The sequence below is a fragment of the uncultured Idiomarina sp. genome, from assembly GCF_964010655.1.
Lineage (GTDB): Bacteria > Pseudomonadota > Gammaproteobacteria > Enterobacterales > Alteromonadaceae > Idiomarina > Idiomarina baltica.
Genome location: NZ_CAXGLS010000015.1, coordinates 1 through 47705, shown reverse-complemented (window position 1 = coordinate 47705; position 47705 = coordinate 1). Strand labels below are relative to the sequence as shown.

Annotated in this window: 54 protein-coding genes; 13 read left to right on the top strand and 41 right to left on the bottom strand. The window is 47.6% G+C overall.

The features are described from left to right. The coding region (locus tag ABNS04_RS05815; RefSeq protein WP_348671223.1) for a hypothetical protein at window positions 1–451 on the bottom strand (451 nt) is incomplete at its 3' end. 219 nt (window positions 452–670) lie between these two features. Between ABNS04_RS05815 and tsaA the strand changes: the two genes are divergently transcribed. Next, entirely contained in the window at window positions 671–1384 is a 714-nt protein-coding gene (gene tsaA, locus ABNS04_RS05810) for a tRNA (N6-threonylcarbamoyladenosine(37)-N6)-methyltransferase TrmO (protein ID WP_272977643.1), read from the top strand. Between the two features lie 75 nt (window positions 1385–1459). Then, window positions 1460–3169 (top strand): proline--tRNA ligase, encoded by a 1710-nt coding sequence (locus ABNS04_RS05805; RefSeq protein ID WP_272977644.1) that lies wholly within the window; start codon window positions 1460–1462, stop codon window positions 3167–3169. 40 nt (window positions 3170–3209) lie between these two features. Here ABNS04_RS05805 and gpt read toward each other — a convergent pair whose 3' ends face one another. Next, window positions 3210–3695, bottom strand: a complete 486-nt coding sequence (gene gpt / locus ABNS04_RS05800) for a xanthine phosphoribosyltransferase (protein ID WP_006955255.1) — start codon at window positions 3693–3695, stop codon at window positions 3210–3212. A 6-nt stretch (window positions 3696–3701) separates the two neighbouring features. Next, window positions 3702–5012: an NCS2 family permease gene (locus ABNS04_RS05795; RefSeq protein WP_272977645.1), complete on the bottom strand. Its 1311-nt coding sequence runs from the start codon at window positions 5010–5012 to the stop codon at window positions 3702–3704. Window positions 5013–5121: 109 nt separating this feature from the next. On the opposite strand from ABNS04_RS05795, the gene ABNS04_RS05790 reads away from it, so the two are divergent. Then, on the top strand, window positions 5122–5442 hold the full coding sequence (locus ABNS04_RS05790; protein ID WP_006955253.1) for a 2Fe-2S iron-sulfur cluster-binding protein: 321 nt from the start codon (window positions 5122–5124) through the stop codon (window positions 5440–5442). Here the strand turns inward: ABNS04_RS05790 and ABNS04_RS05785 are convergent. The 5 genes from ABNS04_RS05785 to prmB are packed head-to-tail and all read right to left on the bottom strand — an operon-like array spanning window position 5439 to window position 9277. Further along, window positions 5439–6581 carry an ATP-NAD kinase family protein gene (locus ABNS04_RS05785; RefSeq protein ID WP_006955252.1) on the bottom strand — a complete coding sequence of 381 codons (1143 nt, stop codon included), beginning with the start codon at window positions 6579–6581 and terminating at the stop codon, window positions 5439–5441. The genes ABNS04_RS05790 and ABNS04_RS05785 overlap by 4 nt on opposite strands. Window positions 6582–6588: 7 nt before the next feature. Continuing rightward, window positions 6589–6720, bottom strand: coding sequence for an entericidin A/B family lipoprotein (locus ABNS04_RS05780; RefSeq protein WP_006955251.1), 132 nt, complete (start codon window positions 6718–6720; stop codon window positions 6589–6591). A gap of 15 nt (window positions 6721–6735) precedes the next feature. Then, window positions 6736–7293: an elongation factor P hydroxylase gene (locus tag ABNS04_RS05775; protein ID WP_272977646.1), complete on the bottom strand. Its 558-nt coding sequence runs from the start codon at window positions 7291–7293 to the stop codon at window positions 6736–6738. Further along, window positions 7271–8341: a chorismate synthase gene (gene aroC, locus ABNS04_RS05770; RefSeq protein WP_006955249.1), complete on the bottom strand. Its 1071-nt coding sequence runs from the start codon at window positions 8339–8341 to the stop codon at window positions 7271–7273. The genes ABNS04_RS05775 and aroC overlap by 23 nt, the downstream gene beginning before the upstream one ends. A gap of 9 nt (window positions 8342–8350) precedes the next feature. Then, the gene (gene prmB / locus ABNS04_RS05765; RefSeq protein WP_006955248.1) at window positions 8351–9277 is read right to left on the bottom strand and encodes a 50S ribosomal protein L3 N(5)-glutamine methyltransferase; all 927 of its coding nucleotides are present in this window, start codon (window positions 9275–9277) and stop codon (window positions 8351–8353) included. A 77-nt stretch (window positions 9278–9354) separates the two neighbouring features. Between prmB and smrB the strand changes: the two genes are divergently transcribed. Beyond that, a complete protein-coding gene (smrB, locus tag ABNS04_RS05760) occupies window positions 9355–9930 on the top strand; it encodes an endonuclease SmrB (protein WP_272977647.1) in 576 nt (191 codons plus the stop codon). A gap of 3 nt (window positions 9931–9933) precedes the next feature. On the opposite strand, the gene sixA is transcribed toward smrB, so the two are convergent. Genes sixA through ABNS04_RS05745 form a run of 3 tightly spaced genes read right to left on the bottom strand, consistent with a single transcriptional unit; the run spans window position 9934 to window position 11206 of the window. Then, window positions 9934–10410 carry a phosphohistidine phosphatase SixA gene (gene sixA, locus ABNS04_RS05755; RefSeq protein WP_006955246.1) on the bottom strand — a complete coding sequence of 159 codons (477 nt, stop codon included), beginning with the start codon at window positions 10408–10410 and terminating at the stop codon, window positions 9934–9936. 17 nt (window positions 10411–10427) lie between these two features. Then, window positions 10428–10775, bottom strand: a complete 348-nt coding sequence (locus tag ABNS04_RS05750) for an RnfH family protein (protein ID WP_006955245.1) — start codon at window positions 10773–10775, stop codon at window positions 10428–10430. Next, window positions 10775–11206 carry a type II toxin-antitoxin system RatA family toxin gene (locus ABNS04_RS05745; RefSeq protein ID WP_006955244.1) on the bottom strand — a complete coding sequence of 144 codons (432 nt, stop codon included), beginning with the start codon at window positions 11204–11206 and terminating at the stop codon, window positions 10775–10777. Before ABNS04_RS05745 ends, ABNS04_RS05750 begins: the two co-directional genes overlap by 1 nt. A 108-nt stretch (window positions 11207–11314) precedes the next feature. Between ABNS04_RS05745 and smpB the strand changes: the two genes are divergently transcribed. Then, the gene (gene smpB / locus ABNS04_RS05740; RefSeq protein WP_006955243.1) at window positions 11315–11794 is read left to right on the top strand and encodes an SsrA-binding protein SmpB; all 480 of its coding nucleotides are present in this window, start codon (window positions 11315–11317) and stop codon (window positions 11792–11794) included. Here smpB and ABNS04_RS05735 read toward each other — a convergent pair. The 13 genes from ABNS04_RS05735 to queE all read right to left on the bottom strand — a co-directional run bounded on the left by ABNS04_RS05735 (window position 11791) and on the right by queE (window position 21149). After that, window positions 11791–12189 (bottom strand): hypothetical protein, encoded by a 399-nt coding sequence (locus ABNS04_RS05735; protein ID WP_272977648.1) that lies wholly within the window; start codon window positions 12187–12189, stop codon window positions 11791–11793. The genes smpB and ABNS04_RS05735 overlap by 4 nt on opposite strands. Continuing rightward, a complete protein-coding gene (locus ABNS04_RS05730) occupies window positions 12176–12613 on the bottom strand; it encodes a tetratricopeptide repeat protein (protein ID WP_083773239.1) in 438 nt (145 codons plus the stop codon). Before ABNS04_RS05730 ends, ABNS04_RS05735 begins: the two co-directional genes overlap by 14 nt. Continuing rightward, complete coding sequence (locus ABNS04_RS05725) at window positions 12522–12941, bottom strand: DUF192 domain-containing protein (protein WP_286681750.1); 420 nt, start codon at window positions 12939–12941, stop codon at window positions 12522–12524. Before ABNS04_RS05725 ends, ABNS04_RS05730 begins: the two co-directional genes overlap by 92 nt. Further along, a complete protein-coding gene (locus tag ABNS04_RS05720) occupies window positions 12941–13618 on the bottom strand; it encodes a type II secretion system F family protein (RefSeq protein WP_050749978.1) in 678 nt (225 codons plus the stop codon). The genes ABNS04_RS05725 and ABNS04_RS05720 overlap by 1 nt, the downstream gene beginning before the upstream one ends. Before the next feature lie 116 nt (window positions 13619–13734). Next, window positions 13735–14580 carry a type II secretion system F family protein gene (locus ABNS04_RS05715; RefSeq protein WP_006955238.1) on the bottom strand — a complete coding sequence of 282 codons (846 nt, stop codon included), beginning with the start codon at window positions 14578–14580 and terminating at the stop codon, window positions 13735–13737. Between the two features lie 4 nt (window positions 14581–14584). Next, window positions 14585–15796, bottom strand: a complete 1212-nt coding sequence (locus ABNS04_RS05710) for a CpaF family protein (RefSeq protein WP_006955237.1) — start codon at window positions 15794–15796, stop codon at window positions 14585–14587. Between the two features lie 2 nt (window positions 15797–15798). Beyond that, window positions 15799–16980: a Flp pilus assembly protein CpaC gene (locus ABNS04_RS05705; protein ID WP_006955236.1), complete on the bottom strand. Its 1182-nt coding sequence runs from the start codon at window positions 16978–16980 to the stop codon at window positions 15799–15801. A gap of 13 nt (window positions 16981–16993) precedes the next feature. Next, a complete protein-coding gene (gene cpaB / locus ABNS04_RS05700; RefSeq protein ID WP_272978266.1) occupies window positions 16994–17674 on the bottom strand; it encodes a Flp pilus assembly protein CpaB in 681 nt (226 codons plus the stop codon). A gap of 157 nt (window positions 17675–17831) precedes the next feature. Continuing rightward, window positions 17832–18335 (bottom strand): hypothetical protein, encoded by a 504-nt coding sequence (locus ABNS04_RS05695; protein WP_040487724.1) that lies wholly within the window; start codon window positions 18333–18335, stop codon window positions 17832–17834. Continuing rightward, window positions 18323–18886, bottom strand: coding sequence for a hypothetical protein (locus ABNS04_RS05690; protein WP_272978265.1), 564 nt, complete (start codon window positions 18884–18886; stop codon window positions 18323–18325). Before ABNS04_RS05690 ends, ABNS04_RS05695 begins: the two co-directional genes overlap by 13 nt. After that, window positions 18870–20102, bottom strand: a complete 1233-nt coding sequence (locus ABNS04_RS05685) for a hypothetical protein (protein WP_272978264.1) — start codon at window positions 20100–20102, stop codon at window positions 18870–18872. Before ABNS04_RS05685 ends, ABNS04_RS05690 begins: the two co-directional genes overlap by 17 nt. Further along, window positions 20099–20389, bottom strand: coding sequence for a pilus assembly protein (locus ABNS04_RS05680; protein ID WP_272978263.1), 291 nt, complete (start codon window positions 20387–20389; stop codon window positions 20099–20101). Before ABNS04_RS05680 ends, ABNS04_RS05685 begins: the two co-directional genes overlap by 4 nt. Window positions 20390–20477: 88 nt before the next feature. Continuing rightward, entirely contained in the window at window positions 20478–21149 is a 672-nt protein-coding gene (gene queE, locus ABNS04_RS05675; RefSeq protein WP_272978262.1) for a 7-carboxy-7-deazaguanine synthase QueE, read from the bottom strand. 48 nt (window positions 21150–21197) lie between these two features. On the opposite strand from queE, the gene queC reads away from it, so the two are divergent. Next, complete coding sequence (queC, locus tag ABNS04_RS05670) at window positions 21198–21857, top strand: 7-cyano-7-deazaguanine synthase QueC (RefSeq protein WP_006955228.1); 660 nt, start codon at window positions 21198–21200, stop codon at window positions 21855–21857. Here the strand turns inward: queC and nagZ are convergent, their stop codons facing one another. Continuing rightward, entirely contained in the window at window positions 21858–22862 is a 1005-nt protein-coding gene (nagZ, locus tag ABNS04_RS05665) for a beta-N-acetylhexosaminidase (RefSeq protein WP_272978261.1), read from the bottom strand. A 129-nt stretch (window positions 22863–22991) separates the two neighbouring features. On the opposite strand from nagZ, the gene ABNS04_RS05660 reads away from it, so the two are divergent. Next, entirely contained in the window at window positions 22992–24317 is a 1326-nt protein-coding gene (locus tag ABNS04_RS05660; RefSeq protein ID WP_006955226.1) for a S41 family peptidase, read from the top strand. A 22-nt stretch (window positions 24318–24339) separates the two neighbouring features. Here ABNS04_RS05660 and ABNS04_RS05655 read toward each other — a convergent pair whose 3' ends face one another. The 13 genes from ABNS04_RS05655 to hemA all read right to left on the bottom strand — a co-directional run bounded on the left by ABNS04_RS05655 (window position 24340) and on the right by hemA (window position 38915). Continuing rightward, window positions 24340–26679, bottom strand: coding sequence for an acyl-CoA dehydrogenase (locus ABNS04_RS05655; RefSeq protein ID WP_272978260.1), 2340 nt, complete (start codon window positions 26677–26679; stop codon window positions 24340–24342). 62 nt (window positions 26680–26741) lie between these two features. Then, entirely contained in the window at window positions 26742–27419 is a 678-nt protein-coding gene (locus ABNS04_RS05650) for a TetR/AcrR family transcriptional regulator (protein ID WP_272978259.1), read from the bottom strand. A gap of 85 nt (window positions 27420–27504) precedes the next feature. Then, window positions 27505–28449 (bottom strand): MBL fold metallo-hydrolase, encoded by a 945-nt coding sequence (locus tag ABNS04_RS05645; protein ID WP_348671222.1) that lies wholly within the window; start codon window positions 28447–28449, stop codon window positions 27505–27507. Between the two features lie 26 nt (window positions 28450–28475). Continuing rightward, a complete protein-coding gene (locus tag ABNS04_RS05640; protein ID WP_006955222.1) occupies window positions 28476–29249 on the bottom strand; it encodes a ZIP family metal transporter in 774 nt (257 codons plus the stop codon). Window positions 29250–29279: 30 nt separating this feature from the next. After that, a complete protein-coding gene (locus ABNS04_RS05635) occupies window positions 29280–30770 on the bottom strand; it encodes a TrkH family potassium uptake protein (protein WP_242603652.1) in 1491 nt (496 codons plus the stop codon). A 9-nt stretch (window positions 30771–30779) separates the two neighbouring features. Further along, window positions 30780–31619 (bottom strand): 3-deoxy-8-phosphooctulonate synthase, encoded by an 840-nt coding sequence (kdsA, locus tag ABNS04_RS05630; RefSeq protein ID WP_006955220.1) that lies wholly within the window; start codon window positions 31617–31619, stop codon window positions 30780–30782. 11 nt (window positions 31620–31630) lie between these two features. After that, on the bottom strand, window positions 31631–32902 hold the full coding sequence (locus tag ABNS04_RS05625) for a DUF819 family protein (protein ID WP_272978257.1): 1272 nt from the start codon (window positions 32900–32902) through the stop codon (window positions 31631–31633). A gap of 44 nt (window positions 32903–32946) precedes the next feature. Next, a complete protein-coding gene (locus tag ABNS04_RS05620) occupies window positions 32947–33750 on the bottom strand; it encodes a tetratricopeptide repeat protein (RefSeq protein WP_006955218.1) in 804 nt (267 codons plus the stop codon). A 44-nt stretch (window positions 33751–33794) separates the two neighbouring features. After that, a complete protein-coding gene (locus tag ABNS04_RS05615; protein WP_006955217.1) occupies window positions 33795–34169 on the bottom strand; it encodes a SirB2 family protein in 375 nt (124 codons plus the stop codon). A gap of 52 nt (window positions 34170–34221) precedes the next feature. Further along, window positions 34222–35691 carry a response regulator gene (locus tag ABNS04_RS05610; protein WP_272978256.1) on the bottom strand — a complete coding sequence of 490 codons (1470 nt, stop codon included), beginning with the start codon at window positions 35689–35691 and terminating at the stop codon, window positions 34222–34224. Between the two features lie 13 nt (window positions 35692–35704). Continuing rightward, entirely contained in the window at window positions 35705–36553 is an 849-nt protein-coding gene (gene prmC, locus ABNS04_RS05605; RefSeq protein ID WP_272978255.1) for a peptide chain release factor N(5)-glutamine methyltransferase, read from the bottom strand. Beyond that, window positions 36553–37641 (bottom strand): peptide chain release factor 1, encoded by a 1089-nt coding sequence (prfA, locus tag ABNS04_RS05600; protein ID WP_348671221.1) that lies wholly within the window; start codon window positions 37639–37641, stop codon window positions 36553–36555. The genes prmC and prfA overlap by 1 nt, the downstream gene beginning before the upstream one ends. Window positions 37642–37643: 2 nt before the next feature. After that, window positions 37644–38915: a glutamyl-tRNA reductase gene (gene hemA, locus ABNS04_RS05595; RefSeq protein ID WP_006955213.1), complete on the bottom strand. Its 1272-nt coding sequence runs from the start codon at window positions 38913–38915 to the stop codon at window positions 37644–37646. Window positions 38916–39064: 149 nt separating this feature from the next. Between hemA and lolB the strand changes: the two genes are divergently transcribed. From lolB to ychF, 6 genes are all read left to right on the top strand, one after another. Beyond that, complete coding sequence (lolB, locus tag ABNS04_RS05590; RefSeq protein WP_272977354.1) at window positions 39065–39715, top strand: lipoprotein insertase outer membrane protein LolB; 651 nt, start codon at window positions 39065–39067, stop codon at window positions 39713–39715. 9 nt (window positions 39716–39724) lie between these two features. Further along, window positions 39725–40588 carry a 4-(cytidine 5'-diphospho)-2-C-methyl-D-erythritol kinase gene (gene ispE, locus ABNS04_RS05585; protein WP_272977353.1) on the top strand — a complete coding sequence of 288 codons (864 nt, stop codon included), beginning with the start codon at window positions 39725–39727 and terminating at the stop codon, window positions 40586–40588. A gap of 12 nt (window positions 40589–40600) precedes the next feature. Then, the gene (locus ABNS04_RS05580; RefSeq protein ID WP_040487723.1) at window positions 40601–41548 is read left to right on the top strand and encodes a ribose-phosphate pyrophosphokinase; all 948 of its coding nucleotides are present in this window, start codon (window positions 40601–40603) and stop codon (window positions 41546–41548) included. A gap of 155 nt (window positions 41549–41703) precedes the next feature. After that, on the top strand, window positions 41704–42366 hold the full coding sequence (locus tag ABNS04_RS05575) for a 50S ribosomal protein L25/general stress protein Ctc (RefSeq protein WP_006955202.1): 663 nt from the start codon (window positions 41704–41706) through the stop codon (window positions 42364–42366). Window positions 42367–42384: 18 nt separating this feature from the next. Continuing rightward, entirely contained in the window at window positions 42385–42975 is a 591-nt protein-coding gene (gene pth / locus ABNS04_RS05570) for an aminoacyl-tRNA hydrolase (RefSeq protein WP_006955203.1), read from the top strand. Window positions 42976–42986: 11 nt separating this feature from the next. After that, complete coding sequence (gene ychF / locus ABNS04_RS05565; RefSeq protein WP_006955204.1) at window positions 42987–44078, top strand: redox-regulated ATPase YchF; 1092 nt, start codon at window positions 42987–42989, stop codon at window positions 44076–44078. Between the two features lie 63 nt (window positions 44079–44141). Here ychF and ABNS04_RS05560 read toward each other — a convergent pair whose 3' ends face one another. The 3 genes from ABNS04_RS05560 to ABNS04_RS05550 all read right to left on the bottom strand — a co-directional run. Continuing rightward, a complete protein-coding gene (locus tag ABNS04_RS05560; protein WP_272977352.1) occupies window positions 44142–44564 on the bottom strand; it encodes a group 1 truncated hemoglobin in 423 nt (140 codons plus the stop codon). Between the two features lie 9 nt (window positions 44565–44573). Next, on the bottom strand, window positions 44574–45431 hold the full coding sequence (locus tag ABNS04_RS05555; RefSeq protein WP_272977351.1) for a DUF3034 family protein: 858 nt from the start codon (window positions 45429–45431) through the stop codon (window positions 44574–44576). Continuing rightward, a partial coding sequence (locus ABNS04_RS05550) for an EAL domain-containing protein (protein WP_272977350.1) occupies window positions 45424–47705 on the bottom strand: 2282 nt, incomplete at its 5' end. The genes ABNS04_RS05550 and ABNS04_RS05555, both read right to left, overlap by 8 nt.

Sequence of the window (47705 nt, the reverse complement as noted above, 5' to 3'; positions counted from 1 at the left end):
CAATCTCACCCACGCCCACTTCAAAAGAGGCATTAGTGGTATACAGTTCGCCAGACATCTCACCCACACCAAGCTCTGCATCAACACCTTTCAGTTTGGGTAAGGTAATACGCCAAGTAACTTCAACCTCTTCGTCATCCGGTTCAATACTTAATTCTAATTCATTACCGTGTTGATCGGCCTCTAAGTGCACGCTGTTAATATCACCACCACCATAGAAAAAACTATCATCATTGGCCTCTATAACGAGCTCAACTTCGACAACCTGTGAGTTTATATCGCCTTTCACGAATTCAACTGTTCCGACGGCTGCTTCAACACTCAGCTCTGTATCTGAAGACACGTTGAATGTATGTGAACGCTTAACAACGTCTTGCGCACAAGCTGCTGAAGTCACGGTCAAACCACCGACTAAAAAAATTGCTATGGGCCATACTTTATTTTTCATCATGTTGCTTTCCTTTCTATGTTATTTTTGTAGCTGACGTTCCAAACATCGTGAACAGGTCAAACTAAACAGTTATGTTGTAGTAAAGATTTAGCAAAGCGTGTGCCAAAGTTATTTTTTCTTTTAAATACAGAAACTTAGATAAATTTTATAGCTTTAGTGCAATGCTTCTATTTTTTCCAACCACCAAAATTTAGTTAAATCCGCTAACAGTTAAGATAAATGACAAACAACCTAATGCCCCAAACCATCGCTCATATACACACACCTTTTCCTGAAAAGTTTTCTGTACCGCGCCAACCAGGACTCGCTACCCACGTTCAGGGCATCATCAAGCCTTGCGGTGATTACGATTATCCCGCAGCGTTCAGCGGAATCGAGCAACACAGTCATCTTTGGTTAGTGTTCCAGTTTCATCACAACAAAGGCTCACAGTGGCAGGCACAAGTGAGACCACCGCGACTTGGAGGAAACCAAAAAGTCGGCGTATTTGCCACCCGCTCACCGTTTAGACCCAACAACATCGGTTTGTCGGCGGTTAAATTATTAGCGGTTAATAATGAACCGTACTTTCATTTAGTCGTCGCCGGTGCCGATTTAGTTGACGGCACTCCCTTAATCGATATCAAGCCTTATATTCCGTATTGTGACAAAATAGACGACGCTAGCAGTTCGCTCGCACCCGAAGCACCGAGCGCCAGCTTAGCGGTCTTTTTTGCTCGCGATGCGGCACATTTCATAAAGCAGCAAAAAGAGACTTATCCGCAGCTTGAGTCGTTAATTGTTGAATTGCTTAGCTTTGATGTGCGTCCCGCCTACAAAAAGAACAAAACTGACAATAAAACCTACGCAAGCCGCCTATATGATTTAGATATAAAGTGGCGAGTTGTGGACAACGAAGTGACCGTAGAAAAAATTGTCCGCTATTGTCCGTAAAAGGCTTTGTCGCTTGCAGATAGGCTGTTAAACTTCCCTCCGATTTTGTTCAACTGACATAGAGATTGTTCGACCATGCGCAGCAGTCAATATTTACTATCTACTTTAAAAGAAACGCCCTCTGATGCTGAGATTGTCAGCCATCAGCTAATGCTGCGAGCCGGCATGATCCGAAAAGTGGCATCGGGACTCTACACATGGACCCCGACCGGTCTTCGTGTATTGAAGAAAGTTGAGCGTGTTGTACGCGAGGAAATGGAGCGTATCAACGCCTTAGAAATTTTAATGCCGATGGTGCAACCCGCTGACTTGTGGCAAGAGTCTGGCCGTTGGGAAGACTATGGTCCTGAACTGTTGCGTATTAAAGATCGTCATGAGCGTGATTTCTTGTTAGGTCCGACCCATGAAGAGATTATTAGTGAGTTGGTAAGAAAAGAAGTCAGTAGCTATAAACAGTTGCCTTTGACACTGTTCCAGATTCAAACCAAGTTTCGTGACGAGATTCGCCCTCGTTTTGGGGTGATGCGTGCACGCGAGTTCATGATGAAAGACGCATACTCATTCCACTTAACGGATGAGTCACTGCAGCAAGCCTATGATGAAATGTACGACGCCTATTGCCGTATCTTCCAACGCTTAGGTCTAGACTTTAGACCGGTTATTGCTGATACAGGCTCGATTGGCGGTCACGCATCGCACGAATTTCATGTCCTAGCGGGCTCAGGAGAGGATGCTATCGCGTTCTCTGATGGTTCGGACTACGCGGCGAACGTGGAGATGGCAGAGGCAATCGCTCCAAAAACTGAGCGTTCACAAGCCAGTCAAGATAAACAAGTACATGATGTTACAGGTCATGAAGTCAGTACTTTCCTGCAGCCATTAGCTGTCGATGCACAACAAGCAGTACAATGTACTTTGGTCAAAGCCAGCGATGAAGTGGAGGCTGAGGTCGTCATGTTAGTTTGGCGCGCGGACCACGAGCTGAATACCATTAAAGCTGAAAAGCTAACACAGATCGCAGCGCCCATTGAGGTGCTTGATAGCGATAAATTGATGGGTTGTCACGGCTCCTTTATCGGTCCTGTTAATGCATCAATGCCGGTCATCGTTGATCGCAGTGCCGCTGTGCTAGCCGACTTTGCTTGTGGCGCAAATAAACAGGGTCAGTGGTTGACTGGGGTCAACTGGGATCGTGATGCTGAAATCTCTGCTGTAGAAGACATTCGTAACGTTGTTGCAGGCGATCCTAGTCCATGTGGTCAAGGCACATTGCAGATTGCGCGCGGCATTGAAGTGGGTCATATTTTCCAATTAGGCAAGAAATACAGCAATGCGATGAAGGTGGGTGTATTGTCGGAAACGGGTAAACACGAAACCTTAACCATGGGTTGTTACGGAATCGGTGTTTCTCGCGTTGTCGCAGCTGCGATCGAACAATTCCACGATGACCGCGGTATCAACTGGCCAAATGAGTTAGCGCCGTTTGAGGTTGCCATTGTACCAATGAATATGCATAAGTCGGCGCGTGTACAAAAAGTTGCTAACGAACTTTATCAGCAACTTCGCGATGCCGGTTTTGATGTGCTATTCGATGATCGCAAAGAACGCCCAGGTGTTATGTTTACCGATATGGAATTGATCGGTGTGCCGCATCAAATCGTCATTGGTGAACGTAATCTCGATGAAGAAATGGTCGAGTATCAATCACGTAGTGACCGTGACAAACAAAAAATGCCGATTAACAGCGTGCTTGAATTTTTGAATCAGACCTTGCGCAACGCATAATCACACTAAAAACCCCGCAAATGCGGGGTTTTTTATCAGCTTAACTTTCCTGTCCCGCCAATGGCTCGACATAGTGCAAATGCATATCCCACGGAAAGTGAATCCAAGTTTCTTGTTCAAGATCAGCGACATAATCGTCTACTAACTCAATACCCGCAGGCTTAGCGTAAACGGTGATAAACTTTGCCTTAGGCAAGCGTTTACGTAAAAACTTCAAGGTATTGCCCGTATCAACAAGATCGTCGACAACCAAGAAGCCCTCTCCATCTTCAGTGGCTGATACGTCTTTCAATAACGCCAACTCATCTTTTTGCTGATCGTGTGCATAGGAACTGACCGCAACACAGTCAACAGTACGTAAGTTTAATTCACGTGCAATAATCGCAGCTGGAACTAAACCGCCACGACTCACCGCGATTACACCTTTATATTGTTCAGCGGGTAACTGGCGGTGTGCCAACTCTCGTGTAGCGCGATGTAGTTCTTCCCAAGAAACAAAAAACTCTCTATTTGAGTGCCAACCCATAATCTGTTACCCCAACCAAATAAATTTACTAATAAATAATAACGCCAATAATACCACGCTAACGGTTAACTCTTTAGTCTTACCGGCCAGAAGCTTAATAACGACGTAACTGATAAACCCAAGCGCAATACCATCTGCGATAGAAAACGTGAGTGGTGTCATGAGTAGCACCACCATCACCGGTGCTGCTTCGGTAATGTCATTCCAATCAACATCCTGCAAAGTAAACAACATCAATACTGCGACATAAATAATTGCGCCGGCTGTTGCATACGGTGGAATCATGCCGGCTAATGGCGAGAAAAACATCGCTAAAAGAAACAAAACGCCGACCACCACTGCTGCAAGTCCCGTTTTACCGCCTGAGGCGACACCTGCGGCCGATTCGACATAACTGGTGGTAGTCGACGTACCCATCATTGAGCCAGCGACTGTCGCCGTGCTGTCGGCCATCAAAGCCCGCTCTAAACGAGGAAGACTACCATCCCTTTTAGCCAGTCCGGCCTTCTGAGCAACCGCCAATAACGTACCTGAGGTGTCGAACAAGTCGACAAACAAGAACGCAAAAATGACCGATAGCATACCTAAGTCAAATGCAGCCTCGATGTTCATCTGCATAAAAGTCGGTGCCAAGCTAGGCGGCATCGAAGCTATACCTTTAAAATCTACGTAACCTAGGACCCAGGCGATTAAGGTGATAGCAAGAATACTCATCAACGCAGCACCTTGAACACCTCGTGCTGCCAGTCCAATAATCGTAAAGAAACCAAACGCCGCGAGAATAACCGATGGATCGCCTAAGTGACCTAAAGTCACGATGGTGGCATCATTAGCCACCACAATATTCGCGTTCTTTAATCCAATAAGTGCTAAAAACGCGCCAATTCCCGCAGCGATCGCTCGCCGCAAGGTCATTGGAATGGACTGGATGATCCATTCGCGCACGCGAAAAACCGATAATATAAAGAAAGTAATACCAGAGAAAAACACAGCACCAAGGGCAGTCTGCCAATCGTACCCCATGCCGCCAACGACCGAATAGGTAAAAAACGCATTGAGCCCCATGCCGGGTGCTAAGGCGACTGGATAGTTAGCCCAAAACCCCATCACAAAACAACCTATTGCAGCAGCTAGACATGTGGCAACAAAAACGGCTCCGTAATCCATCCCAGCTTCACTCAGAATCGATGGGTTCACAAAAATAATATAAGCCATGGTTAAGAAGGTCGTAGCGCCGCCAATCACTTCCTTTTTCACCGAACTACCGCGACTGTAAAAGCCAAACCACTTATCTAACCAAGCCGCCACTGCTTGCATGAAATTCCCACCCTATTTGTGCAACAAATGCGATTTTTGGATTGAGCTTAAAAGCCGCGTATTCTATCCTATCGGGCAATAATTATGAATGCAGTATAAGGAATGAATCATGCCAACCGTATATTTTGTTGATGCCGAGGGTGGTCAACACGAGGCCGAAGTTGATGTAGGCACCAATGTCATGGAAGCCGCTACCGAAAATTTCATCGATGGGATCGTCGGTGAATGTGGGGGCGTTCTCTCATGTGCCACCTGTCATGTTTATGTCGACAAAGCTTGGTTAAGTAAATTACCTCAGGCCTCTGAGCAAGAAGAAGACATGCTCGATATGGCAATAGATCCGGAAGATAACAGCCGCCTGAGTTGTCAGATAGAAATGACTGAAGAGCTTGATGGTCTCGTTGTCCACCTACCAAAGCGTCAGTTTTAATCGACCGCTTCAATGCGCACGACTACCTCGTCATGATAACCCGTAATAACGGAAATCATGCCGGACCAAGCGTGGTCGAGCGCATCATCTCCTGAATCGATTCGCAGCGGACGCCCTTCCAAACCTTTTAATTTACTTTTTGTGGCGACTAACCAAACATTTTCTCGCCCCACCGCGTCTAAAACACGTGGACTTAATTGCTGGTTTCCGCGACCAATCACATGACCTTGACCACCAATCACAGTGAGCAGCAGCTTAACCTGCCCTGAAGAAACCTGCTTCACACGCTCATAGAGCTCTGATTCGGTCAGATCCTGTGCCAAAACATCGCCATCGTGGACCCAGTCAACACCGAGCAACGTATTATTCAATCCCATGTCTTCCATAATGGCGTTAATGGTTGAACCAGAACCAACAATTAAATGTTCGTCATCAAGGCGCTCTTCAACTTCGGCGGCTATATCCGCCAACACCAGCTCATCGCTCTCTTTGCCTCCCATTTTCACCGCTTGGATATACTGCAACTCGTCAGGCACTAACATCTCGCCAAAACGTTTCGCTTTTACCGTACCTTGACGAAATAAATCTTCGTCAATATCCATTACATCTGCATAACGGACACTGGATAGACCACCACTTATCATATTTTCTAAAACTCGAGATGCGGCTTTAGGACTAATACTGTATACACCTGAGTGAATTTTCACCCCCGCAGGAATACCGAGCACCAACTGTTCCGGCTTAATCGCAGTGTAGACATCACGAGCAGTTCCATCACCGCCGGCAAATACAATCACATCGGGATTGTGTTCTTGAATGGCTCTGATCGCAGCCTGTGTATCAGTCGCTTCTGTTTGTTGCGCTTGGGGTTGATATGCAATGTTATAATCAAAGCCCAACCCTGCGACGGCGTCAGCTCCCATAGACCCTGCTGCCGTTACAAAGTGGATCTGGTTGGCTAGATACTGCAGTTGCTGCAACGCCGTCGTTACTCGATGATTGGCTTTTGGCGTTGCACCTAACGCGAGTGCTGTTTGGCGAGTATGCTCGCCGTCACTTCCTTTCAGTGCAACAGCACCACCAATACCTGCAAAAGGGTTTATCACTAATCCAATCGAGAAACGACGGCTGTACTGCATGTATTAACTAAGCTCCATTCTCATCCGCAGACTCTTCGATAGCTTCGCCTGCATCTTCGACATCTTGTCCCATGCCCTCAATAGTAGAACAACTTGCAAGACCCATTACCGCAATCAACATCGCAAAATAGCGTTTCATAATTCCTCCTCGTTGTTAACGTGCCAACGACTCGACTGAAGGCCAAGGTCGTTGGTAATAACGACATAATGCCTGAGCAAAAACTTTCGCTCTTGTCGGTAATGAAGTACGCATAAAATCGAAAAGTTGATCGCTTACTTTGCTATTAAAGGCTTGTCGATTAACCTCAACACCCGATAAGTTATCGACACTGACCTGAAACGGCACCCCGGCACAAACGGAAAATAACTTCTCGAGCGCTTGTGGCTTCACTTCGACCTTTTCAAACTGTTGCTGCTGCATTGCATTACGCCCGTCAGGCACATACCAATAACCGTAATCGAAGATATGGCGTCGCACCCGCCCAGCAATACACCAGTGCGCTACCTCATGAAGTGCTGAAGCAAAAAAGCCGTGAGCGAATACCACTTGATGATAAGTTTCACCTTCGGCGGCTGGACGATAATAGGGCTCATCGTCACCGCGCACCAATATCGTGTGCTCAGTATCTGCAAAACACTGATTAAAAATATCGACTAATTGCTGGTAGTGACGCGACTGGTGCTCACAGCTAACTTCGCTGGACGCCCGCATTCTGACCTCTATCACGTAAAAAATGATCAACTAAAACCAAAGCCATCATCGCCTCAACGATAGGAACAGCACGAATACCAACACACGGATCGTGGCGCCCTTTGGTAACGATATCAACGGCTTCACCTTCAGTCGTAATCGTTTTACCGGGAATACTAATACTTGAGGTGGGCTTAAACGCCACTTCTGCGTTTACCGTCTGCCCTGTTGAAATCCCACCGAGCACACCGCCGGCATGATTAGATTGGAATCCTTCTATGGTCATTTCGTCGCGATGTTCACTGCCGCGTTGGGTGACTACATCAAAACCATCACCCACAGCGACCGCCTTAGCCGCATTAATGCTCATCAGTGCCTTAGCAATATCCGCATCAAGCCTATCGAATACAGGCTCGCCCCAACCAACTGGTACGCCGCAGGCCTCAACGTAAATGCGTGCACCTACTGAGTCCCCCTGCTTTTTAAGCTCGCGAATTAACGCATCCATAGGCTCGACCGCATCGGGATTGGCGCAGAAAAACGCATTCCCATTAACAGCAGACCAATCTTTAACTGGCGCAACAACCGACCCCATTTGTGTTAATGCGGCACGAATGCTAATACCTTGCTGAGCCAATACCTTAGCTGCGATCGCGCCAGCCGCAACCCGCATCGCGGTCTCTCGTGCGGATGAACGACCGCCACCGCGGTAATCGCGAATACCGTATTTTTTTTGATAAGTATAATCGGCATGCCCTGGGCGAAATTGTTGCTTAATAGCGCTGTAATCTTGGCTGCGTTGGTCTTGATTGCGAATAAGTAAACCGATCGGGGTCCCCGTGGTGCGCCCTTCAAACACGCCCGACAAGATCTCAACTTGGTCAGGTTCTTGTCGCTGTGTCGTATAGCGACTGGTCCCTGGACGACGCCGGTCAAGTGCTTGCTGAATATCTTCGCAACTAAGCTCGATTCCGGCTGGGCAGCCATCGACTACTGCACCTAGCCCCACACCATGGCTCTCACCAAAAGTGCTTACTGTAAATAATTTGCCCCAGGTGTTCCCGGCCATTTCTCGCTCCTACGCCTTTCCGTAACAAGCACGATGGTGTTCGAGTTGCGCTTTATTGAGCACAAAGACACCGTGCCCGCCGCGCTCAAATTCCAACCAAATAAAGCCTGTTTCAGGATACTTCTCATCGAGTGCTGCCATTGAATTACCGACCTCACAAAATAATAAGCCGTTATCTGTTAAATGATCAGCCGCTTCTAACAACATCGTATCCACGAGGCTCAAGCCATCGTCGCCAGCCGCCAAACCTAGTTCAGGTTCATGCCGAAACTCATCTGGCAGATCAGACATATCCTCAGCGTCAACATAAGGCGGGTTAGTTACAATTAAGTCATATTGTTGACCCTGCAAGCCGGTAAATATATCCGACTGAATGGGAAAGACTTGCTCTTCAAGCCCATGTTCCCCGATGTTGAATTCAGCCACGCTCAACGCATCGGCAGAAATATCTGTCGCATCGATCTCGGCTTCTGGGAACGCGTAGGCACACGCGACCGCTATACAGCCACTGCCCGTACACATGTCCAGGACACGCTCAGGCGCGTGAGTAAGCCAGGGCTGAAAACCTTGCTCGATAAGCTCGGCGAATGGCGAACGCGGCACTAACACGCGCTCATCGACGTAGAAAGGTAAACCTGCAAACCACGCTTGATTCAAAAGATAAGCAGCTGGTTTCCTATCAGCAATGCGTTTTCCGAGCAACTCGACGTACTGTGTCTTTTCTTGCTGAGTTAAACGACAATGCCTCATATCGATGAGTTCATCGGGTGTGAGCGATAAAACGTAGCCAAGCAACGCACGCGCTTCTTCCACTGCGTTTGCATACCCATGGCCAAAGTAGGTACCTGCTTTGCCCATTTGACTAACACTCCAACGCAAAATATCGTCAATGGTGTGTAGTTCATTCACGGCTTGCTGAGTAGCTTCTGAATCCAAACTTATCCCCTGCTAGTAAATCGGTTATACTTAACTGCCGTATAAGATACCTTAAGCAGCGCTAGGAATCATCCATCATGACTTCAAAATACAAAGCAAAACTGGAAAATAGTGGCGACCAAGAGAGCCGGTCAGATGCTGACGAACATCAGCTATTTCGACAAGCTATGGCGGGTATCAAGCCGTTAAAAAATGATGAGATTGAGCCTTTATCAGCGCGACAAAAAGTCAACCGCAAGCGCCACAAACAGCAAAAACAAGCGATAAAGCAAGTTCAAGATGTGGTTAACGATACCTTCTCTGACAACTTCGAGGGCTATCTCGGTGATGATAAAATCAACTATACGGCGCCTGGAGAAAGCCGCTACTTGACGAAACAACTAAAGCGAGGCGAGTTTGCCCCCGAGATATTACTTGATTTACATGGCCTGACAGTTGCGCAAGCCAAACAAGAACTTGCTGCAATGCTGACAGCTTGCGAAAACGAGTTGATCACGTGCTGCTCAGTAATGCATGGGCATGGGACGGGGGTTCTAAAAAAGCAACTCCCTCATTGGCTTATTCAACATCCCGCGGTTCGAGCTTTCCATCAAGCGCCGCGAGCATACGGCGGCGATGCAGCCATACTTATTCTTTTGCAGTCTCCAGAATAGGTGCTAACAATGCTCGGGTTGCATCAGTTGCTGTAAGCGTCCTGTCCCCGTCTGCGGATCAAACTCAATTTCGGCGATTGCTGCCGTTGCAAAGATCGGTGGTTGCTGTGCTTTGTCGATTTCAGCAACCAAGTAACTCACTAAGGGCATATGAGTAACAATCAAAGCGGTGGTCACACCCGCTACCGAAATTTCAGCAGCAAGCTCAGTCACCGTTTCATGAACGCGCTTTTCTGGTGTTAAACAAGATAACGTTTTAAGTTGCTGGCAGTTCAACCGCTCATTCATCACGTTTTGTGTTTCTTGAGCACGCCGATAAGGGCTGGCATAGCATTGTTCCAAACTTTCACATTGCTGACTCAGCCATTCACTTGCCTGCTGGACTTCAGTAATACCTTCATCCGTAAGCCGGCGTTCGCTGTCTGGCCACGCATCAGACATTGGTTCGGCTTGACCATGTCGCATGATATAAAGCTTCATCCCAACTCCTACTTCGCCTATTCGCTCGTTCGACGTTTCGTATCCGGACGACCACCGGTCACTTTATCGGCGCGTCCTTCTTGTTTAGCCCGCTCCGCTCGCTTCTTACGTATCGCTTTTGGATCGGCTATTAGAGGACGGTAAATTTCGATGCGATCGCCATCACGCGGCTGAGCATCTAGTTTGGTCGCCTTGCTCCAAATACCCACTTTTTGTTGTTCGAGATCGATTTCAACAAATTGCTGCTGTATTCCAGACCGCTCAATACACGTTTTCACATCGGTTCCTTCTGGAACCGTGACCGTAACAATCGCTTGTCGCTCTGGCGTTGCATAAGCAACTTCAACCATCATCATCGCCATCATTAGCCATAAACCTGCTTAGCACGTTTCGCAAAGGCATCGACCATGCGCGCTGTGACTTCGCTGAATATCTTACCAAATGCCATGCCCAATAAACGGTTTGAAAACTCAAACGTTAAATCAAATTGAATTTTGCAGGCATCATCGGCAAGCGGAATGAATTGCCATCCACCGCTTAGAGATTCAAAAGGTCCATCTTCTAGCGTCATATCTATCCGCTCTGGCTTGAAAAGACGGTTGCGCGTAGTGAACCTTTTTTTAATGCCGGCCTTACTAATATCAAGACTTGCGATTTTAAAATCAGGCTCAGACTCATGCACTTGCGATCCAACACATCCCGGCACAAACTCAGGATATGATTCGATGTCGTTAACTAAATTAAACATCTGCTCAGCACTGTATGAGACAAGCGCGCTTTTTGATATGCTAGGCATGAATCCTCTATCGCTTACTTCGTTTAGCGCAATGATAACTCAAACACGTATTCATTGAAGCCCTTAAAATGAATTTTCTTTTAGTTTTTCATGGGTATAATAGTTGCCATGAGTAAGAAAAAATCACAGACAAATAGTTCGACCATCGCACTGAATAAGAAAGCACGTCACGAATACTTTCTTGAAGAAAAATTCGAGGCGGGAATCAGTCTACAAGGCTGGGAAGTTAAAAGCATTCGTGAAGGAAAGGTCAACATCCGCGACAGCTACGTCATTATGAAAAATGGCGAGGCTTATTTATTGGGAGCAGAGATCCAACCACTGACCCAAGCATCCAGTCATGTCTACTGTGAGCCCGACCGCTCTCGTAAACTACTGCTCAAGAAGAAAGAGCTTGATAAACTTATCGGTGCCTCAGAGCGCGAGGGCTTTGCTGTCGTAGCAACTGCCATGTATTGGAAGCATTGCTGGGTAAAACTGGAGTGCTACTTAGCCAAAGGCAAAAAGTCTCACGACAAACGCGATACGGTAAAAGAGCGTGATTGGCAACGTCAGAAGTCACGTATTCTTAAACACTCTGTCCGTTAATACTGCACAATGTCGGGGCGGGTCAGCAATTCTACGCGAATTGCGTTATCAAGTGGAATCACTTTAAAGTAGTCCGTCAGGTAACGCGCCTGAGTCTGAGTCACTGATGGAATCTTCGCAAAGTACGTGCCGTTATCGAGTGTCACATCAGCTCGCCAAGGCACCTCTGACTGTGTTAAATAGTTATTGAATTCACTGGGTGAAGGTGTTCTTTGCAGCCGCGATGACAAAACCTGCCAGGCATCATTGAGCATGGTAATTCGCTCTCGTAACAATGCGCCGGCAAGCCAATTTCCGCGCTGCAAAGTGATCATGTAAAAGCCAGCGGGTATCATCAAATTTGTAATAGCAAGCAGCATTAAGCCCACCGCATAGCCGTGACTAAATTTTTTCATGCTCTAGTTTGACGCGTTGCAGCTTAAGTAACAGGGTAAGCAGTCGCTCATCCTCGTCCGGTAAACGTTGTAGTTCCGTGCGCGCCCGCATCAAGGTTGCTGTAGTTTGTCGCAACTCTGTTAATGCCAAGTTATGCCAGACATCGGCCTCATGAGGATTGAGCTTCACGGATTGTTTGTAAGCTTCTCTCGCGGCCTCAAGCCGATGCTGACGCAAATGAATGTTCCCCATTAACCGCCAGCTATCAGCACTCCCTGCACCATTCTGATGGAGCGCATTTAGCTGTTGTTCAGCGGACAGTAGGTCGCCCTGCTCATACCACGATTTAGCACTACCTAGCTGGTACTGAGCGTACTGAGGGGACTGTGGAGTGCTCGCGCACGCCGTCAACGATAATGCGAATAGCCCAGCGATTCTTCTCATTTTGTCTCCTTTCTAACTGAAATTGTAAGTCAATCCATGACTCAAGCGGATACGGGCACAGCGCGCAGACCTCAATGAGTGTTTGCGCCCGTGGCTGCCAGTAAACTCGGTTTGGCTCTAGCATTCGTTTAATCGCGATAACTCGAGCATGCGCATCCAAAGCGACAACATCGATAGGAAAGCGCAAACCGAAAGTATGCACGGTTTGACAGCGGGGAAACCAAAAGGCACTTAAAGGCGTCAGTTCTCGTACTCCCGTTACTCCACGAAAGCGCTCTCTAAAGCCGGTCAAATAGTGAGTATCCGGCCACAATAGCTCACTGAACATTAGTAACCCCCTTGGTATAACTGAATAAATATGGGACCCAAAATGACCAAGAAATTGACCGGAAAAAAGCAACTGAGTAATGGAAGCAAGAGTTTTACAGGCGCTTCCTGCGCTTTCTTCTCTGCTAAATTGAGCTGTTCATCTCTTAGCTGCTCAGAGAAAAACAGCAGCGCCTCTGTTAAACTGTTGCCTTGTTGGTAACCTCTGTTTAGCAACTTGCACCACTCACTGAGCGCGTTCACGCGATAAAGATCAGCTAAACCTGTGAAGGCACTGGTTAGATCTCGTCCACGTCTAATTTGCTGTCCCACATAGCTGATTTCGTTAGCCAGGTAACCCATACTAGATGCTTTAGACACTCGGTCTAACGCTGGAATCAAAGGCAGTCCAGACGCCAACATCATCGCGAGCAAATCGCTAAAGTCGGGTAGTTCCCGATATATTCGGGCTTGTTTACTACGAAATTGCCGCTGACCACGTTGTATGATGAATGCAGTAAGTAAAGTTAACATCATCATTAACCAGCTCAACTGTAAAACGAGACTCACTAAAGCGAGCAGTGCGATGACGCATGCAAAAGTGACCACACGCACCTGAAAATTATCGGCTTGCTGCTCTAAATCAAACCAGCGACGTAACATCACACGTGTTCGCACCGGTATTTTTTGATACAACATGTCGCAAACCGATTCCCACCATTGCCCAAGGCGAAGTCTACGCATTAGCCAAATTAGCAATGCACTCGTAAGACAACACAACAAAAATAGGCAAACAACAATGACAATCAACTGCATCAGAAATCATCGGTATTTAAAATTCGCTTAACCATCATCGCACCTATGAGCGTCAACACAATTGCCACGCCGAGTGCAACCTGACCTATCAAGGTGTTCGTTAGATAAGCCGTATGTGTCGGCTTCATCCAGTTAAGCAGCAAGAATAACGCCAGCGGCATACAGATAAGCACCCAAGCTTGCATCCGTCCCTGTGCCGATAGCGCTTGCTGCCGGTCGCGTACCTTTTGTTGCTGACCCAAATTTTCAGCCAACCGACGAAGCACTTGCGATTGTTGTCCACCGTTGCGATAACCCAGCGTGAGCGCTTGCACGACCAACGTGATGCTAAAAATTGGTACTCGACGTTGCCAGTCAGTCAGCGCGGTTGGTAAGTCATCACCCAACCTGACTTGACGTATAAGCTCGTTGACCTCTTGCCCCAACGGCGCTTCAAATTCATCAAATAAACTCGTTACCGCATTCACCATACTCATACCAGACTTAAGTTGATTGGATAGATTCATTAGCAGCATGGGCAGCTGTCTTTGCAACGCACGATAGCGCTTATTTCTCATTCTTCGATAGAGAACTGGAGGCGACACTACGCATACCAGCAGGGTCACTAGCGCTGCCTTGCCTCCCCACACCAAACCCGCTAATAAAGGTAAACTAGCGCACGCAAACAAGTAGCCTCGAATCAGCCACTTAACGGGTAAAAATACAAAAAACTCTTGTAGTGAGCGCTGCGTATGTTGAGCAAGCGTCCCCTCGAATGCTTGAATTCGATTCTTGTTGAGCTGACGCATCCACGCCAGCCACACGACGGTAGTCATTAGAACGCAGCCAACGACAGCGATTAACATCACCTTACTCCATCAGCGTTTGAGCAATTTTCTCTTTCACTTCTGACGCTTGTGACGCGGCGAATCGCGCGGGCATTCCCTGACTAACTAAGCCCGATTTTCCTCGTTCACGAGCAAATAAGGCACCAATTTGCAATGTTTCACCATCTATTCCGGTTACTTCATCAATGCTGGTTACGACGCGTTCACCTGTACTTAAACGAGCGGTTTGAACGATGATGTCAACCGCACTTGCAATCTGCTGTCGAATGGCAAACACAGGCAAGTCCATAGACCCCATCAAAACCATAATTTCCAACCGCCGCACGGCATCTCGTGCGGTGTTTGCATGGACGGTGCTTAGTGACCCCGCATGCCCCGTATTCATCGCCTGTAACATATCAAGTGCCTCAGCACCACGACACTCACCCACCACAATACGATCAGGACGCATACGCAATGAGTTAATAACTAAATCGCGAATGTGAATCGCCCCTTTGCCTTCTTGGTTCTTCGGGCGAGCCTCAAGACTGACCAAGTTTTGATGCTGTAATCGAAGCTCCGCAGCATCCTCAATAGTAACGATTCGCTCATTACTCGGAATGAAGGAAGACAACGTATTGAGCAATGTTGTTTTACCACTCCCCGTTCCTCCGGAAATAATAATATTCTGTCGGCATTCAACGGCCAGTTTGAGAAATTCGGCAGCTTTAGGTGATAGCGATTTATAGTTAATTAAATCATCAATGGTTAAGGGCTTTGCGGAAAACTTCCGAATAGTAATACAGCTCCCTTTTACGGCTAGAGGTTGTAAGACCGCGTTCACACGAGATCCATCCGGTAGGCGTGCATCGACCATCGGTGAGGAATCGTCGATATGCCGCCCCAGTGGTAACACTATTCGCTCAATCACGCGACGTAGGCTCGGCTCATCACTAAACGTTAAGCCCGAATCTGCAAGCCTACCTGAACGCTCAATAAAAATTTGATCGTGACGATTAACCATAATCTCAGAAACGCTATCATCCCGTAATAAAGTCTCGATGGGACCTAGGCCCAGAACTTCGTCAATCACGTCAGCCACCGCTCCTTCCGAGACTTCACTTTGTTGCGAGTGCAAATCCAGTAAATAGCGTTTCGCGTGTTCTCGTAACTGATTTGCTGGCATATCTTGAAGCCCGCTTTGGCGTTGCTGCAAATGATTTTTCAATGCTTGTCTAAGTTGTTGCTTATTCATCCTCACTCCTTGAGTCCAATACAACCCGCTTGTAAATACCATTCCTTTGCTTGTTGCTGATGGCGCTGTTTCAGTTGATGGCGCTGTTGGTCATAAGCAACAATTTCGCTGGTGACAAAAATCAGTAATTCGGTATGTTGGTTTCGCTGACCACGATGTTTAAATACCTCTCCTGCGATAGGTAACTGCTTTAATCCAGGTAGACCCGCCTCTGACTCACTACTATCCGTACTTAACAACCCTGACAAAACCACAGTTTCGCCGTGTCGCGAGCTTAGTACAGCCTCTGTTCGACGGGTCAAGATGCCTGGAACACCGTTGACTTCTACCGCCGGATCGATATTTGAGACCTCGGCACTCAGTTTGGCTGTAATTTTACTTTCAGCAGACACCGTAGGCTCGATTGTTAGGCGTACACCGTACTCTCGAAAGCTCACGTCCTGCATACCTTGTCCTACCACTTGTGGAATCGGTATTTCACCACCGGCAAGAAATGAGGCGGGCTGTCCACTCTGTGTAGTCAAAACGGGGGTAGCGAGCAATTTTGCAGCGCCTTGCTGTTCGAGTAGTTGAATGTTTGACATCAGAAGAGGACTCCACTGCACGCCCCCTTGACGGCCCCACTGCCAATTCGGGCCGTCTATTTGCGAGTCCCATTGAATACCTAACTGCTGCACAAACTGTTGCTTTATCTCCAAAATAGTGACTTTGAGTCTAAGCATTGGGTGGTCGACACGCGTCGACACGGTTCGGTCAATTATGTTCGGATAAGGTTCGATAAGCTTCTTGAGTGCCGTTCTTTCTAGCGCTGGTAAACTTCCGCTCAGTTCGATGTGCTGACCCTCTTCATGCACATTAAAATTCGGATAATCCCGTGCCCAGGTTTTTAAACGCGTAACGATAGTTTTCGGCACCGCATGCACAATGGTGATAACGACACGTTTATCGTTCGGTCCGATCAACCACATATCGGTAGTACCTGGCAATAAACCACGAACTAAGAGCGTATCTTGCGAGATCAATTTGGCTTGTGCTAGCGCTTCATCAGCAATCATCACTTGTGTGCTGGGTGTGATAGTTAATAGTTCGCTTTGGCCCACCGTTAAGGTCAAGTTTTCGGTGGTGACCGCATTACTGGTTTGAACCCAAGCAGCAAAGAGTATAATAAGTATTCGCTTTACCATCCTATCAATGCTCCTACCAATCTAAAATTGCTGAACGACGCTCGTATGTCTGCCATGGTTGCCGCTTACCGGTGGAACGAACCCACCACTGTATGCCATCACCGATCATCTGCCCTAACCGGAACCGTTGCTTTGCCGAGACCGCCAAAGTAACCGACATCCCTTGACCAAGATCAGTCCCATTTACGGAGAGCACGCGAAGATTCTCCACCACACTTAAGCTATCTTGCATTGGTTTTTTACTGACTAAGTCAACACGATCATCGGGTTGCAACTGTCCATCGTGTAATTGCATCAGGTCGACCGGTAGGGTAATCGCCCAGTGGTTTTCAGGTAAGCGATCGGCCATCCGCTTTTGATAGTTCAACTCGAATTGAGTCTCTTCAACGGGTGAACCTGCGGTTACTGCGCGTTTGATAGGTAGATCTAAGATCGTGCCGACATAGTCTTCTGTCATCCAGCCTGGGTTAACTAAATGAGCCGGATACTGACGTAGCGATAGCATCGAAGCATCAACCAAGGTGCCGGCCTTTAAGTCTTGGTTAAATACCACGATAGCTTGTTCAGGAGGTGTCTCAGCCTTCAAACGTTTAGCCGTCTCGTAGTTAAGGTATGAGCGCAATAACCACAAGGTGAAAGCCGTCAACACAATACTCATGAGCAATAAAATGACCCATTGCTTTTTCGCTTTCACATTCCACTCCCTGGTACAAAGCTAATCAAGTTGAGCATGGTTTTAAAATGCAGTGTCAATAAGTTTCCCAGTTGCCTGAGTTGCTCTACAACCGACTGTCCCCAATCGGTGCCAAACAAAAATACAGCGCACATTAATAACAATATCAGTGACTCTGTCAGCGCTTGTCCTGCTGATGCTTTAACCATATCAATACCGTCCATTGGCTATAGTTATAGAGGCTAAGTAAGCTGTTTAATGCAGGCAAATGAATGAGTTCGTGCGAGCTATTTACGGATAATCGTTGACGTTTTAACTGACTCAACCGAAATTCAAGTTGTCGCCGCATAGCAACGCGTCCAACAGGCTCAATAAACAGCCAATATTGATAGCCTTGTTGCGTCCCGTAGCCGAATGGTTTCAGACCAATATTTATCGGCGGAGGTTGCGTTGTTGGCTTATTCATGTCTATCGATGATAACCACCAGTGCTTATTTTCTCCTTGATGTAATAGCCAGATTTTTTGTTCAATTTCACAAACCCATAGCTTGAGTTCAGTGGTGACAGGGCAATCAGGGAACTGTTCTTCTAATTGATGCCAGTCCGGCTGTGCAGGCTCTACTAAACGTATCAGCTCATGGACTGGAGCGGGGTCAGCCCATGTCCACATCAACAAAGCCATTGGAATATCCGCGAGCACGTTTCTTCCTCCTCAGGGACGATTTCGTCATCAATATGGCCCCAAATTAATGAATCACTTGAGAACTCTCTGGCAAAAGGCAAAATAGCGATGATGTCACGCACTGCATTCAACCACCCCATGTCTAACACACGATTAATCACCCAACCTGCAGGACGGTCGCGTAACGCCGCATCATCCCTCGCCGACCAATCATTGCGTATCTGCGCCATAGGCCATAGCGATGTTTCTTGTTCAGGCTGCACGAAATTATCGATATCCAGTTCATTCTTTACGAGTTTATCCAACGGTCCGAGAACGCGATGACTGACCTGAGCCGAGGTATAATCACTTGAGCGTTGCAATAGCTCGGAATCTTCAGGCTCAGAAAAGATGCGGTGTCGCTGTTGAGCTAACGTCGTCTCGCTCGTCTTGACAGCGGGTAAGAGTTCATCAGCAATAGACAGCACCAACAGCACCCAAAGTCCCGCCACTATAAGCGACTCGACCAATACGTGACCGCTATTTAATTGTAGGTTAAGTCGACTTTTCATAGGCTTGGATGCCTAATACGGTTTGTTCAATCAGCGATAGGGGCGACAACTTTGTTTGCCAAAGCGCATTGAATAGATTTTCCTTCTCGTGTTTGCTGTCGGAGCGCGGAAATAAACTATTGGGACGCGAAAAAAACACTTCGGCTTTTGCCACGGCTTGTTGCTCCGATTCAGGGTCAGTGACTTTGATAACAATTTTATCAGCACCGAGTCGTGCTTTATGTTGTAAGCGAACAAAGCGAAATGCAGGCTGTTTCACTTTGAGCCGCGGCATCGACTGCCAACCTAGCCACGTTGCCCATGGATTGATCCACTCGGATTCACCGTACAGTGATGCCCAACGTTTTACACGAACATACTGTGCCGAAGCCCCCCACGCCAACGGCAAACGCTCTTTCATACTGCCGAATGCCCAATATTTACGCCAGTGCGCTGAAACTGTATCGATAGCATGCCAATTCCATTCACCATTCCAACGCGTTGCCAAGTCACTACCTCCGGCTCGACGAATTTTTAGTGCATAAGTATCGAGCCAATTGTAGGTTCGCTTTTTAGAAAACGGATCTCGGCTCTTCAGCACTAGCGTTTTAAAAAACGCTGACTGCTCTTTGTCACGTGTTGACTCGACTTGGGTCAACCGCCACCAAAGCGCTGGAAAAGGAACAATACCGCCGCCATGAAAGGCGTCCCACTCTAAACGGTCGTCATGTGCCGCTACCACGTCCTCGATCGAAAATGGAATTTCGGCAATTAAGGTGTGCTGTAATACGGTCTGCAGTGCCGAGATCGCTTGAATAATAGCAACGTGAAGCATGACCACGGCAGACAAACCACGCTCAGTGCCCAATTTAATACCTTTAAGCGCTCGCTTGAGTGTAACCATAGGTCCGGTAAGAACGGGAACAAAGGACAATACCGTGGCGCTATTATTGATTAATGACACCATCATATTGAACCAACTATGCAAGCCCACCCACTGTGCAAGTGCAACTTGGTTACCAATCAGGGCTCGGTTTAATAACGCGGCAAAATTAAGCTGCCGCGCCATTAATACACCTGCACTCATAGCAGCATTATCGGCGACACTTTGTAGATAAAACTGTCGACGAGCATGTTGACCTAGCTGAGTGACTGAGAGCAACGCTAAACAAAGTAAGGTTGATAAGGCTAGGTAAAGCGGTAGTGCCATACCTCGGTTACGTAGAAGACGGTTCATTGTTCTTCCGTTTGGTTAGCTTCGTCGTAATTGCCTAAGTTAATATTCTTTTTCGCTACCGTTGATGCGGTACGCGCTGACTGTCTTGCTTGATTGATTTCCGAAGACGCACTTTGACCTGTCATTTCTTTAGCCAGACCCGCGACTTGGTTTCGTAAGCTTTGCCCAAACATGGAATACACACCAATTGCAGCAACCGCAATTAAGGCAACAATAATGATGTATTCTGTCATTCCCTGACCGTGTTGGCGGTGCTGGGTTCGAGTTAAGTGATTAAATTGACACATACTGATTCCTCGAGCTGTGAAAGGAATCCGCAGTATAGAAGGGAAATGTGAGTATCGCCCTACCCAACGAGGGCGATCTAACTTTAACTTACTCGATATTCAGATATTTGTGCATCTGTACCGACAAACGCCAGTTGCGCTCAATACAGGTTTTCATCGCTAGTTCGGTGGCTCGTGGACGTTGACTAATAGGCTGCAAACAAATAACCACATCCGATTTAAGCTTTTGTCCTTGCAACAATCTATCTAAAGCATCTATATGTTTTTGCATCGCGACCGGGTGCTTGATCTCATCGGCACGACTCAAGCAATCGCTGCGCACTAAATAGCCCCCAGGCATATCGAGCTTAGGCGATACTGTCACCCATGTACCGGCTGTAATGAGCAACGCATAAGTACCGCTTGTCTCTATCTGTAATCGCATACCCTGGGCTTCCAGCGCCTCACCCAGTTCTCGCAAATCATACATTGCAGGCTCGCCACCGGTAATCACGACATGTTTAGCACGATAGCCGCGTTGCTTTATCAGTTCGACAATATCAGCACTGGACATCTCCGCCCACTCGGACGTTGCCTCAGGCTTTGCCATCATCGTTGCAACTGACACTTGGTCTTCTTGCTTCACGTCCCATGTGTGTTGCGTATCACACCAAGGGCAACCAACAGGACACCCCTGTAAGCGGATAAAAATTGAAGGCACACCCGTAAAGGTCCCCTCACCCTGCAGAGTTTCAAAAATTTCGTTAATGCGGTAAGTCATGATTTTCGCTAAAATGATTGGAAGCTTAATTATACGGGGAGTCAGCGAATGTCGCAAAAGGTGGTTGTCATTTATTCAGGTGGAATGGATTCATTTACAGTACTGAATAGAGCATTAGAGCAAGGTCATGAAGTATCGGCATTGTCCTTTAATTATGGTCAACGCCATGTGCGCGAGCTGGATGTGGCCGCTAAAGTTTGCGAAGCACTCAATATTCCTCATAAAATCGTTGATATAACCGCAATTAACACCTTGCTAGCGGGCAGTTCTTTAACTGACGACATTGAGATCCCTGAGGGGCATTACGAAGAATCCTCAATGAAGTCGACAGTCGTACCCAACCGCAATATGATTTTGTTGTCACTAGCGATCGGTTACGCCGTATCCGAGGGCGCAAGTGCCGTTTATTATGGCGCTCACTCGGGTGACCACGCAATTTATCCCGATTGTCGCCCCGAATTTGTACGCCAAATGAACGTGGTTAGTCAGTTGGCAAACTACGAACCTGTAGAAGTGGTTGCGCCGTACCTTGATGTTGATAAAAATGCCATTCTTGCTGACGGCTTGCGTATGGACCTGAACTACGCAGATACGTGGACCTGCTACAACGGACGTGATAAAGCCTGTGGTAAATGCGGTGCCTGTGTCGAGCGGTTAGAGGCCTTTGCCGCCAATGGCGTCACCGACCCCCTTCCCTACGAAGCTTAATTAACCGCTGATACGCTCGATCCAGCGTTGCACTTCCTGCCAACGGTTCGAGCGTTGTAGCTCATCCATACGCTCGTAATTAGCAGCGCCCAACATCGCTTGTAAGCGCTGACGACTGCGAGCCGACGTATCAGGTAACGGCTGTTGCAGTAGTTCAAAGGCCGCATCGCGATCATTACATACCAGTACCATGTCGCAACCCGCTTGCAGTGCTGCCAAAGCGCGCTGACGCATATCGCCGACCACTGTCGCTCCTTGCATCGACAAATCATCGCTAAAAATCAGCCCGTTAAAGCCCAGTTGTTCGCGCAGTATGGTTTGTAACCAATAATGAGAGAATCCCGCTGGCTGCGGATCGACCTGCTCGTAAATCACATGCGCAGGCATCATGCCGGCAAGTCGATCGGCCAACATATCAAAAACAGGGAGATCGGTATTAAAAATGGCTTCTTTTGAGCGGCTGTCAACCGGCACTGCAAAGTGCGAATCCGCTGCTACCGAGCCGTGTCCAGGAAAATGCTTACCTGTTGCACCCATACCTGCTTCATGCATGCCCTCAATAAATGCTTGCGCGATATGCGCGACCTGCTGAACGTCGCTTGCAAAAGCACGGTCACCAATCACTTCGCTGCATCCATTAATGTCTAATACCGGTGCAAAACTAATATCAATACCGACGGCTCTTACTTCGCGTGCCATAAGCCAACCCAAATCTTGTGCTGCAGCTAGCTGTTCATCGTGCGGCAGCTCAGCGATACGAGCCATTGCGGGGATAGCACTGAAACCATCGCGAAACCGTTGTACTCGCCCGCCCTCATGGTCAACAGCAACTAACAAGGGAGTTTCAGACGCGGCGCGAGCAGCCGCCACGAGGCTTTCTACTTGTTCGATACTGACAAAGTTGCGGGTGAACAATATCAGTCCGTTAACATCCGGATGCGCTAATAATTGCTTATCTTCGGCGGTTAACTCAGTACCCGCGATATCGATCATTACCTGTGCCATGTCATTGTCTCATGTGTTCGTGTTGATAACCGTTAGTTTGCCAGAGGTGACCGAATTGTACAGCTTGACCCCTGTAAAAAATAAGCATGTAATAAGATCATTAACACGTCGTTAACAAGAGTGGCCAAAATGAAACCTCTACGTTCAGTCTTATCATGCTCGTTGTGCGCTGCGCTTATCGCTTGTGGCGGTTCTTCGTCCGATAACAGCAATACCACAGGTGGAGGAAATAACTTCGCCAGTTGCTCGTTCGCGGATCAAAACCAACGCTTCTTCGAGTACATGCAGGAAGATTATTTTTGGAACGACAGCCTACCGCAAACCATTGAACCTGAGGCCTATGACGATGTTTATCAACTACTTGAGGAATTGCGTGCCCCCGAAGATCGATACAGTTATATTTTGACGCAAGATGAATATGACGCCCTGTTTGTCTCAGCTGAATACGCAGGCTTTGGTTTTTCTCAGCAACAGATTAGTGCTGAACGTGTGAAACTACGTTTCGTCTACCAAGACTCACCCGCATGGGACGCTGGCATGCGCCGTGCAGACGAAATTATTGCGATCGATGGCGTTCCCGTTTCACAACTCCTCGCGAATGGGACCTACAACGATGCATTGGGACCTGCTGAGTCAGGCATCACAAGGGATATTACCTGGCGAACTCCGACCGGGGACGAGCAAAGCGCGACTATTACCAAGGATGAAGTGGCAACGAACACAGTAATGGGTCAAACGATTTGGCAGCTTGATGGTCAAAGTGTGGGTTATTTTACCCTTGATGCGTTTATCAATCGGACAGGTAACGACCTCAATCAAGTATTCAATGAACTGGATGCCAACAACATCGACCGTTTAGTGATTGATCTGCGATACAACGGCGGAGGGTTAATTCGTTATGCTAACCAACTTGCCACCCAGACCGCAGGTACGCAAGTACAGGGCAAAACCTTCATTCAATATCGCTTCAATGATAATAACGCGGCGCAAAATGAGACGGTGCCCTTTAGTTTGGTTGATGGCATCCGTCAGCTCGATCTGGATCAAGTCATTGTACTCACCACAGGGGCGAGTTGCTCGTCCTCTGAGTTGGTAATTAACTCATTACGGCCGCACGTTGATGTGATCACGATCGGTGAAACCAGTTGTGGTAAACCTGTGGGTCAACAACCACAAGAGTTATGCGATAAGGTCACCTTCGCTATTAATTTTGAAACCGTGAACTCGGAGGGACAAGGTCAGTACTATGATGGTCTATCGCCTGACTGCCCAGTAAATGATGCAATTGTCGCCGATTGGGGCGAGTTTGCCGATCCGCTAACCGGTGCTGCTCGCGATTTCATTGTTAACGGTCAGTGTCCAGTGAGTACCGCAGCTATGGAGCACGTATCAACACCCGCTTACAAAAACGCGCCTATCTTTACCATGAAAGATAAGCGCGCCACATTACAGTAAATACCACGTCCAGAGCCGTGCGTTAATCACGCACGGCTTGTTTGCGTAAATCACCCTTCGTGGTATAGAACTGATTGTTTTCGATAATACCGGGGGCAAAGCTATCGACACCAATCGCTGTCATTCGAAGTTTTTCGGTATGAGCCAGCTTATCGGCTTCTTCTGCACTGATAATATTAAGCTCTTTCGCCTTATCGGCTAACGCCTGACCATTCAAGTTACCCGATAGCTCACCGCGTTTTTCGGCCTTACGAAGCTTCTTATAGACGTCTTTCATATCCAACATCGCTAAGAATGCTTTCTCCATATGACCTGTCATATCGTTCTCATCATCTTTCCAATAGCATAAGAACGTGTGACGATCGCGAGTGATACCCGGCTTCATCATGTCAGTACTAATGTCTTGTAATAACTCATCCGACGGCTGTGCAAAGTGATTACCCAATGGGAATACCATTGCGCGCATGAGTACCGCCACTGAACGTTTCGGGAAGTTGCGGAAGAATCCATCAAATGCATAACCAATCTTATGTAGGTGGCTCTGCACTGCATAATGCACATAAGGTAAGTCAGCCGCTTGTCGTCCTTCGTCCTCGAAACGCTTCAGCACCGCTGACGCCATATACAAGTGACTCAAAACATCACCTAAACGCGCAGAGATCATTTCTTTACGTTTTAAGTCACCACCCAGCATTAGCATCGACACGTCCGCTGCCATGGCTAAGCCACGACTAAAGCGCGTTAAGTGCTGATAATAACGACCCGTTTCACCACTGACCGGCGTTTCATTAAAGCGCGAACTTGTTAAACCCATCCAAAGGCTGCTGAACACATTACTAACGGCAAAGCCAACATGTTTCATCAGCAGGCCATCGAATGCCATTAAACCTTGCTCTTCATCTGGGTTCGAAGCGGCTTTCATTTCTTCTAGGACATACGGGTGACAGCGTGTTGCACCCTGACCAAAAATCATCAGGTTACGGGTTAGAATGTTCGCGCCCTCGACCGTAATCGAGACCGGCGTCGCCATATAATTATGACCCAGGTAGTTGTGTGGACCTAGCTGAATCCCTTTACCTGCGTGAATATCCATCGCATGTTCGATGACCTCACGACCCATCTCAGTCATGTGGTACTTGGTCATAGCCGTAACAACCGAAGGTGATTTGCCCTGACATAACGCAGATACGGTGAGCCGGCGCATCGATTCTAAGGTATAGTTTGTTCCACCAATTTTACCCATAGCGCTCTGCACGCCTTCGAATACACCAATCGGTAAACCGAACTGTTGCCGCACATAAGCGTACGCACCTGTCATACGTTGTGTGACGTGACCTGAAGCTGCCGCCAATGCGGGCAATGAAATACCACGACCAGCAGATAGACACTCAACCAACATGCGCCAGCCTTTACCCGCATAATCCGCGCCGCCAATGATCCACTCTAAAGGAATGAAAACATCTTCACCGTAGGTGGTCCCATTTAAAAACGCTTGATTCAGCGGGAAGTGTCGGTCACCCGTGACCACACCTTTATGTGATGTTGGAATCAACGCGCAGGTAATACCCAGTTCTTTCTTGTCGCCTAGCAAGCTTTCAGGGTCGTACAACTTGAATGCCAAACCCAGAACCGTTGCAGAAGGCGCCAACGTGATATAACGTTTTGACCAATTTAGACGAATACCAACGACTTCTTTGCCCTCGTGTTCACCTTTACAAATAATGCCTTCATCGGGAATAGCACCTGCATCAGAGCCTGCTTCGGGACCCGTTAATGCAAAACATGGGATATCCGTACCGTCCGCTAAACGCGGGAGCCAATAGTTTTTCTGTTCATCCGTACCGTAATGCGTTAACAGCTCGCCTGGACCGAGAGAGTTCGGCACCATCACCGATACTGCAGCACTGATAGAGCGTGACGCGATACGCGAAACAATGTATGAGTTAGCCGCTGGAGAGAAATCTAAACCACCATATTCCTTACCAATAATCATGGCAAAGAAATGCTCCTTGCGTAAAAAGTCCCAAACAGGTTTAGGCAAATCTCTATCTTGTTGAACGATTTTAAAATCATCCAACATATCCAATAACTCAGCCAGCTGATTATCGACGAACGCCTGCTCTTCACTGGTCAACTTCGGCTCGGGCGTTTCTAGTAGCTTCTGCCAATCTGGACGTCCACTGAACAACTCGCCGTCCCACCAGATATCACCTGCCTCCATTGCCTCACGTTCAGTGTCTGACAACGGCGGAAGAATGCGTTTAAATAATTTGAACACAGGCTTAGTAATTAAGCTGCGACGAATATCACCCACTGCGAGTACAATGACCAACAGCACGATAATTAATATCAAGATTTCCATTCAACTCTCCAAACAATGGGACTTACAGTCAGTCTAGAACAACCTAGCAGAGCTGTCTGCCTTTAAGGACGTTCAAGTCCACCTGCTATAAATACGATCAAATGTTCAATGACGGTTTTAATATTCACTTCATAATTAAACTCAGCTCGGGCGATTTCAATCAGTGCCTGCCCAGATACCTGCGCAAACACAGTCGCACCAAGTACAAAGTGTAAGCGCCAAAACATTTCTTCATCAGAAAGCTCTGGGTTGGCTCGGTGTAACAGCGACAAAAGGTGCTGTAACACATTGCCGAATGCCGATTGCGTATAGCGTCGTAAATGACCCTGAGTTTCTGAGTAAGCAAAACCGAGTAGCCGAAGGAAGCGCTCGGTGCCGCGTTTATGAATACCGTTCAACGAAAATAATGGCAGCTTGAAGGCTTCAAACACCTGCAATGTTGTTAGCGCTGATTCATCATCAAGACCACGTAACTCCTCATCCAGCGCAGGCATGAACACATCCATGTAGCGTGCTACCACAGCCTGAATGAGTGCTTTCTTAGAACCAAAGTGATAGTTGACGGATGCTAAATTAACATCCGCTTCTTGGGTAATTTGGCGTAAAGACGTTTGTTCAAACCCCTCTTTCGCAAACAATCGCTCGGCGGTATCGAGTATCCGCTTCTGTGTTGAGGGCTTGTTAGACGACGCCCGCACTGATGACGGGGCGTCGCTAGCATGACTTTTAAGATTAGACATGATTAGAAACACACATTTTAAACATGCGTTTAATTTAATCGATGTCGTTTCAGCGATCAAGTGTTCGCTGAAATATTATGGCAAGTTACCACATCGGCGAGTAATTTACAGGTACCCAGTCATAGGCATCGCCATCGCTTTTTACTTGGCCCACACCAGGAAATGGTAAATGCGCGCCCGCGACGTAATAACCCTCTTTCTCTGCCTCAGCATAGGCTTTGATGCGTCGCTCTCGCGCCTCATCTTGATTACTATCAAACGCAATCGTCACTTTCGGTTGATCAAACTGCACTTCCGCGACGTGCATAATATCGCCCCAAAAGACTAAGGTTTGGTCACCTGCATCCAACCGATACATCGTATGTCCTGGCGTATGGCCATAGGCTTCAACACTTTTTATATTCGCGGCGAGCGTTTCGCCCGCAACAAAAGGTTTAAACTGACCGGCTTCTGCGTAAGCACCCAAGGCTTTCATCGCAGCTTTAAAACCACCCTGTTGTGCTTCAGGCACTTGTTGCATTTGTTGCTTTGATAGCCAGTAGTCCGCGTCGTGTTTATCCGCGCGAACGGTCGCATTTTTAAACACGCGTTCTCCATCATCGATCAGCCCGCCGATATGGTCTGAGTGCATGTGAGTAATATACACCTCATCGATTTGATCGGTACTATAGCCAGCTGCCTCGATATTACGGACGAGATTACCTAAAGATGCGCCGAACATTGAGCCCGCACCGGTATCTATCAAAATGAGAGACTCACCGTCATTAATAAGGTAAGCATTGACCGATGTTTCCAACGGTGACTGACGATAAAATTCGGCGAGTTTTTCACGCACCTTGTCCGCATCCATTTGTAACAGCTGATGCACCGGTAACTCTGTCGTACCATCAGATATAGCCGTTACCTCGACATCACCTAACATCATACGGTAATAGCCCGGCGCCGAAGTCTTTTGCTGAGGAGCGCTTGCAATCGCACTGACACTCAAAGTGGTAGCCAACGTTAAGGTTAAAACTGAACGTTTAAACATGGTTTTTTATCCTCTATAGAATGAACTCAACCTAACCATACGTCTAGAAACAGCATTATGACCAATCCAACCATCAACCCGCCACTGGCTTTAGAATGCTCACCCTCGCGGTGAGTTTCAGGAATAATTTCATGGCTAATGACGTAAATCATCGCTCCGGCTGAAAGCAATAACCCCCAAGGCAACAGCCACTCCGTTAAGCCAACAAAAATCCCACCTAACAAACCACCTATCGGCTCAACTAACCCTGTCAAAGCACCAATTAAAAACGCCTTAAAGCGCGAATAGTTAAGGGCTAACAAGGCCAAAGAAACGGCCAACCCTTCTGGCACATTTTGTAAACCAATACCGGAGGCAATCGCTATAGTTGCGTCCCAGTCCTCGCCAGCAGCCGTTATACCGACCGCTAAGCCTTCTGGGATGTTGTGAATCGTGATCGCGATAATGAATAGCCACAAGCGACTTAGACGTGAATTGACGGGGCCTTCAGTGCCTTTGATAAAATGCTCATGAGGTACGGTCTTATCAATAAGAGCAATGAGTAAAGCGCCAGCGAGGATACCCGTAACCGCCATTAACGGAGGAATGATCCCATCGCCATAGAGATTACTGGCAATCTCTAGCGCCGGCACAATCAAAGAGAAAAACGCTGCAGCCAACATCACGCCAGCAGCAAAGCCAAGCAGAATATTGGTATGACGCTGACTCGGTTGCCAGCCAATAAGAACAACACTGGAACCTAGTGCTGTCATCAAGCCACTAGCCCCGCTTACAAAAAAGGCAAGCAACCAAGGATCCATAAATTAGTCCTACGTTTTGATAAAAAGGTATCAGTGTCGCCAGTAGTGGCGATGAAACAATATCAGCACGGTCATTATTTCTAGACGCCCGGCTAACATGGCAAACACCAGTAATAATTTAGCACCACTCTCTAAACTCGCGAAGCTACCCGAGGGACCGATCACTTCACCCAAACCGGGACCTACGTTACTTACGGCAGAAGCGGCACCCGAGATCGCCGTTAGGAAATCAAGATCAAACAAAGATAGTCCTAGCGCGATGAATGCAACGAGGAGAAAATACATAAAACAAAAGGCGACCATAGAACCCAGTAAGGCATCATTGACACGGCGATCTTGGTAACTTTGAACCCTAACTAAGTTCGGGTGTATTAGCTGACTAAACTGCTTTTTGAGTAGCAGTTGTGAGAGCTGAAAACGAAAGATCTTCATACCGCCAGCGGTAGAGCCCGTGCAACCACCGACAAACATCAAGTAGAAAAACACCATTAATGCCCAGTTTCCCCACTGTCCGTAATCTTCGCTTGCGTAGCCGGTCGTCGTTACGACCGATACCACGTTAAAGGCTGTATGAATTAATGCATCAAAGACATCTCGACCACGCGTACCGTGCACCAGTGTGATAAAGGTAATTGCGACGGCAAGAAAAATCAGAAAAGCACGTACTTGGGAATCTTGATACAGCGGACCAACATCCCCCTTCAGCGCACGAATATATAAAACAAAGGGCAAAGCACCGGCGACCATAAAGAGTGTTCCCGTTATCATCAAAAACGGGCTATCGGCAAAATGTCCGAACGAGGCATCATAATTGGAGAAGCCAGCCGTCGCAATTGTAGTCATGCCGTGCACAATCGCGTCAAAGGTGTGCATCCCGCCAAACCAATACAGCAACATCACCAGAAGCGTTAAAAGAATATAGACTCGCCCAATCGCAAATACCATATTGCTCGAACGAGGCATAAATTTACCGGAGATATCTGAGGATTCAGCTTGGAAAAGTCGCATACCACCGACTTGCAAAAACGGTAATATCGCCATCGCCATAACAATGATACCGATGCCGCCTAACCATTGCAGCATGCCACGCCAAAGCAGCACCGCGCGAGGGAGGTTATCAAGCCCAACAATCACCGTAGCCCCTGTCGTGGTGATGGCGGACATTGATTCGAACCAAGCATCTGCGAAGCTCAAGTAGGGTTGCGCGAAAATAAATGGCAGTGCCGAGAATAGGCTTGCAGATAACCAACAGAGTGATGTCAGCAAAAACACTTGTCTAGCTCGTAATTTGGCATCACCCGATTTTTGTAGAAACAACGCGGTACCGACTACCACACCGATAACAGCTAACGTGAGGTAGGTCCATTGTTCTTTTTCGCTGTTTGCGACGGCTACCGCAAACGGTAATAGCATTGCGATGGATAACAATGCTAACAAGCCGCCGACTGCTCGCGACAAAATTTTTGCCGCATCAACGCCAGTAAGTTTAGTTGGCGCCTGCATATGTGACGGCTTTAACATGGCAACGGTTTAGTTCGTAGTATCGAGGGGGGCAAATGATTTGACCAAGTCGTCAACTGCTTTCATTTGCTGCAAATAGGGTTCGAGTTTTGCCAATGGTAGCGCACAAGGACCGTCACACTTTGCTTCATCTGGGTTTGGGTGTGCCTCAATAAATAGTCCGGCTAATCCCAGCGCCATTCCCGAACGCGCTAACTCGGCAGCTTGCGCCCGACGACCGTCCGCCGAATCGAGCCGACCTCCAGGCCGCTGTAAAGCATGCGTCGCATCAAACACGACCGGTGCCATTGACTTCATGTCATCCATGCCCAGCATATCAACAATTAAATTATTATAGCCAAAGCAACTCCCCCGCTCGCATAACAAAATACGTTCGTTGCCTGCTTCATTGAACTTCTTGATGATATGTTTCATCTCATGCGGCGCTAAAAACTGCGGTTTTTTAACATTAACCACCGCGCCCGTTTTTGCCATAGCCATAACTAAGTCGGTTTGACGTGCCAAAAAGGCGGGTAGCTGAATAATGTCAGCGACTTCAGCTACCGGCGAGGCCTGATAAGGTTCGTGTACATCCGTGATAATGGGTACATTAAAAGCCTGTTTTACAGCTTCAAATATTTTTAAGCCTTCCTCTAATCCGGGCCCTCGAAACGAATGAATCGATGAGCGATTTGCTTTATCAAAAGATGCTTTAAAGACATAAGGGATACCTAATGCCTCGGTCACCTTCATAAAGTGCTCAGCGGTGCGGAGCGCGAGATCCTGAGATTCGAGTACATTGAGACCGCCAAATAAAACAAACGGACGCTGGTTATCAAACGTAATATTACCCATTTCAACGGATTGCATACTAACGCTCCTTAACTACCGACAACACGCAGGATTTGACCGGCTAAATAAGCCATATAAGTACCCAATGCATAACCCATCACGGCCAATAATACACCAACCGGAGCTAGCGAAGGATGAAAAGCGGATGCAACCACGGGCGCGGACGCAGCACCGCCAACATTGGCTTGACTTCCCACAGCCATGTAAAAGACAGGGGCTTTTATGAGCTTAGCAACAAGTAGCATCAAGCCTGCATGAATCATCATCCAAATAGCACCTATCAAGAAATATTTAGGGGCATCAACGATTGCGGTGACGTCCATATGTAAACCAATACTGGCGACTAGAATATAAACGAAAACAGAACCAATTTTAGAGGCGCCAGCCGCTTCAAGAGACCGGGCACGCGTGAACGATAATGCGATCCCGCCTGCTGTTGCTAATACGATGACCCAGAAAAACAAACTATCTAAGCTAAAACGACTTAAGTACGGCGCATGCTCTCCGATGGCGGGTGCTATCCAATCGGCCAGTAAATGAGCCAAGCCCGCTACCCCAAAGCCAACAGCTAAAATCAACATCAAGTCGCGTAAACTGGGATTACGCACGTGTTCAGCCTCGTATTTTTCAACTTTCGCGCGAATTGCGTCAATCGCCGAGGTATCCGCGCCCGTGCGCGCATCAATTTTCTTGGCGTTTGCCGCCATATAAAGCAGTACTGCCATCCAAAGGTTGGCAACAATGATATCGACTGTAACCATTGCAGAGAAGATGTCGCCGCCGACTTCGTAAACTTCTTTCATCGCCGCTTGGTTTGCACCACCACCTATCCAACTACCTGCAATCGTAGTCATGCCGCGCCAAACCGCATCCGGTCCTGCACCACCCAGTAGCTCTGGGAAGACTAAGGAGACCAACAGCAACGCTATGGGCCCCCCTATAACAATACCCAACGTACCTGTTAAAAATAGAATAAGCGCTTTTGATCCCAAACCTACAACCGCTTTCAGATCTAAGCTCAGAGTCAATAGCACCATACACGCAGGTAAGAGATAATCCATGGTGATATCTGTCACAGCAGTGGCATTGCCATCGACAATATTAAATGTGTTCAGCAGTGATGGAATGAAATAACACAGCAACAATGCTGGAACGTATTTATAAAACTTTTCAAACGCAGGATGTTTGCTCGAGTGGGTATAAAAAACCAACCCTAAAATGGCTAATAGCAAGCCAATAATCACACCATCATTGGTGATCAAAGCGGTCGTCTCTGCAACCTTAGGTGCAGCTGCCAGCATCTGGATACTCCTTAATTTTAATCATTCTTATTAAACTGTTTTTATCAATGAACAATATGCGACGGTCCAGCATAATTTTCCAATTGTAACTTTAACAACTGAGCGCTGGGGTCATCAGGACATTGCTCAACGAAAAATTGATAGTCGTCTGCTGCAATATGCTGACAACCTAATTCTTCGTACAAATAACCACGATCTCGAATCTCATAGGGATCGTTGGGCCGTAAAACGAGCAACATCTCAATACAACGCAACGCTTTCTCGAAGCGAGCCTCAGCCATGAAGCATTGTTTTAATTCAGTCAGATACGCTTCGATAAGCGCTGACTGCGGTGTTGCTTCTGCCCACTCCCAACAGAATTCTGCATCTCCGTCCATCAGGTGATCGAACCGATGAACAATATCTTCGTAGCGCACTGACTCGCCCGTATGAGGATCAAAAAAGTACGCTTGGTTGTGCGCTTCATATTTAAGTAGCGGATAACCGGGAAAGTCAATCAGTTGAACATGCAAGCCATGACGGTGCGCCGCTGCGTGTAATAACATTGCTAACACCAAGGGCACACCCGTGCGTTGCATACACACATCATGGATTAAAATTCGATGGGATTTAACCCATGATTCAGGCGCATCGCTGTAACCCAATTGGCGATAAAAATGACGTCCCAACTGAGCCATTTTATCTGCCGCGGAGGCGTCTTCCTCGAAACCTCCAAAGTTGTCCACTTGTTGCCAAAATTCATCAATATCGGCTACCTTTCGATAGCCAAGTTGACGACTGATTTCCCAAATAATATCAATTGTTGGTAGCCATTCTTGTTCACTGGACTCAAGAAAAGAATACGACATGGTCACCTAAGTAAAATTGAGTGTGTGAATGCGTTTTGCGTATTTTACGCAAACAGTACGGGCATTTTTGAATAAGCGACATGGAAAAGAAACAATAACCAAGCCACAGCACCTAAAAATCCAACCCAACGCCAAGCAGCACTCGACGCCTTAAAAGCAATTAGACCAAAAATAATGTAGCCGACAAGGCCAATAATTTTATTAGACAGCCATGCTGCGCCAATAGGCGCCCCACCAACGATAATAATCATCGCGATGGCACTTAACAGAAGAAAAGTATCGTTCACATGCGGCACAATTTTCACCCACTTCTTCTGTAACTGTTGAGGGGACTTCAACACCCAGAAAAAACGCAGCATAAATAAAGCCACGGAAATCACGACAAATAGCACGTGCAAATGTTTAAATGCGATATACAAAATTAATTCTCCTTGCCGTCAAAAAAATGCATAGTAGACGCGCTAATCATGACTACGCCAGGACACCGCTTAGGTGTTTAATGACGTTATCTAAAAAGTCGGGAGAGTAATAACGCCCGCGTTCGTCTTGCAAACGCGTAATCATATCACTTTCTGCCAATCCCTGCGCGCGCCAATCGGCGATTTGTTCCGATACCAAGATGACTTGAGTCGGTTGAGCAATCGAGCTTCCCTTTTTGCCATCCGGTAAACCTAATCCATCCCAACGCTCCAATCGATCCATTAACGCCGTAAAAGCAAATTGTGTTGCTTGTTCTTGACCATTTTTCAGTCCTCGCAGTGACGTCGCAATTCGTTGTTGGCAACTGGTTTCGTGAGCGGCTGCGTTAGGCTCAATACACGACAACAAAGGTTTAGCGCGTGTATATAGCGTCAACGCACAACTTATATTGATGGCGGTGGTCTCATCGAATAACGTAGTGCCGATGCGATAAGCAATAGCCTCAGACCCGCCAACGGTGCTGCTATCAAAGTGCACTGCTTGCAGGCGCACTAGTTGGTCAGCAATGCCCGCCATAAGAACGTCTGTATCTTCGATACACACGACATTGTCTTGCGCTTTCTGCACGTTTTCAGCAAATAGCTTTAAGACATGATGATCATCATCGGTGAGCGCACGCGACATACCACCGATAAACAACACAGAGCCTTGAGGACGACAATGGCTCCGACAATACATCAGTACAAAATCATCTCCATAATAATGGCTATTATCACGGATGACGTTATCGAGCTCGGAGAGCGCCTTGCCCGGTAATACAGCACGCAAAGTTTGCCCCATCGCAACGTCGCTATCCTCGCCATTGGCGGCAACAACACGGTAAGCACGGCCATCGTCGGTCGCCGTTGCATACAACGTTTGCCTGGCTCCGCCGATCACCCAACTGAGCTGCTGGACAATACCGTCAACAAACTGTTGCATAGGTTGCAATGTATATAAGTTGGCCGATGCTTCAATGATTTTCTCGAGGCCCTGACGGCTTTGATCGACCGACATGATATCGCGGTACGAACGTAACGACGACATCACCGCAGTAAACAGTTTCTGCGCAGTAAGCTCAGTTTTAGATTTGTAGTCGTTGATATCATAATTGACAATCACTGTACGCTCGGGCGCTTGCCCTGGCTGACCTGTGCGAAGAATAATCCGAGTGTAGTGGTTATCCGCTTCTTCACGAATATAACGAGCGACTTTCAAGCCCGCATCGTCAGATTCCATCACCACGTCGAGTAATAGAATGGCAGCATCAGGATGTTGATCCACCAATTGACGCGCTTCTTCACCCGAAAAAGCACTGAAAAAATCAAGACCTCGACCGAGGAACTCAAAATCGCTTAATGCCAATTTTGTCACCGCATGAACCTCGGGTTCATCATCAACAATAAGCACCTTCCATTTGTCTTTTAGGAGTGCAGGTTGCGAGTGTTGCGGCTCATCAGCAAACATGAACTGATTGCTCATAATGGTCTCTCTCTTATTTCACTTTCTGTCCGCCAGTGATTCGTTCGACATTACCATAATCTCGCCATATGTTAACGTTTTTATAACCGAATTCACGTAATAAAGTTATAACCGCTTGCGCTTGCTGCCAACCATGTTCCATTAGCAACCAACCGTTCGGTTTCAGGTACGCGTGACCTTGTTCTGCGATGTGATGAAGATCAGCGATCCCAGCGCGTTCCGCGACAAGTGCCGAACGGGGCTCAAAACGCACATCACCTTGAGCTAAGTGCGCATCATCCTCAGCAATGTAGGGAGGATTACTAACGATTAGATCGTAAACGCTTCGATCTGCCAAACTGTCGAACCAATGACTGTGCAAAACTTCAACAGCAAGCCCAAGACGTCGCGCATTACGTTGAGCAAGCGACACTGCCGATGCTGACCAATCGACTGCGGTCACCTGCCAATCTGGACGCTCGCTTTTCAGCGCCAGTGCGATCGCGCCCGTTCCAGTACCTAAATCTAAAACCCGTGCATCTGCCGGTAAGGATAGTGACAGTGCTGTTTCTACAAGGCATTCGGTATCCGGCCGGGGGATCAGTGTACTGTTGTCCACCGCAAGAGAGAGTGACCAAAATTCTCGCTCACCAACAATATAAGCAACGGGTTCACCTCGGCAACGTCGCGCAACCCAGTTTTGCAATTGTTGAAATTGTGCATCCGTTAAACGACGTTCCGGCCACGTCATGAAATAGCTCAATGGCTTATCGAGGAGGTAAGATAACAATACGCGGCTGTCAACCTGAGCATCGGCTGAGTCTGAATCCGTTGCAAGCTGTTGACGCGCCCACTTGAGCGCGTCTTCGATACTTAAGTTCATTAATTATCTTGCGACAATGCAGCGAGCTGGTCAGCTTGATGTTCAGTGATAATCGGGTCCAGCAATAGGTCAAGCCCGCCCTCAAGTACCTCATCTAAGCGATATAGAGTGAGGTTTATACGATGATCTGTGACGCGGCTTTGTGGGTAATTGTAGGTACGGATACGTTCTGAACGATCACCGCTTCCCACCAAGCTGCGTCGGGTACTGGCTTCTTCTTGCGCGCGCTTCTCATCTTCCATGCGCTGTAATCGTGATTGCAGTACCGACATCGCCTTGGCACGGTTTTTGTGCTGTGAGCGCTCTTCCTGACACTCAACGACCACCCCCGACGGCAAGTGAGTAATACGAATCGCAGAGTCCGTTCGGTTAACGTGTTGTCCACCTGCGCCCGACGCTCGAAAGGTGTCAACGCGCAAGTCAGCTGGATTTATTTCAATGGCTTCTGCCTCTGGAATTTCGGGCAACACCGCCACCGTACATGCCGACGTATGAATCCGCCCTTGAGATTCCGTTTCAGGTACGCGTTGAACACGATGCCCACCGGATTCAAATTTCATACGACCATAGACACCATCGCCACTTAACTGCGCAATCACTTCCTTATAACCGCCATGTTCGCCTTCGTTAGCACTGACAGTACTTACGCGCCATCCGTGTTGTTCAGCATAACGGCTGTACATGCGGAACAAATCGCCGGCAAAAATCGCCGCTTCATCACCCCCTGCGCCCGCACGGATTTCTAGGTAACATGCGCGATCATCGTTTGGATCTTTAGGCAGCAGTAGTACTTGCAATGAGTTTTCTAGGCTTTCCACCCGCTGTTTAGCATCGGCAATCTCTTCATTTGCCATTTCACGCATTTCGGGATCATCGTCATCAGCCATTTCGTGTGCAGCGGTTAGATCAGATTGCGCCTGTCGATAAGAATTAAACGCACTGACTACTTCTTCTAACTGAGCGTATTCCTTTGATAATGAACGAAACTTATCCTGATCTGAAATAATATCAGGTTCGCCCAGTAGTGCTTGCACTTCCTCATAGCGCTCAATTAATCCCTCAAGCTTGCGCTCTATCGATGGATTCATGCTTAATTGGTTTCCTTATTCTGATTATCATCCTCAAGCCACAATCGCTGAAGCACTGACAAAGTCGTTTGGTCACCCTGCTCGCCCGCTTGTTTTAACAGCTGCGTGGGTCGGTGCGCGAGTTGTTGCGTTAGTTTGTGACTGAGAACTTGCATGACTTGCTCGGCTGGCTTGCCTTGTTGCAACATCGCCAACGCCTTTTCTAGCTGGAGCTGCGCAACTTTCTGTGTGTGTTGCCGATAGTCCCTAATTAACGTAACGCTATCTAGGGAGCGTAACCAATCTAAAAATTGGTTGGCTTCCCGAGCAATAATTTTGCGAGCTTGCTGCGCGGCTTGCTCGCGGTTCTTAATATTTTCGCTGATTATATTTTGTAAATCATCAACCGTATAGAGGTACGCGTCATCCAATTCATTCACTTGCTCCTCAATATCGCGAGGTACCGCCAAGTCGATGAGTAAAATGGGTTTATGGCGACGCTGCTTTAATGCTTTTTCAACACGTCCTTTACCAATAATCGGTAAAGTACTGGCGGTCGAGCTAACTACGATATCTGCATTCGGTAATAACTCACCTAACTGACTCAAACTGTGTGCCTCGGCGCCTACACGTTGAGCCAGTTCGGTGGCACGCTGCAAAGTGCGGTTGGCAACGTTTAAAGAGCTAACACCTTGCTGCACAAGATGTTGAGCAACCAGTTCAGACGTATCACCAGCGCCCACCAGAAGTACATTCGAATGTTTTAAATCACCGAAAATATGCTTAGCTAAACTAACAGCAGCAAAGGCGACAGACACCGCATTTTGACCAACTTCGGTTTCATTTCTAACCGCTTTAGCAACACGGAACGTATTTTGAAAAAGTCGCTCGAGAATACCACCCACCACATTAAAATGCTTCGCCTGCTGGTATGCTTGTTTCACTTGTCCCAGTATCTGCGGCTCTCCAAGCACCAATGAATCTAAACCGCTAGCGACACTCATCAAATGTGCAACCGCATCTTCTTGAATATGATAATAATGATGTTGCTCAAGTTCACTCGGCGTGATGCCATGAAATTGTGACAACCAATGCAGCATCGGTTGATGTTCGGCATGACCATGACAATAAAGTTCAGTACGATTGCAGGTCGATACAATGATGGCTTCTTCAATTCCAGGTAACTGCTTAAGCTCAGTCAACGCCTGTTCTAATTGCACCGGACCAAAAGCTACGCGCTCTCGTAACTCGACAGGTGCTGTTCTATGGTTTATGCCTAAAATTGAAATGGTCATCGGGAGTCGCGGTTTACTCTAACAGAGGGTTGAAAACGCTGAGCGGATTGTACGTGATCGGAGGGATTATTGAAAGTCACAGACAATTCTGGTCAACTACGCAAAACGATATGTTCTATCCTCTTTAATTGATAAAGGCGAATTCCCCTGTGGTGTTAAAAATCTCTCGTTGGACATTGCTGACGCTATTATGCAGCCTCGTTTTAACAGCCTGTAGCATACCCGAACCACCGCAACAAAGTGTCGGTACTAATATTACCAATCAGCAAGTTCAAGCGCACCAAACACGCTTGCAACGAATAAATAGATGGCAGCTATCGGGTCGCTTTGCCTTGACAGAAATCAAATCAAACAGTAAGGACAGTGCTTATCTCAGTTGGCGTTCGTCGCCTCAACAGCAAGATATTGTGATTACACATCCCTTACGTGGGGAACTAGCCCATTTGAATATAAGCGCTCAGGTTGCAACGATAAAAGTCGATGGCGAACAGGTACAAAGCCGCTCAGCGCGAGACCTGCTTTATCAATACACTGGGATGCGGCTGCCGGTAGAGGAGTTGCCCCATTGGCTGTTGGGTCGTCTCGACCCGAGGTTTACGCAATTTCACTTTGATAAACAAGGTCGGCTCATTAATGCACATTACAAAACAAGTGCAGGTGATCATTGGCAACTCACATGGTTTTACCAACCTCAGCAGCTTTTACCTGAGCAAATACATGCCGAAACCGACCAATTGAAACTCAAAATTCAGGCGCAAAGCTGGCAAACTCAACCTTCTTTAAACACTTTGGTATTGTAGAGTCGTTTCATGAACTATTCACAGACTTCACTGGTCCTACCTGCGCCCGCAAAGCTAAACTTATTTTTACATATCACTGGCAAACGTAATGATGGATACCACAACCTAGAAACGCTATTTCAGTTTATTGATATCGAAGATACGCTTTCTTTTGAATCGGTGGCAGGACACGAAGTTGAGTTGATCGATACACAGAGTGCCATTAACGTCCAAGATAACCTGGTATTTCGTGCGGCGCAGCGACTCATTAATCAGTGTCAGCAGCACCAGGTGTCGTACTTCGGCGTACGCATCACGCTTGAAAAACGACTTCCCCAAGGGGCAGGATTAGGCGGCGGTTCATCCGATGCCGCCACAACGCTGGTCGGCTTAAATTATCTCTGGGGTCAACCTTTTACTAAACAGCAATTGCTTTCCATCGGTGCCGAACTTGGCGCTGACGTGCCAATTTTCATTCATGGGCACAGCGCTTTCGCCACAGGTATTGGTGATCAATTCACCGACGTTGAACCCGACCAAAGCTATTATTTAGTGGTCAAACCTCAAGTCAATATTTCAACCGCAGCGTTGTTCGCTGATGCGGGCTTAAAACGCGACTGCAAGCCTTTATCTCCCTCGCAATGGGACTGGCAAAACACCAACAATGTATTTGAATCCGTGGTGCTTAAGCAGTATCCCGCAGTTGCCAAGCTACACGCGCAGTTGCTAAACTATGGACCGACTCGGCTTACTGGCACAGGTGCTTGCTTATTTACTCGCTTTGCGAATCAGCAACAAGCTATTGCTGCACAAGCGCAACTTTCACTACCCGAAAGTTATGTTGTGCGGGGCCAGAACCGTTCATCGCTTATCCGGACATTAACCCAAATTTAGTCGAGGTTTGTTGTGCCTGACATGAAACTCTTCGCTGGTAACGCCACGCCAGAACTCGCGCAGAAAATCGCTGACCGCCTATATATTAAACTCGGAGACGCCTCTGTAGGTCGTTTTAGTGACGGTGAGATCAGTGTCGCCATCAATGAAAACGTCCGCGGTGCGGACGTTTTTTTATTGCAGTCAACTTGTGCGCCCACCAATGACAACCTGATGGAGCTTATCGTCATGGTTGATGCGCTGCGTCGCGCTTCTGCCGGTCGTATTACTGCTGTTATGCCCTATTTCGGCTATGCGCGCCAAGATCGCCGAGTGCGCTCAGCGCGAGTACCGATCACGGCAAAAGTTGTCGCCGACTTCTTATCGAGCGTCGGTGTTGATCGCGTGCTAACGGTTGATTTGCACGCTGAGCAAATCCAAGGCTTTTTCGACGTACCTGTCGATAATGTGTTTGGCACGCCCGTACTGCTCGAACATATGCGTAACCAGAAGTTCGATAACCCGGTCGTCGTATCACCCGACATTGGTGGCGTTGTGCGTGCCCGTGCATTCGCCAAATTAATGGACGATACCGATCTTGCGATTATCGACAAACGCCGCCCATCAGCGAACGTTTCGCAGGTCATGCATATTATTGGTGACATTAAAGACCGTGACTGCATCATCGTCGACGATATGATCGATACCGGTGGCACCTTATGTAAGGCTGCTGAGGCGCTTAAACAACACGGTGCGAAACGTGTGTTTGCGTATGCTACTCACCCTGTATTCTCTGGTAATGCTGTCAGCAATATCAAAGAGTCAGCCATTGATGAGCTCGTAGTCACTGACAGTATCCCACTGAGCGAAGAAATGAAAGCAACCGGCAAAGTACATCAACTCACGTTATCTGGCATGCTCTCAGAAGCATTGCGACGCGTTAGCAATGAAGAGTCGATTTCAGCCATGTTTGATTACTAGGTTGGCTTGGCTATAACGCTTGTTTTAACTTGGTAACAGTGGTACTATTCCGCGCCCTTGGAAACCGGCTTTTGAGTCGGTTTCCAAGTTTTGGGTCAAGACTTGGTCGCGAGTTTTGACATTTTTTACTTATAAACAGATGAGAGCCCAATCACATGGCTAAATTAGATTTTAATATCAAAGCTACCGTTCGTACGGACAAAGGGAAAGGTGCGAGCCGCCGCCTGCGTCATGCGGACAAAGTACCTGCTATTCTTTACGGTGGTAAAGATGAGCCAATCGCACTTGAATTAGACCACAACAAAGTGAATAACATGGCTGACTACGAAGCCTTTTATTCGCACATCTTGACGCTTGAGATTGATGGTAAAAAACACCAAGCAATCTTGAAAGACATGCAACGTCACCCGTACAAGCCTAAGTTAACTCACTTAGACTTCCAACGTGTTGAAAAAGGTCACAAGTTGCACACTCACGTGCCACTGCACTTCTTAAACGAAGAAACAGCTAAAGGCGTTAAAGATGAAGGCGGTGTTGTTGTTCACCACGTGAACGACGTAGAAATCATGGTCTTACCAAAAGACTTACCAGAGTACTTGGAAGTTGACATCGCTAACTTGTCAGTAGGCGATACTATTCACCTAACTGACCTTAACTTACCAGAAGGCGTTGAGTTGGTTGAGTTAACCAAAGGTGAAGATCACGACCAAGCTGTTGTTTCAATCACTGCGCCTCGCGTAGAGAAAGAAGAGTCTGAAGACGAAGCACCAGCAGCTGACGAAGTCCCTGCAGCGAACGAAAAAGACGCTGACGAGTAATAGCGTTAGGTAACCCTAATGGGAACAGACGTTAAATTGCTTGTGGGCCTGGGAAATCCAGGCCCCGAATACGAAAAAACCCGCCATAATGCGGGTTTTTGGTTAGTTGAGGCCTATTGCCGTCGTCACGGCGTAACCCTCACTGCCGATACAAAAACGAAAGCATTGATTGGTCGACATCAAACCGCCACTCGTGATCTCCGCATTGTATTACCACAGACCTTTATGAATAAAAGCGGCTATTCAATTGCAGCGATGGCGCGCTTTTATAAAATTGCTCCCGAACAGATCCTCGTCGCTTACGATGAACTTGATCTTGATCCCGGTGTAGCAAAATTCAAACGAGGGGGTGGCGCAGGCGGTCATAACGGTATTAAAGATACTATCGCCCAGTTGGGCACTCAGGACTTTATGCGTTTGAGAGTCGGTATTGGTCACCCCGGACATCGTTCACAAGTGACCGGGTTCGTATTGGGTAAACCATCCGCGCCCGAACGCGCGCTCCTCGACGAGTGTATCGATGAAGCCAGTCGTGCTATTGATATTTTAATCGATGAAGGCTGGGGCCCTGCGTTACAGCAGTTGCACAGCTTTCGTGCCAGTAAATAGAGGTTTATCTCATGGGATTTCGCTGTGGTATTGTTGGTTTACCAAACGTCGGAAAATCCACGTTATTTAATGCTTTGACCAAAGCCGGTATCGAAGCGGCTAACTTTCCTTTCTGTACCATCGAACCTAATACCGGTGTTGTTGCGGTTCCCGACCCACGCCTCGATGTGCTCGAAAGTATTGTGAACCCACAAAAAGTGATTCCCACTACGATGGAATTTGTGGATATCGCGGGCTTAGTTAAAGGGGCATCAAAAGGCGAAGGTCTTGGCAACCAATTCTTGGCCAACATCCGCGAAACCGATGCGATTGGTCATGTGGTTCGTTGCTTTGAAGACGATAACATTGTACACGTCAGCGGTGGTATTAACCCTGCGGATGATATCGATACCATCAATACTGAATTAGCACTAGCAGATTTGGATTCAGTCGATAAGTCGCTTCACCGCTTGGGCAAAAAAGCAAAAGGCGGCGATGCGCAAGCGAAAGCAGAAATTGCTGTATTAGAGAAGCTCAAGCCGGCGTTAGATGAAGGCGAGATGGCGCGTTCTGTTCACTTAACAGACGACGAAAAGGCGGTAATTCGTTCATACAACCTATTAACGCTGAAGCCAACGATGTACATCGCTAACGTTAACGAGGATGGCTTCGAGAATAACCCTCACCTAGAAACTGTGCGTCAAATCGCAGCAAAAGAAAACGCTGTCGTCGTGCCAGTATGTGCGGCTATCGAATCAGAAATTGCTGAACTTGACGACGACGATAAAGCAGCCTTCTTAGAAGAGCTTGGCCAAGCAGAACCCGGACTCAATCGTGTGATCCGCGGTGGTTACCAGTTGCTTAATTTGCAAACCTATTTCACAGCGGGCGTTAAAGAAGTCCGCGCGTGGACGGTAAAAATTGGTGCCAGTGCGCCGCAAGCTGCAGGGCGCATTCATACTGACTTTGAAAAGGGCTTTATCCGCGCCGAAGTAGTCGGCTACGATGATTATGTTGAGTATAACGGTGAGCAAGGTGCGAAAGATGCCGGTAAATGGCGTCTTGAAGGTAAAGAATATATCGTTAAAGATGGTGATGTCATTCACTTCCGCTTCAACGTATAAACCTTTCTACGACAAAAAACCGGCAATCATTGCCGGTTTTTTTATGCTTAACTTGATGTCTAACTATTCCACAATATCTTGGTGCATCGGTGCTAGTAATGCGAGCAACTCATTTTGCGCAGCAACGGGGACATTCTCCTGTTCCATTGCGGCAATTAAATGCTCCACTAGCGCATTAAAATCAGCGTTATTAATCCCTAAGTTGTTATGTGAAACGGCCATACTGTCGCCCGTATATTCGCACGGACCGCCGCTGACATTACACACTTGTTCGCTGATCAGCTTATGCAGACGTAGAATATCAACATCAGCAAAGTAATGCGCAATACGCTCATCATCAGCCACTCCAAGTAGCATTTCTTCGACGATCGTTTCGATGCCGCTTCGTTCGCCTAACTGTTGATATAGCTCTGACGATTGTGCCTGTACCGCCCCAGATATCATACTACCTAGCAACACTAGTGCTGCACTCACCCAAATTTTCATGTGAACTCCTTAAAAGCTTGCCTGAACCGAAAGGTACCAACCGGTTTGTGACGCTAATCCAGCGATAGACCCCAAATCTGCGTATGCACCAACCACGGACACATGCTTCGAGGGAAAATAAGCAACGAAAATATCTTTCCAGTCGTCCTCTTTGGCAAAGCTCAGTAAATCCGGTTTTTGACGGTACTCAACACCTACCGCCCAGTAGCGATCGAGAAAAACGGCAACAGAAGCTTCTCCCACCCACTCGCGACTATCCTCCTTATCACCACCAAAGCCAAGTAACCCGAGTTGATTTGCTTCTGTATTACGTAACGTAACATTAGCCACCCACGTACGCGAAAACGGTCCCGCAAGCCAAGCTTTGGCGGCGCTCACATAGTAATCCATTGAAGAGTCGTCAGTTGCACCCACCGCCTGAGGTAAGGCGAAGGTCTGATTGCTTTTGTGTTGGATGCCGGCACTGACCTGCGGCATCACCCCATAGACCAAATCACCGCTGAGTCGCGCTTTAACCCCCCAAATAGATTGTTCGAGTTCGCCACCAATCGTTTCTAAGTCGAACTGCTGGCGTGCATAGGAAACTTCAACTCGGTTATTCCAGTTAAAGCTAGCGCCTTGCACACTTAAACTAAAATCATCAACTTGTACTTCCGTCATCTGTACAGTCGCGCCCCACTCACCTTCATCGGCGTAACTGCTGAGGGTTGCCCATGGCACGATTCCACCGCCGCCACTCCCCTCGATAGTGCTTGCGCCGCCGGTCGCCAATAGACGCGATCCCGGTGCTTCAAATTGTTGCGCCAGCGCAGGCTGAACAGCACTCAGCAAGAGTACAGATAAGCCATAAAAAATGCGTTTAGGCATGCTCTTTTTCCTTCAATAGTCGTAAATGTAATTCTTCAAATGAAATCGGCTTACTAAAATAATAGCCCTGCAACACATCACAATGATTCGCTAACAGCCAATGCCAGCTGGCTTCGTCCTCAACCCCTTCGGCGACAACACGTAAGTTCAACTCATGCGCAAGTTGAATGGTCGAACGCACAATGGACTGATCGTCGGGTTGGGTCATTAAATACTGAATAAAGGCTCTGTCAATTTTTAACTCATTGATCGGTAAGCGACGTATCTGCGATAGCGACGAATACCCCGTACCATAGTCATCGATAGAAATCTCGTAGCCGAGCTCACTTAGCATTTTTAAGCAAGCAATCGACTTTTCAGGCTCATTCATCAAAGCACTTTCCGTGACTTCCAATATCAAATAGCGTTGCATATTGCGTTGACTGAGCGCCACTAAATCATTGGCGAGTTTATCGTTGATCAAATCAACCGCTGAGATATTAATACTTAACTTAATATCATCCTTGAACGTTCGTAATTGATTCACCCATTGTTCGGCCTGCTCCACGACCCAGTGGGTTATTTCGGTGATCATGCCCGACTGCTCAGCCAGTGGAATAAATTCATCAGGCCCAACCCAACCCAGTTGCTCATCATGCCAGCGGATCAGCATTTCTGCGGCCACTGTACGGCCATCCGTAGCTCGAACTTTCGGTTGCGCAACAAGCGTGAAGCCACCTCGCGCAATCGCTTTTGGGAGTTGCTCAACAATCGCGAGTCGACGTAAATGCGCCTCATCAAATCCTTCTTGATAAAATGCATTAAACTGATTGTGCTCTTTAGCATGCTTTACCGAAACCTGAGCACGGCGGATAAGACTATCTAACTCACTCGCTTGCTGCGGAAACTGCACAGCACCACAATTAAATTTAAGTTCAAACTGACTCCCCCCAACCACAAAAGGTACGTTAAGACGAACACTCAAATCTTCTAACCGACGAGCTATTCTTGATTCAGTCTCGCCCTCCGTGACCAGCGCAAATTCATCACCGCCGAAGCGAGCCAAGATATCATTCGATTGACATCCAGAAAGCAAGCGCCCTGCTAATTGTTTCAAGACGTCATCACCCATTCGCTGACCCACGCTATCGTTTAAACGACGAAAATTGCGTATGTTGATAAGCAGCAACCACCCCGACGAGGCTGAGTCACCGAGCTTTTCATTCAATAGTCGTTGCAACTCCCGTCGATTAGGAAGTTCTGTTAACTGATCATGAGTGGCTTGGAACCTCACTTTACGCTCACGTAATGCGATAGCAGAACGCATCGACTCAAAGGTATCGGCCAATTGACCGAACTCATCTTTACGTGATTGTAAGTTAGTGGGTGAATAATCACCTGACTTTAGTTTACTTGCAGCCTGAGATAATAGCGCAACCGGCGTAGAAATGGTTTTTGCAACGAAGAGCGCGACAATTAAGGTGATAACAAGCGCTATGGCTCCAATCAGTAAAATCTGAACGAGCAACTCATCAAACTGCCGCATGGCTTCAGCGCGGGAGGTGGTCAAAGAAACGTGCACCACATTCCCCCCAACCGTATTGAGTATACTCTCTTGGAGCGCCAAACCGCTTTGTTGAACCCAGTTATCGTACATTTGCTGTTCGGACGATAACGCCTGTGCAAACCCCTCACGAAGCTCGGAAGGTAGGCTTGAAGCCAACAGCTGGCTCTGTTGCTCCAGCCATAATGTAATATCTGCGTTCGCTAACTCTTTGAGCTGCTCGGTAAGTTTATTATTTACCTCGAAACCGAGCGTCGCCCACGCAATAAGGTTGGGTGCTGTAACGGGCACGGTTACCACTTGATATAGTTGCCCTTCTGACACAAGCAAGGCCTTTCCCCCCTGCTCACCGCTTACTAATTGCTGTAAGTTCAAGTCATGTGTTGAAGCTATTTCTTCCCCACTAGGTGTCTGCAGTGCAATGAGATCGGTGCCGATGCGCTCACCATGGTTAATTAGCGCAGACACGATGGTGTCGCGATCTTCGCTAGCAACCGCGCGTTTAAAGCCAAAGTCATCAGTCAGCACTTCGGCAGCGCGGCGCAGCTGCTCAGCTCGACCATCCATTAACTCGCGGAACACCCGTTCACTGACCGTTAACTCACGTTGTAGGGTGCGTTCGACCTGATTTGATGTGGTAAGTAAAACGGCCAGTACGGCACCACACAATGCTACCGCAATGAGGATACCAAAAATGACCGCGAGTCGGACTTTAAACTGTTTAAACATCA

What these genes read in the sequence shown, in the direction of transcription:
- ABNS04_RS05805 (WP_272977644.1), top strand. Translation starts at nt 1,460, where the DNA reads ATGCGCAGCAGTCAATATTTACTATCTACTTTAAAAGAAACGCCCTCT.
- ABNS04_RS05790 (WP_006955253.1), top strand. Translation starts at nt 5,122, where the DNA reads ATGCCAACCGTATATTTTGTTGATGCCGAGGGTGGTCAACACGAGGCC.
- aroC (WP_006955249.1), bottom strand. Translation starts at nt 8,341, where the DNA reads ATGGCCGGGAACACCTGGGGCAAATTATTTACAGTAAGCACTTTTGGT.
- ABNS04_RS05695 (WP_040487724.1), bottom strand. Translation starts at nt 18,335, where the DNA reads ATGGCTTTGTTGATGTGGACATGGGCTGACCCCGCTCCAGTCCATGAG.
- ABNS04_RS05685 (WP_272978264.1), bottom strand. Translation starts at nt 20,102, where the DNA reads ATGAACCGTCTTCTACGTAACCGAGGTATGGCACTACCGCTTTACCTA.
- ABNS04_RS05725 (WP_286681750.1), bottom strand. Translation starts at nt 12,941, where the DNA reads ATGTTCAGTGAGCTATTGTGGCCGGATACTCACTATTTGACCGGCTTT.
- queC (WP_006955228.1), top strand. Translation starts at nt 21,198, where the DNA reads ATGTCGCAAAAGGTGGTTGTCATTTATTCAGGTGGAATGGATTCATTT.
- queE (WP_272978262.1), bottom strand. Translation starts at nt 21,149, where the DNA reads ATGACTTACCGCATTAACGAAATTTTTGAAACTCTGCAGGGTGAGGGG.
- ABNS04_RS05650 (WP_272978259.1), bottom strand. Translation starts at nt 27,419, where the DNA reads ATGTCTAATCTTAAAAGTCATGCTAGCGACGCCCCGTCATCAGTGCGG.
- kdsA (WP_006955220.1), bottom strand. Translation starts at nt 31,619, where the DNA reads ATGCAATCCGTTGAAATGGGTAATATTACGTTTGATAACCAGCGTCCG.
- smrB (WP_272977647.1), top strand. Translation starts at nt 9,355, where the DNA reads ATGACTTCAAAATACAAAGCAAAACTGGAAAATAGTGGCGACCAAGAG.
- ABNS04_RS05705 (WP_006955236.1), bottom strand. Translation starts at nt 16,980, where the DNA reads ATGGTAAAGCGAATACTTATTATACTCTTTGCTGCTTGGGTTCAAACC.
- prmC (WP_272978255.1), bottom strand. Translation starts at nt 36,553, where the DNA reads ATGAACTTAAGTATCGAAGACGCGCTCAAGTGGGCGCGTCAACAGCTT.
- ABNS04_RS05635 (WP_242603652.1), bottom strand. Translation starts at nt 30,770, where the DNA reads ATGTTAAAGCCGTCACATATGCAGGCGCCAACTAAACTTACTGGCGTT.
- ABNS04_RS05750 (WP_006955245.1), bottom strand. Translation starts at nt 10,775, where the DNA reads ATGATGGCGATGATGATGGTTGAAGTTGCTTATGCAACGCCAGAGCGA.
- ABNS04_RS05555 (WP_272977351.1), bottom strand. Translation starts at nt 45,431, where the DNA reads ATGCCTAAACGCATTTTTTATGGCTTATCTGTACTCTTGCTGAGTGCT.
- ABNS04_RS05660 (WP_006955226.1), top strand. Translation starts at nt 22,992, where the DNA reads ATGAAACCTCTACGTTCAGTCTTATCATGCTCGTTGTGCGCTGCGCTT.
- ABNS04_RS05640 (WP_006955222.1), bottom strand. Translation starts at nt 29,249, where the DNA reads ATGGATCCTTGGTTGCTTGCCTTTTTTGTAAGCGGGGCTAGTGGCTTG.
- pth (WP_006955203.1), top strand. Translation starts at nt 42,385, where the DNA reads ATGGGAACAGACGTTAAATTGCTTGTGGGCCTGGGAAATCCAGGCCCC.
- ychF (WP_006955204.1), top strand. Translation starts at nt 42,987, where the DNA reads ATGGGATTTCGCTGTGGTATTGTTGGTTTACCAAACGTCGGAAAATCC.
- ABNS04_RS05680 (WP_272978263.1), bottom strand. Translation starts at nt 20,389, where the DNA reads ATGTGTCAATTTAATCACTTAACTCGAACCCAGCACCGCCAACACGGT.
- ABNS04_RS05780 (WP_006955251.1), bottom strand. Translation starts at nt 6,720, where the DNA reads ATGAAACGCTATTTTGCGATGTTGATTGCGGTAATGGGTCTTGCAAGT.
- prfA (WP_348671221.1), bottom strand. Translation starts at nt 37,641, where the DNA reads ATGAATCCATCGATAGAGCGCAAGCTTGAGGGATTAATTGAGCGCTAT.
- ABNS04_RS05575 (WP_006955202.1), top strand. Translation starts at nt 41,704, where the DNA reads ATGGCTAAATTAGATTTTAATATCAAAGCTACCGTTCGTACGGACAAA.
- ABNS04_RS05625 (WP_272978257.1), bottom strand. Translation starts at nt 32,902, where the DNA reads ATGCTGGCAGCTGCACCTAAGGTTGCAGAGACGACCGCTTTGATCACC.
- smpB (WP_006955243.1), top strand. Translation starts at nt 11,315, where the DNA reads ATGAGTAAGAAAAAATCACAGACAAATAGTTCGACCATCGCACTGAAT.
- ABNS04_RS05645 (WP_348671222.1), bottom strand. Translation starts at nt 28,449, where the DNA reads ATGTTTAAACGTTCAGTTTTAACCTTAACGTTGGCTACCACTTTGAGT.
- ABNS04_RS05730 (WP_083773239.1), bottom strand. Translation starts at nt 12,613, where the DNA reads ATGAGAAGAATCGCTGGGCTATTCGCATTATCGTTGACGGCGTGCGCG.
- nagZ (WP_272978261.1), bottom strand. Translation starts at nt 22,862, where the DNA reads ATGGCACAGGTAATGATCGATATCGCGGGTACTGAGTTAACCGCCGAA.
- ABNS04_RS05690 (WP_272978265.1), bottom strand. Translation starts at nt 18,886, where the DNA reads ATGAAAAGTCGACTTAACCTACAATTAAATAGCGGTCACGTATTGGTC.
- ABNS04_RS05620 (WP_006955218.1), bottom strand. Translation starts at nt 33,750, where the DNA reads ATGTCGTATTCTTTTCTTGAGTCCAGTGAACAAGAATGGCTACCAACA.
- tsaA (WP_272977643.1), top strand. Translation starts at nt 671, where the DNA reads ATGACAAACAACCTAATGCCCCAAACCATCGCTCATATACACACACCT.
- hemA (WP_006955213.1), bottom strand. Translation starts at nt 38,915, where the DNA reads ATGACCATTTCAATTTTAGGCATAAACCATAGAACAGCACCTGTCGAG.
- ABNS04_RS05610 (WP_272978256.1), bottom strand. Translation starts at nt 35,691, where the DNA reads ATGAGCAATCAGTTCATGTTTGCTGATGAGCCGCAACACTCGCAACCT.
- ABNS04_RS05735 (WP_272977648.1), bottom strand. Translation starts at nt 12,189, where the DNA reads ATGAAAAAATTTAGTCACGGCTATGCGGTGGGCTTAATGCTGCTTGCT.
- ABNS04_RS05560 (WP_272977352.1), bottom strand. Translation starts at nt 44,564, where the DNA reads ATGAAAATTTGGGTGAGTGCAGCACTAGTGTTGCTAGGTAGTATGATA.
- ABNS04_RS05795 (WP_272977645.1), bottom strand. Translation starts at nt 5,012, where the DNA reads ATGCAAGCAGTGGCGGCTTGGTTAGATAAGTGGTTTGGCTTTTACAGT.
- gpt (WP_006955255.1), bottom strand. Translation starts at nt 3,695, where the DNA reads ATGGGTTGGCACTCAAATAGAGAGTTTTTTGTTTCTTGGGAAGAACTA.
- ABNS04_RS05720 (WP_050749978.1), bottom strand. Translation starts at nt 13,618, where the DNA reads ATGTTGTATCAAAAAATACCGGTGCGAACACGTGTGATGTTACGTCGC.
- ABNS04_RS05710 (WP_006955237.1), bottom strand. Translation starts at nt 15,796, where the DNA reads ATGAATAAGCAACAACTTAGACAAGCATTGAAAAATCATTTGCAGCAA.
- ABNS04_RS05715 (WP_006955238.1), bottom strand. Translation starts at nt 14,580, where the DNA reads ATGTTAATCGCTGTCGTTGGCTGCGTTCTAATGACTACCGTCGTGTGG.
- ispE (WP_272977353.1), top strand. Translation starts at nt 39,725, where the DNA reads ATGAACTATTCACAGACTTCACTGGTCCTACCTGCGCCCGCAAAGCTA.
- ABNS04_RS05745 (WP_006955244.1), bottom strand. Translation starts at nt 11,206, where the DNA reads ATGCCTAGCATATCAAAAAGCGCGCTTGTCTCATACAGTGCTGAGCAG.
- ABNS04_RS05775 (WP_272977646.1), bottom strand. Translation starts at nt 7,293, where the DNA reads ATGCGGGCGTCCAGCGAAGTTAGCTGTGAGCACCAGTCGCGTCACTAC.
- ABNS04_RS05655 (WP_272978260.1), bottom strand. Translation starts at nt 26,679, where the DNA reads ATGGAAATCTTGATATTAATTATCGTGCTGTTGGTCATTGTACTCGCA.
- ABNS04_RS05785 (WP_006955252.1), bottom strand. Translation starts at nt 6,581, where the DNA reads ATGCAGTACAGCCGTCGTTTCTCGATTGGATTAGTGATAAACCCTTTT.
- sixA (WP_006955246.1), bottom strand. Translation starts at nt 10,410, where the DNA reads ATGAAGCTTTATATCATGCGACATGGTCAAGCCGAACCAATGTCTGAT.